We start from the raw sequence: 57,671 nt of genomic DNA on the forward strand, positions 1-57,671 counted from the left end.
CGCTCACCGACGACATCGACGAAGTCGTTGCCGCGATCGGACCGGGACACGGCACGACCTCCGCGGTGTTCTCACCTGCGAACGGCCGACCGTGAGGGGCGACGCCACCGGCCAGCCGGAGGCCGAACGGTTCGAACTGGCCCGCGCCCGGCCCGGCACCCCGGCGATCATGGCCGTGATCAACCGCACCACCGATTCCTTCTACGAATCTGCCGCCACCCTCGATGCGGCGATCGCCGCAGTGGAGTCCGCCACCTCCGCCGGTGCTCAGATCGTCGATATCGGAGGGGTGCGTGCCGGCCGCGGTCGGGGGATCTCCGCGGCCGAGGAGATCGACCGCGTGTGCCCGACCATCGACGCCGTGGCACGGTCCCATCCGCACGTGCTCATCAGTGTCGACACCTGGCGCCATGAGGTGGCCGAGGCCGCCTGCAGGGCCGGCGCGGGACTGCTCAATGACACCTGGGCAGGGGTCGACCCGAAGCTCGCCGAGGTGGCCGCCCGGAATGATGTCGGCATCGTCTGCTCCCACACAGGCGGATTGGATCCGCGCACCGACGCCCACCGCAACCGCTATGGTCTGCAGGCAGGTGACGTCGTCGACTCCACCGTCTCCGGCGTTATCGAGCTCGCCGAGGCGGCCCTGGCAGCAGGGGTCCGCGAGGACAGGATCATCATCGACCCCACCCCGGACTTCGGGAAGAACACCTACCATTCGCTGCGGCTGCTGCGCGAACTCGAACGGTTCACCGCCACCGGCTACCCGGTTCTGCTGGCGATCTCACGGAAGGATTTCGTGGGAGAGGCCATCGGCGAGGTCGGTCCACAGGATCGACTGTACGGGACGATCGCCGCCACCGCGCTGGCCATCGAGAAGGGAGCGGCACTGATCCGCACCCACGACGTGAGAGCCACTGCCGACGCGATCGAGGTGACCGCGGCGATCACCGGTCAAGGCGCACCGAAACACACCGTGCGCGGCCTGCGCTGAACATTCCGCGCAGGCGCCTATGCGAAAATGAGGGTATGCCTCTGTGGATTGTCATCGGTGTCGCGGCCGCGGTCTTCGTCCTCGTTTTCGTCGTCGCGGCGACCTTCAACGCTTTCTCTTCCGAAACCGTCGACGAGGCCGAAGAGCGCTGGACCGGACTGCCTGCGGAGTTCACCGTCGAGGACCTGGAGTCGGTGCGATTTCGGCCCGCACTGCGCGGCTACCGCATGGAAGACGTCGACGAGGCCATGGCGATGCTACGCGCACGCCTGAGCGAACTCGAATCCGCAGCTGCTTCTGACGGACCGGAAACGGCTGCCGGACCACGATGAGTCGCCCTGCAGACCTGCCCGGAATCACCCTCGCCCCCGAAGTCTTCGACTCCTCCCGCTTCAGCCGCTTCAGCGCTCTGTTCATGAGCCTGCCCGTGTGGCTGCAGGCGGTATCCGTGTACTTCGTCTCCCGCGTCGTGAGCATGTCGATCTTCGCCGCGGTCCTCAAACGTCAGGACCCGGCGAACTGGTCATCGTCGCCGGTGACGACGACGCTCAATGACTTCCTCAACTTCTGGGACGGCGGCTGGTACGGTCGCGTCGCCGACGAAGGGTATCCTCGCGTGCTGCCGCTCGACGAGTCCGGAGCTGTCGCGGAGAACCAATGGGCGTTCTATCCGCTGCATCCCTCGATCGTGGCCACTGTCTCCGACCTCACCGGGCTGAGCTACGAGGTCATCTCGCCGATCGTGTCCACGATCGCCGCGGGTCTGGCCTCGATCGTCATTCTCCACCTCTTCCGCAAATACGTCGATGCCGGTCAGGCGCTGATGGGACTGGCTCTTGTCATGTTCTTCCCGCCGGCCGCGATCTTCTCCACCGGATATGCCGAATCTCTGACTCTTCTGCTGCAGGTGATGGCGCTCTTCCTCGTCGTCGAGCGACGCTATCTCACCGCGATCCCGGTCGTGACCTTCATGGATCTGTCGCGGCCGATCGGCGTCGCGTTCTCGTTCTTCATGCTCTTCCACCTCATCGACCGCTTCCTTCGCCGCCGCAGCGATCCGTATCCGACCGGCGAGGTGGTCCGGTCCTGGACGCTGGGCGTGGCCTCGTGCGCGGCGGCACTCATCCACCCGATCCACGCGTGGTGGGCGACCGGATCGCTGACGGCCTATACCGACACCGAGGCGGCCTGGCACACCGGCGAGACCACGTTCGTCGTCCAGTGGGTGGCAAGGTCGATCAGCCTCATCGGTCCGCTCGGGCCGGTGCTGCTCGTCATCGTCATCGCCGGAATGCTCGCCCTGATCTTCTCACCGGCGGGAGCGCATATGGGGCGGACGCTGCAGCTGTTCTGCCTCGGCTACGGGCTGTATCTGCTCATCTTCTTCAATCCCCAGACCTCCACCCTGCGTCTGCTGCTGCCGCTGTTTCCGATGGCGCTGACGCTGGCGCTGGTGCGCTCACGAGGGTATCGGGCCGCGATGCTGGTGGCCTATATCCTGCTTCAGATCGTGTGGGTCGCTTATCTGTGGCACTTCACTCCGCCCGCCGACCTGCCTCCGTGATCTCCAGCTGACCTGCCTCCGTGACCGTCAGCCGATCCGCGCCGCGACTGCCCACAGGGTCGAAGAGTTGCGAAGAGTTACCGGGAACGCGCGGATCATGGAATAATCGTACGTACATCATTCGGTCCACCTGGTGTGAACCGTCTTTGCATGACAACGGAAGGAAGAGCCCATATGGCAGCCCAGAAACCCCGCACCGGCGACGGACCTCTGGAAGTGACCGAAGAAGGCCGAAGCATGGTGATGCGGCTTCCAGTCGAAGGCGGCGGTCGCCTGGTGATCGAACTCAGCAGAGACGAAGCCACCGGACTCCACGACACTCTCGCCCAGACACTGGGGCTCTGAGCCGACGGCCGCAGCACACGGCCGAGCGGACACTCACGAACAGCAGAGACTTACCTGTAAGTCTCTGCTGTGCTCGTTTCACCGGGCCTTCTGCAGAAGCAGCAGCCCTTCGCCGATGGGCAGCAGCACCCGTTCGAGGTTCTCCTGTTCTGCGATGCGGTTGAGCATGCTGCGCGCAGCCTGGGTGCGAGGACTGCGATCGACGGGATCTGCGACAGCGCCTTTGAGGAGGGTCTTGTGGATGACCAACAGGCCCTGAGCGTCGAGCAGACGCAGGGAGGGCTCGATCATCCTCTCCAAACTGCCCGGCTCCACGTCGATGAAGACCATGTCATAGGCCGACGGGGCGAGTCGTTTGAGCACCTCTTCGGCACGGCCGCTCATCAGACGCAGCCGACCAGGTCTGATTCCGGCCATGTCGACGAGATCCCGTGCGGCGCTCTGGGTCGTGGAATTCGTGTCGATCGACGTCAGTATCCCGGCGTTGGGCATGCCGCGCAGCAGCGACAGGGTCGAGGTTCCGACGCCGGTGCCGACTTCGACAGCCGCGACCGGCGTGAGGAGGCGGGCCAGGAGAGTCAGGGTCTTCGCCGTGGTCTGGGAGACCGGGCCGATCCCGAACTCATGTGAATGGGTGCGAGCGGCGTCGAGCAGCGGATCGGGACCGTTGAACTGTTCCGAGAAGGTGAGATCACCTGCATTTTCGCGTGCCAACCGGCCCCTCCCTTCTGGTGCTGAGTCTTCCCAAGTCTAACCGCATCCGGGTTCGATTCCGTGGGTGCGCCACAGCTGATCGAGTTCGTCGACGTCGAGGAACGCCGAGCGTTCGACGCGCTCATGCGTATGGGCGGTGCCTTCGTCGTCCCAGTGGGTGCGGGCTCGAGCGAAGATCTCGGGCGGCAGGAGACCGGTCGCATCGACGACTCGCCACCACGTGACGTTCGACCCGAATTCCCGCATCACCCGACCGACGTAGCGGGGTGAGCAGTCGGCGACTGCGCCGACCGTGCCGTAGGCGACGACACGAGCGGCGGGAACGAGCTCGACGATGCGCAGCACCCGTTCGACGGCTATCTCGTCCACTGCACCTCCCGGCGGGATCGGATTGTCGAACCTGTGCTGACCATGAGTCGATGCTACCGCCGTCCACGGTAGACTTGAGACCATGTTCGGTATCAACGGCACCGAAATGGTGATTCTGGTCGTTGTGGCCTTGGTCGTCATCGGACCCAAACGCCTGCCCGAATACGCTCAGAAGCTGCGGGACCTCGTGCGACAGATGCGTCGCATGGCCGAAGGCGCGAAGGACAGCGTCCGACGCGATTTCGGCGACGACTTCAAGGACGTGGACTGGCAGAAGCTCGACCCGCGTCAGTACGATCCGCGCCGGATCGTGCGTGAGGCCCTCGTCGAAGAGGACGCGGCCATCCGCGAGTCCAAGCGTCAGGAACGTTCCACTCAGGAAACGTCGCCCGCTGAGTCCGCAGGCGCTGTGACGTCGACTCAGACCGACACCGAGGCGACCCCTGCCCGGGAGAAGTCACCCATCGAACGGTTCCAGGCCCAGGTCACCCTGCGCGACCGTGCCGACGCGGCGCCGTTCGACCCCGAAGCCACCTGAACCCGGGGCCATCGAACAGCACCGCAGCGACACCGACTCACACCGGGCTCAGGCCCAGAGATCTGCCGGACAGGCCCCGAGTGCGTCGCTTGAGCGACTCAGCGAGAGAGTCGAAAGCCTGCGCCGCAGGCGAATCGGGGCTGCCGAGCACGACCGGGGTGCCCGCGTCCGATCCTTCCCGCAGACGAGTGTCCAAGGGAATCTGAGCGAGCAGCGGAACCTCGTGTTCGAGGGTGGCGGTGAGGTTCTCGGCCACGCTGGCACCTCCGCCGGAGCCGAACACCTCCATTCGAGTGCCGTCGGGCATCTCCATCCACGACATGTTCTCGATGACTCCCGCCAGCGTCTGCTTCGTCTGCGTGGCGATGGATCCGGCGCGTTCGGCGACCTGTGCGGCCGCTGACTGCGGTGTGGTGACGACGAGGAGTTCGGATGCGGGCAGCAGCTGTGCCACGGAGATGGCAATGTCACCTGTGCCGGGAGGCAGATCGAGCAGCAGCACGTCGAGGTCGCCCCAGAACACATCCGTGAGGAACTGCTGCAGGGCGCGATGGAGCATCGGACCGCGCCAGACGACAGCCTGGCTCGCAGGGACGAACATGCCGATGCTCATCACCTTCACGTCATGGGCGACCTGCGGCAGGATCATCTCATCGACTCGGGTCGGCTTACCGGAGAGACCGAGCATGCCGGGGATGGAGAAGCCGTAGATGTCGGCATCGACGACGCCGACGCGCAGACCCTTCTCCGCCAGGGACACGGCGAGGTTCGCCGTCACCGAGGATTTGCCGACTCCGCCCTTTCCGGACGCAACGGCATAGACCTTGGTCAGAGACTCAGGACGGTTGAACGGAATATCGCGGGTGCCGGAGCCCTGCAGCTTCTCCTTCATCGCCTTGCGCTGTTCGGGGCTCATCGTCCCCAGCACGACAGCCACCTCGGTGACTCCGTCGACCCGGGCCACCGCGGCCTCCGTGTCCTTGGTGATCGTGTCCTTCAGCGGGCACCCGGCGATCGTGAGGAGAACCGTGACGGTGACCTTGCCGCCGTCGATGCCGATCGATTCGACCATGTCGAGTTCGACGATGCTGCGGCGGATCTCCGGGTCGATGACCCCGGTCAGCGCCTGTCTCACAGCGTCCACAGAGGGACCAGTCATACCCACGTCCTTTCGTTCCCGGGTCCGTGCTCCCGGGCCTTCAACACTACCTATCGGCGGTCGTCTCGTCATCCGCCGCGAGGGCCGCCTCGCCGCTGTTCGGAGGGTCGGGAATCGACGTCGCCGTCCTGCTTCTCCTCTTCCAGCTCCTTGAGCAGATCTTTGAGCTCCGAGCGGATGAAGTCGCGGGTGGCGACCTCACGCATGGCGATGCGCAGCGCCGCGACCTCCCGTGCCAGGTACTCGGTGTCGGCGAGGTTGCGTTCGGCACGCTGCCGATCGTGTTCGAACTCGACGCGGTCCCGGTCGGTGCTGCGGTTCTCCGCGAGCAGGATCAGCGGGGCTGCGTAGGAAGCCTGCAGGGAGAGGATGAGGGTCAGCAGAGTGAAGTTCAGCGACCTCGGGTCGAACTGCCACGACTCGGGCAGCAGGGTGTTCCACAGCAGCCACACGGCACAGAAGACCGTCATCCCGACGAGGAACGCCGGAGTGCCCATGAACCGGGCAAAGGCTTCGGCCCCGCGGCCGAAGGTCTCGGGGGAGACGGTGAAGCTCGGCAGTCGGCGTTTGCTCGACCTCGGGATCTCGAAATCATCGACGGCCATCTCTACCCCCTGCTGCGATCGTCACGACCGGTGGTTCGCCAGTCCTCGGGCAGAAGCTCGTCGAGGACGTCATCGACGGTGACCACACCGACGAGGCGATCATTGTCATCGGTGATCGGCACCGACACCAGATTGTACGCGGCCAACAGCTTCGCCACCTCACCGAGGGGAGTCTCCGGCGACAGAGGTTCGACCTCGGTGTCGAGCATGATGCCGACCGCCTCGTGCGGCGGATGGCGCAGCATCTCCTGGATGTGGACGAGACCCAGATACTTGCCCGTCGGAGTCTCCACGGGCTGACGGCAGACGAAGACCGCTGCGGCCAGGGCCGCCGGCAGGTCTTCCCGACGCACATGGGCCAGCGCCTCGGCGACCGTGGCCTCCGGGGTCAGGATCACCGGTTCGGTCGTCATCAGACCGCCCGCAGTGTCGTCATCGTAGGCCAGAAGCGTCCGCACATCTTCGGCCTCATCGGGCTCCATCAGCGTCAGGAACCGTTCGGCCTGATCATCACTGAGCTCGCCGAGGAGGTCAGCCGCGTCATCGGGCGCCATCTCCTCGAGCACGGTCACGGCTCGTTCGGTCTCGAGTCCCGCGAGGATCTCGATCTGGGTCTCGGCCGGCAGCTCCTCGACGACATCGGCGAGGCGTTCGTCATCGAGGGCACGGGCGACCTGCAGGCGGCGGGACGAGTTCATCTCGAAGAGCACATCGGCGAGGTCGGCAGGCTTCGTGTCCTGATAGGCGGCGATGAGCTGGGTGGCTTCCTGGTCGACCTCGGAATCCACCGGATGGTCGGCGTCCGTCCAGTCGATCTGCTTGGTCTCACCACGGCGGCGGAACGCGGCGAAGGCGCTGCGTTCGGGCACGCGCCGCACGAACAGTCGGGTGACCTCCCAGTCCTTGTTCACCTGCTGTTCGATACCGACATCTTCGATGAGCACCGGTGAGTTGTCCTCCCGCAGGCGCAGACGCCGGTCGAGCAGATCGTTCATCACCAAGGTCTCGGACTCGCGCTGCTCGAAGCGCCGCATATTCACCAGACCGGTGGTGATGACCTGCCCGGAGTCGATTGCGGTGACCCGGCCCATCGGCACGAAGACACGGCGCCGTCCCGGCACCTCGACGACGAGGCCGATGACTCGAGGGGACTGCCGCATCGTCGCACGGTAGACGAGAACGGCGTCGCGGACACGGCCGACCTGATCTCCGAGAGGGTCGAACACGGGGGCGGAGACGAGTCGAGCGACGAAGACTCTTTTCGGTGGACCACTCATGGTCTCAGACTACGTGGTGCGTGGAGATTTCAGTGGTCGCTTCCAGGAATTGAATCCAGATCACATCCGCTGCAGGTGGACGCAGCGGGCGTCGGGTTCCATCCGGACTCTTCTCCTATTCATCAAGCCGTCCTAACTGCTTCATCTCGTTGTCGCCCCATCTCCCTAGGGTCATCTCTCGGCAGAACCCGCCACAGTCGAATACAGGAGAAATCCATGCAGACACGACGAATCCGCCCGCGCACCGCCGCCGCAGGTTTGGGGGCCTGCGCCGCGCTCTCGCTCTTCGCCCCGCTTCTCTCACCGACGGAGGCGGTGGCAGCGGACGCTCCGGCCGAACTCTACGAGGGCCACGTCCAGGTCGACCGCGGCAAGGCCGCCGACCCGCAGAAGTTCACCGGTCAGGTCTTCGACGACGTCAATGAGAACTCGAAGCTCGACGGTGATGAGGAGGGCGTCTCCGGCGTCGCGGTGAGCAACGGAGTCGACGTCGTCCTCACGGACGGAGACGGACGCTACGCGCTGCCCGTGCGAGAGAACATGACCGTCTCGATCACTCAGCCCGCCGGATGGCAGGTGCCCGTCGATGAGGACATGATCGCACAGTTCAGCTACAACCATCTGCCGGAAGGCTCCGGAGACCTCGAGTTCGGAGGCATCGAACCGACCGGTGAGACACCGAAGGCCGTGAACTTCCCGATGATCGAGTCGCAGGCTTCGGCGCAGGACGACCAGAACTGCCCGATCGCCGCCGATACCCAGGCGTATGACACGACCGAGATGGGCTATGCCCGCGACGGTGCCGTCGGCGACCTCGCCGATCGCAGCGACTACGGGGCGTGTGGCGTGCTTCTGCTCGGCGACAACGTCGGTGACGACCTCAGCCTCAATGACGAACTGCGAGACATCTACTCGCAGATGAATGGCCCCGTGCGAGTGGCACCGGGCAACCACGATCAGGACTACGACGCGGTCGATGACTCGCACGCCCTCGACACCTTCCGCGACCAGTTCGGGCCCTCGTACTTCTCCTACGAGGTCGGCAAGACCCACTTCGTCGTCCTCGACAGCATCGAGTACGAGGGCAAGGCGAACCGGAAGAAGTACAAGGAGAAGATCAGTCAGGAGCAGCTGACCTGGCTGGAGAACGATCTGCAGAACGTTCCGCGGAACGCTCAGGTCGTCATCGCCACCCATGCGCCCATCCTCACGCACAAAGACGTCGTCGTCGACAATGCGAAGGACTTCTACGACGTCATCGCCGACTACCCGAACGCCGTGACCGTGGGCGGACACACGCACACTCAGGAGAACCTCGTGGCAGGTCAGACGCGGAAGGAATGGGCCGCGGCCGGGATCGAGAAGCTGCCGAATACACAGATCGTGGCCGGCGCCGTCTCCGGAGACTGGTACTCCGGCGGGCTCAATGCCGACGGACTGCCGTACGCATTCACCCAGGACGCGTCGGAGCCGGGCGTGCTCACCCTCGAATACGACGGTAGCTCGCGCAGCGAACGCTACACCGTGCGGGGCGAGTCCGAAGATCACCAGCTGCTGCTCGGAGTGAATTCGCCCGAGTGGCGCGATTGGGCGCAGAAGGCGCAGGAGTGGCAGGACGCGGACAGGGAAGGCGATGCCCCGGAGGCGGTGTCCGAACGCGTCGTCACCCGCGATGACCTCAGGCAGGGCGAGACCTGGCTGACCTCGAGCTTCCTCGCCGGCACCGCAGACGCCCGCGTGGAGGTCAGCTTCGACGGCAAGGCGCCGAAGCGGTCCGAGCACACTCAGCCGGGCAAGGGCGAAGCCTTGGCCAAGGGCTGGGAATACACCGATCCGTACACGGCCTCGCAGAACCTGCGGACGTCGGGCAATGTGGGCCGGTCGAGCTCGCATCTGTGGCGGACCGCGATCCCGTCGGATCTCGATCTGGGCACGCACACCGCCGAGGTGACCGGAACCGATCGCTACGGTCGTGACTTCACGCAGACGGTCCGGTTCACCGTGGTCGAGGACGAGGCTGCGGCGAAGGCCGAATCGCAGAAGCTGCTGCCTCAGGACGGCTTCGACGCCCAGCAGAAGAAGGAAGTCCGGGACCCGTCGGGTCTCGACTCCGACGAGGCTCAGTCGGCTCGCAACGACTGAGCGCTGAAGAAGGAGCTGAAGCTCAGCGCGGCAGACGGATGACGATGTCTGCGAGCTGCGGAGAACTGAGAGGAGCGGGGCCCGCCGAACGGCGGGCCCCGTCTCCGTGATCAGAGTGCGGTGAACTCCGAGCTGAAATCCGGTGCGATCTCGCTCAGCGTCGGCGGCTGTCCCCAAGCGCCGTCGACGGGGGTCGCCGAAGCATGGGCGTCGAGGATCGCCAAGCTCAGCGCATCGGCCGCCGCAGCGGAGATCATCACGAGCTCTCGGGTAGCGGCGTCACGGTTGGTGGGCAGATCCTGGGCTCCGGTGGCGATGCCGAAGACCGTATCGCCGTCGAAGAGAGTGTGCGAAGGCTGCACGGCTCGCGAGATGCCGGCATGTGCTCCCGAGGCCATCCGTGTGGTCTGGGCCGGATCGAGTCGCGCGTCGGTGGCGATGATCGCGATCGTCGTGTTCTTCGCCGAGGATCCCGAACCCGGTGACGGTGCGGCGGGAAGTCCGTGGACCGTGGGCAGATCGAGACCGACTGAGCGCAGCAGCGGGTCCAACCACAGACCGCCCGACGGTGTGCCGATCGTCCCCAGCGAATTCGCTGCCACAAGAGCCGCGACAGTGGTCCCGCTGGGCAGACGGACGGCGAAGGAACCGAGTCCTCCCCGCAGGGTCTGAAACCCGGACCGAGCTCCTGTACCTGCTCCGATGCTGCCTCGGACTTCGCCCGTTCGGCCGGAGAGCGCCGCGCGTGTCGCCTGTGTGCCCTCGTCCGGCTGCGGCGGGGCGAGGGAACCGTCCCCGCGGCCGAGATCGTAGATCGCGGCCGCGGGAACGAGCGGAATGACCGTATCGGCCAGTCCGGGAGCGGGGAACCCGAGTCCCGCCTCGGCGAGGGTGTCGACGACACCGGATACGGCGCCCAAGCCGAACGCGGAGCCGCCGGTGAGGACGATGGCATCGGCACCGTAGGAGTGTGTTCCCGGCGCGATGACATCGGTCTCACGGGTGGCGGGACCGCCGCCGCGGACATCGACGCCGATGGTCGACCCGGGTGGGGGCAGCACAGTGGTGATCCCGGTCAGGCGGGCGTCGGTGAGCTCACCGGCATGACCGAGGCGCATGCCGGGGATCTCGAGGATTCCGCGCCCGCGGACCGGGCCGGAGCATGCGTCCCAACCCGGCCTGCTGACGGCACCCGGGGTCATCAGCGGTCCTGGTGCCGTCCCTGCACCCAGGCTTCGACCTCGGTTCGGGTGCGGGGGAAGTCGGCGGAGAGATTCTCCACTCCGTCGGCGGTGACGAGCACGTCGTCCTCGATGCGGACACCATTGCCGCGGAACTCCTCGGGCAGCAGCAGGTCATCGGACTTGAAGTACAGTCCGGGTTCGATGGTGAAGATCATTCCCGGCTCGATGGTGGCGTCCAGGTACATCTCCGCTCTCGCCTGCGCGCAGTCATGGACGTCGAGGCCGAGGTGGTGGCTGGTGCCGTGGACCATCCACCGGCGGTGCTGCTGTCCTTCCGGCGACAGCGAAACGGCGGCGGAGACCGGCAGCACGCCGAACTCTTCGAGACGCGTCGCGATGACCTCCATGGCCGCCTCGTGGACCTCTCGGAACTTCACGGGACGGTCGGTGTGTTCGGCGGCCACGGCGAAAGCGGCGTCGGAGGCTTCGAGTACGGCATCGTAGATCTTCGCCTGCACCTGACTGAATGTCCCTGAGACGGGCAGGGTGCGCGTGATGTCCGCTGTGTAGAGCGAATCCGCTTCGGCTCCGGCGTCGACGAGGATGAGGTCACCGTCCCGGACCTGGCCGTTGTTGCGGATCCAGTGCAGTGTGCAGGCATTGTTGCCCGAGGCGGCGATCGTGTCATAGCCGACCCCATTGCCGTCGGAGCGGGCAGCGGTTTCGAACGCGGTTTCGACGATTCGTTCTCCCCGGCGGTGTCCGAGTGCGGTCGGCAGCGATGCCACCACATTGTCGAATCCGGCTCGGGTGATGGCGACGGCTTCGCGCAGCTGGGCGATCTCGTGGTCGTCCTTGATCAGGCGCAGCTCGGAGAGCATCTGGGCCAGTTCCGCATCTCCGGCCTCGGACGTCTCGAGATCGGCCTGGACCTGGGTGCGAGCGAGGTCGATGACTCCGTCGATGCGAGTGTCGGCCTGACGGACGAGGCGGACGGAGATGGCACCGAGGTCTTTCGTGATGGCGTCATCGACGGTGGCGGAGTTCGCCGTGGCGATGCCGGTCATGAGGGACATGGCCTCGAGGTCGGCGCGGGGTCCGACCCAATATTCGCCGTAGCGGGAATCGGAGAAGAACTCTTCGGTGTCGGCGCCGGCTCGAGGACGGAAGTACAATGTCACGTCGTGGCCGTCGCCCTCGGGTTCGAAGACGAGAACGGCGTCGGGCTCGGAATCGGCCTCCAGGCCGGTGAGATGGATGAACGCGGAATGGGCACGGAAACGGTAGTCGGTGTCGTTCGAGCGGACCTTGAGTCCGCCGGCGGGAACGACGAGCCGCTCACCGGGGAAGGCTGCCGAGACGGCGTCGCGGCGTGCCGGGGTGAAACCGGCGGCGGCGAGAGCCTCGGCATCGAGAGGTGTGCGATGCCAACCGGAGGCGACGAAGTCGCGGAAGGCGGTGGAATTCGGTCGATGCGAGCGATTGTTCACGCGGTCTGCGAGGTCCTGTGTCGAGTCTGGGAGTTCTGAATTGTGCTCTGTCATACCGCCAGTCTAGACGGGTGGAGTGACATGGAGTGCACATGTGGAAGTCGGAACGACAGATGCAGATACACTGTGACCATGGTCATCGATCTCCATGTGCACACCGCATTCTCGGACGGGACCCAGACTCCTTCCGAACTCATCTCAGAAGCCTCGATGGAGGGCATCGACGTCGTCGGACTCACCGACCACGACACCACCGCCGGTTGGACCCTTGCCGAAGATGCTGCCCGCGTCTACGGGCTCGGACTGGTGCGGGGAATGGAGATCTCCTGCCGCTACGAGGGCATCAGCGTGCACCTTCTGTCGTACCTGCACGACCCGTACAATACGGGTCTGGCCGAAGTCGTGCAGGAGACGAGGCGGGCCCGCCTCGACCGCACACACCTCATCATCGAAAGATTGGCCGAAGACTATCCGATTGATATGGATGCGGTGCTCTCGGTCTCCGGCGAAGACGCCACGATCGGACGTCCGCATATCGCCGATGCGCTGGTGGCAGCCGGTGTCGTCGAGTCCCGCACCGAAGCGTTCACGTCGATTCTGTCGAGCCACGGAAAGTACCATGTGTCTCTGCCGACGATCGACCCGATCACTGCGATCGGACTCATTCGCGAAGCCGGGGGAGTCTCGGTCTTCGCTCACCCGCGCGCGGCCATGCGCGGCCGGGTGGTCCCTGATTCGGCGATCACCGATTTCATCGCCGCAGGCCTCGACGGACTCGAGGTCGACCACCGGGACAATCCTCCGCAGGAGCGCGAAGCGATGCGGCGGCTGGCGCACGAGCATGACCTCATCATCACCGGCTCGAGCGACTACCACGGCACGGGCAAACCCAATCGTCTCGGCGAGCACGTCACCTCCGACCATATGCTCGCAAAGCTGCTCGAACGCGCCGCGTCACGGCCTGGTGGGGTCGACTTCATCCAGGGCTGAGCCCATACGACAGACCGGCCACGGGCGCGAGAAGTCCGACAGACTGGAAGACGAGCAGGACCGGCGCCGCATCGACATCGACGAGGGGCCCGACCACTCGGTCGGGCCCCTCGTCGGGGTTGTGCGGGGACTCGGTCTCGCCCGCGGACGGATCAGTCCTCGTTGGAGTCGGCGGACGCCGGGCCGCCCTGACCCGACTGTCCGCCCTGCGCACGGTTGACCGGCTTGCCGCCGCGGGTGCGGCGACGATTGCGCTGGCGACGCGGTTTGCGGCCGTCCTCACCGGCTGCCGACGAGGCGTCACGACGTTCGGATGAGCCGCCTCGGCGAGAGCCGGAACGGCTGCGGCCGGATCCGCGACGTTCGGATCCACGGCCCTTTCGTTCTCCGGTGGACTTCTCGTCCTCTGCATCGGAGTGCTGGCGCGGCAGGCGGCCCTTGGTGCCCTTCGGGATGCCGAGGTCGGAGAAGAAGTGCGGGGACGTCGAGTAGGTTTCGACTGGTTCGTCGAAATCGAGTCCGAGGGCCTTGTTGATCAGTCGCCAGCGGGGCATGTCATCCCAGTCGACCAGGGTCATGGCGACACCGGAGTTGCCGGCTCGACCGGTACGTCCGATGCGATGGACGTAGGTCTTCTCATCCTCAGGGCACTGGTAGTTCACGACATGGGTGACATCGTCGATGTCGATACCGCGGGCGGCGACATCCGTGGCCACGAGCACGTCGACCTTTCCTTCGCGGAAGGACTTCAGGGCCTTCTCACGCTGTGACTGGCCGAGGTCCCCATGGAGGGCCTTGACCGCGAAGCCGCGATCCTCGAGCTCGGCGGCGAGCTTGTCGGCGGTGCGTTTGGTGCGGGTGAAGATGATCGTGCGACCGCGGCCCTCGGCCTGGAGCATGCGGGCGACGAGCTCGGACTTGTCCATCGAATGGGCACGATAGACGAACTGAGTCGTGTTCTTGCCCGTCAACGACAGATCCTCATGATCCTGAGCGCGGATATGGGTGGGCTGATTCATATAGCGGCGGGCCAGGGTGATGACCGCGCCAGGCATGGTGGCGGAGAACAGCATCGTCTGACGGTGCGCGGGCACCGCGTTGATGATCTTCTCGACATCGGGCAGGAAGCCGAGGTCGAGCATCTCGTCGGCCTCATCGAGGACGACGGTGCGGACGCGGTGGAGTTTGAGGATCTTGCGACCGTAGAGGTCCAGGAGGCGACCGGGGGTGCCGACGACGACGTCGACGCCGGACTTGAGACGGTTGATCTGCGGGTCGAAGTCCATGCCGCCGTAGATGGTCATGATATCGATGTCGCGCTGCACCGAAGCGGTGACGAGATCGGCCGCGACCTGCTTGGCCAGCTCACGGGTGGGGACGACGACGAGAGCCTGCGGCAGCCGAGTGCCCTTGGCATCGTTCAGGCTGTCCGGAGTCGATTCGGGGTCGGTGGTCACCGAGGCGTCTTCGGTCTTGCCGACGACGCGCTGGAGCAGGGGGATTCCGAATCCCAAGGTCTTTCCGGTGCCTGTCTTCGCCTGCCCGATGATGTCGGCTCCCGACAGCGCCACGGGCAGAGTCAGCGCCTGAATGGGGAAGGGGTGGGTGATTCCTGCCGAGGCCAGCGAGGCCACGATCGGTCCGGCGACTCCCAGCTCCGCGAAATCCGCTTCTGTCTCCGCCATATTCCAAACTCCTTTTAGCGCGTCTGCGCTTGTCATGGTGCGAACCGGTAGTCTTGCACTATGCCCGATTCTGTCCCATTGGCCGGTAATGATGCTGCAACGCTCGCACTTGTCGCGTTCGGCGAGCTGACCGGTTTCGAACGTATGGCCACAAACGCGACGACCGCAGCGGATCTGGACGACAAGGTCATCCTGGCGCGGCTGGCCTCTCAGTCATTCGCGAACTTCGAACAGCTCTCACAGCACATCGATCAGATGGGCCAGGATGTGATCGAGCTCTGTCAGCATTTCGAACCGACCTTCAGCACTCTGGCTGAAAGGACTCGTCCTCGCGACTGGTACGAAAGCCTCATGAAGGGATTCGTCTTCGACGGAATCATGAATGATTTCTACCGCACGGCGGTGAACGAACTCGCGGAGCCCGGATACAGCCTGGCTATTGCAATTCTCGATGATACACGTGCCAGCGAATATGCGCGCAATCGTCTGACCTCCGAAGTGGCCGTCGACACACAGTTGGCCTCACGGCTGGCCCTGTGGGGTCGCAAGCTCGTCGCTGAGACCCTGGGGCGGGCCCGCAGTCTGCTCACCGACCCGTTCCTCGGCCTCGACGAAGATCTCGTCGTCGAACTGATCCCGGCGGTGACATCGAACCATTCGAAGCGGATGTCGGCACTCGGCCTCGTCGCCTGACTCCGCATTCCGACGCCGGATTCCACGGCGGGCCCGCGATCATTCGGCTCGCGGACGACTCAGCGAGGGACCTGCGAATCGCGGCGGACGCAGCACAGCCCCGGTCACGATGACCGGGGCTGTGCCGCTGTTGAGATGCAGCTCAGGCGCTGAAGCCCACACGACGCGAGGTCTCGGCACCGATTTCGAGGTAGCCGAGCGAAGCGGAGGGAACGAAGACCTGACGGCCCTTCGTGTCGGTGAAGGTCAACAGCCCCTCGGACTGGATCTTCTCTTCGATGCGGGCGGCGAGAGCCTTCGCATCCTCGTCCGTTTCGACGATGATCTCACGCTGGGTCTGCTTGACGCCGATCTTGATTTCCATGGTGCTCCTTGTGCCGATGCTCGGTGACCGATGACGGATGGGACTGTGTTCAGCTTAACGTCCGCAGGCAGGGGTTTCTTCCCCGCGGATTCCGCTGAGGGCTGAGGGACGGGTGCGAGCTCAGCGTTCGGCGAACGAGCGCAGGCCGCCCCAGCTCATCTGGGTGAGCAGTTCGACGGCCGTGTCGACGTCGATGCCGCGCTGGGAGTCGATCTGTTTGACGACGACCTCAGCGGTGCCGATGAGAGCCCGACACAGAAGCTGCGCCTCATCGTCGCTGACGCGAGCGAAGTTCTTCAGTGCGGAGACGACGCGTGTCGCCGAACTCTCGCGCAGTGCGCGCAGCTTCTGCTCGGCCTTCGGCTCGTAGACATCCGAATTGAAGATGATGACGAACTCCTCGCGATGTGAGACCACGAAGTCGAAATAGGCACGGTACGTCGCGTGGATCTGCTCATGCGGATCGGTCGTCGACCCCAGAGCCTCGGCCAGGCGGGAGTCGAGGTGCGCCGCCGAGGAATCGATGAGGGCCAGATAGAGGTCCTGCTTGGAATCGAAGTGCTGATAGAGCACGGGCTTGGACACACCGGCAGCCTCGGCGATCATGTCCATCGAGGTCGTCCGATATCCACGGGTGGCGAAAACGGAGCGCGCGACACCCACCAATTGGTCGCGGCGCTGGTCACGGGGCAATCTCTGTTGTGGACTCGACATTCTTCAATGCTACGCGAAGTCCGGCCGTGCTCCGGGCATCCGCGCTGGCTTCGACGACGCGCCGGCTGCGGATTCGGAAGTCTCATGTCAGCGTGCCGTGATGGAATACGAGTATGGATGAGATGACGCAGCGATTGGGCAGCACTCTGCTCTCCGGCGACTGCCTGACGATCATCGGGCGACCGGGAACCGGGAAGACGGCTCTGCTGGAGTCGGTCTACGCACAGCTGGTGTCGACGATCGATCCGGCGTCCGTCCTCGTGCTCACTCCCGATCGTGACCACGCCGATGTGCTGCGCAATCGTCTCCAGCTGCCGGCTGATGCGGTGCTGTCCTCGGCTCCGGCCCGCAGTCTGGCCTCATTCGCTTATGGAATCGCCCGTGCCGCACACACGACGCGGACCGGCGAGGATCTCGAGTTCATCTCCGGAGCCGATCAGGACGTGTTCCTCGCCGACCTCCTCGCCGGCCACGAAATCGGTCGTGCCCGCGGTCCGGCGTGGCCGTCGGAGATCACGGCCGAGGTGCGGTCGACCTCCGCTTTTCGCACCGAGGTCCGCGACGCGCTCAACCGAGTGATGGAATTCGACTTCGGAATGCGCATGCCGGAGGCGTCGCCCGAGTCCTCCGAGCACGTCTTCGACTTCGGTCGCGGTGCCCTCGACCGTGTCCTGGCAGACAATCCCGATCCGCGGTGGCAGGCGGTGGCCGAGATCCTCGACGAATACCTGGGCATCATGTCGATGCCGGGCTACGGGGGCATCGACTCCGCGACCGTGCTGGCGCTGGCCGCCTTCGAGATCTTCCGTGAACCCGCCGAGGTGACCGCGGGCCGATCGTGGACCTTTGCTCCCGATCGGGTGCCCACGGTCGTCCTGGCCGACGGTGTTCAGGACTTTCCCGCCGCCAGTTGGGGGATCCTCGAGCAGCTGCGGGCGCGGGGGAGTGCGATCGCCCTGTTCGGTTCTCCCGAGACGGTGACCGGGCGATTCCACGGCGCCGACGCGTCGATCATCGATCGGGCCTCGGCCGACGCGGCTTTCGAGACGGTCGTGCTCGACCGCCAGTGGGATGTCGATCCTGCGTTGGCGAAGGTCATCGACGGCTTCGGGGCCAGGATCACCACTCGCTGGTCGGCCGGTCACATGCCCCGCCCGCGTCCGGAGACGGACGAGGCTTCAACCGCGGCTGCGGCCGAGGCACCCGTGGAGACGCACGTGTTCGAAGGCAGCGCCTCCGGACATCGGTATCTGGCCCGGCGGATCACGAACTTCGTCGAACAGGGCCACTCGTGGTCTGATGTCGCCCTCATCTGCCGCAACTCCTCGAGCGCCCGCGTGATCGCCAACGAGCTGCGAGCCGCAGGCGTCTCGATCGCGACCCTGATGCAGCCGCTCAACGTCGACCCGGCGACCGCACCGCTGCTGGACCTGCTGTCGTCGACTCCGGATTTCGACGACGACGAGTCGATCGCCGAACTCGCGCTGACACTGGCCGGCAGCATCTACGTCCGCCTCGATCCCGTGCAGATCCGCCGCTTCCGTCGAGCCGTCCGCAGGCGCTTCCCCGCTCCCAGCAGCACGGCATCGCTGGCGCAGGCACTGCGCAGCCCCATCGATGAATCGTCCCCCCAGGGACTCGCCACGATCTCACGCATGCTCCACGCCGCGGCGGAGGTCGGCACAAGCGACCCCCACCAGGCGCTGTGGAGCATCTGGGATGCGGCCGGGGTCGCGGACAGATGGCAGGCCGAAGCGCTGCGCGACCCGGAGTCGGCGGCCGACGGCTATCTCGACTCGGTGCTGCGACTGTTCGCCTTGGCCGAGAAGATCGCCGACCGCGGTGGATTCACTGCGCGCTCCTTCGCCGGCATCGTCGCCGAACAGGACATCGCCCAGGACTCCCTGGCCGATACCGCCGGGTTCGCCGATCACGTCCTGGTGGGAACCCCGTCGTCGCTGGCCCATGTGCGTGTGCCTCTGGTGATCATCGCCGAAGTCAATGAAGGCGTCTGGCCGAATCCGAAGCTGCGCGGTGGAATCCTCGGTCTCACCGATCTCATGGCGGTGCTCGACTCGGGTGAGACGGTCACCGGCGATCCCGGCTATCACGCGCATGCGAAACGGACGAACCTGCGCGAAGAGGGTGAGCTCTTCTTCACCGCGCTCAGCCGGGCGCAGGAACGAGCGATCGTGACCGCAGTCACCGATGCTGAGACCGAACCGTCCCCGTTCTTCGACGTGCTCGCCGCCGGCTCGGCCGAGGGCACCGAAGCGGGTGACGGCTATGCGATCACCCACGAGGATGAGCTTCCTCCGCTGACGCTGCCGGAGATGGCCGCCCATGCCCGCGCCCAGCTGCTGCAGGCGGCCGCAGCAGCCGCCGGCGAGGCCTCGGGTCCGGCGTCGGCGGATTCGCTCCTCGGAGCAGGTGAAGACCGGAAAGGCTCTGTGGCCCCGGACTCCGAGACACAGTCTTGGGCCGCCCTGATGCGGGCACTGTCGAATGCCGGGCAGTCGGTCGAGCCGCCGACGCAGTGGCGCGAAGCAGAGGACATCACGACGATCGAGCCGCTGTTCACCGACTCCGATACGGTCCGCGTCTCACCGTCCCAGGTCGAAGCATTCACCGACTGCTCGCTGCGGTGGTTCCTCACTCGCAACGGCGGAGACCGCCCGATGTCGACAGCGCAGAGCCTGGGAACCATCATCCACGCCGCAGCCGAGAACTATCCGGAAGGACCGACCTCCGCGATCCGAAGCTTCGTCGAAGAGGAGTTCTCGTCTCTGGAATTCGACGCGGAATGGGAACGCGAACGGGAATTCGATGTGGCGATGAGCATGGCCGACCGCCTCGGCGAGTACATCAAGACGACCCCGGGTCGCCTGGTCGGCGTCGAAGCACAGGTCTATGCAGCAGGCGTCGACGCAGACGGTCGCGAATGGAAGGTCACCGGTCGACTCGACCGGGTCGAGGAAGTCGAGGGCGGACTGCGCATCGTCGACTTCAAGACCGGACGGAACGTCGTCCCGGGCAAGGAGATGGACCGGCACGCTCAGCTGGGTGTGTATCAGGAAGCGATCAACTCCGGCACCATCCGCATCGGCGAGGATCGGGAAATCGATGCACACGCCTTCGGCGCCGAACTCGTGTTCCTGCGCAAGTCTGCCCGCACCGTTCGGGAGCAGCCTGCACTGGCCGTCGATGAGAATCCTGAATGGGCACGTGACCTCATCGCCGACGTGTCGGGCAGGATGCGTGCCGCGAGCTTCCCCGCCCGGGTGGAGCCGCAGAAATGCCAGTCCTGTCCCGTCCGCTCGTCGTGTCCTGCGATCGGTCCGAAGATGTTGGAGGAGAACTGATGCGCTTCACTGCCGAGGAGCTTGCCGAACTCACCGCAGCCGATCCTGCCCAGGCCTTCCCTCCCAGTCCGGAGCAGAAGGTGATCATCGAAGCCGACCCCGCACAGTCGATGAAGGTCACCGCCGGGGCGGGCTCGGGAAAGACCACGGTCATCTCGCAGCGCGTGGTGTGGCTGGTCGCCAACGAGTTCGTCTCTGCCGAACAGATCCTCGGCCTGACCTTCACCCGCAAAGCCGTCGGAGAACTCGGCGGGCGCATTCGCGTGCTCCTCTCCCGTCTGCGGCACAATCTCGGGCACGGACAGGACCTGTCCCTGCCCGGCCTCGACAACCCCACCGTGTCGACGTACAACTCCTATGCCGCAGCGATCGTCAGCGAACACGGAGTGAGCATCGGCATCGAACCCGAGACTGTCCTCCTCGATGACGCCGCGGCACACACCATCGCCGGGAACCTCATCGATGCGACTCCACCGGAGGAGATCCCCGGGAACTTCTCCCGCGAGACGATGATCGCCGACGTCATCGCGTTGGCCGGACAGATGAATGATCATGGGCGAGACGTCGATGAGGTCACCGACTATCTCGAGCAGTGCCTGGACGCTCTGGTGTCGAGCAAAGGCAAGCCCGTCGACCCCAACGGACGACGGGCGAAACTCGAAGCGAAGATCCGAACGGCTCGACTGGCCGACGCGTATATGCGTGCGAAGCGACGCAACCTGGCCATGGACTTCTCGGACCAGGTGCGTTTCGCTCAGCGCATCATCGACGAGGTGCCGGCGGCAGCGGAGGCGGAGAGAGCCCGGTGGAAGATCGTCCTCCTCGACGAATTCCAAGACACGTCGGTGGCCCAGCTGACTCTCTTGCGCGACCTCTTCGCCTCCAGCGCCGTCACCGCGGTCGGCGATCCCCGCCAAGCCATCTACGGTTGGCGCGGCGCCAGCGCCGACAACATGGTCCGTTTCTCCTCGGACTTCCGCGATGTCGAGTCCCTGTCCCTGAGCACAAGTTGGCGCAACGACCGGTCGATCCTGCAGGTGGCCAACCGCATCGCCGCCGGACTCGCCGACAGCGACGAGGCCCCGCTGTCGGCCCGCGATGGTGCCGGCGAGGGCGAAGTCAGCGTCGAGATCAGCTCGGGCGCCCACGATCCCGACTTTCTCACCACCGGGCTGCGCTCCCTGACGGAATGGTTCCGCACCGTCCCCGCCGGTTCGTCGAAAGCCGTGCTGTGTCGCAAACGCGCCCATTTCGCACCGGTGGCGGCGGCGCTGGAAGCCGCCGGATTCGCCGTTCATGTCCACGGATCCTCCGGGCTGCTCTCCGACCCCTTCGTCGCCGATCTGCGCGCGGTGCTCACGGCCGCAGTCGATCCGATGGCCGGAGACGAGATCATGAGGCTCATCAGCGGCCGGATGCTCGGCCTCGGTGCAGGCGACATTGCGGGGCTGCAGACCTTCACTCGTCGCCAGACCGAGAGACGAGCGTCGGAGCGAGCCGAGCCGGACACCGAGGAGGTCATCGCCGAAGCCATCGACCAGGCGACCATCGTCGAGGGCGTCGATGAACTCATCGACGTGCAGCGAGTCCTCGATCAGGGGGCCCGGACGGGTGCGGACCAGGGACTCGTCGCCGACTATCAGCGGTCCGGCCTGAGCTCGGAGGGGCTGCATCGTCTGGTCCGGTTGGCTCGCGCGCTGCGCGCCACCCGGTCCGGAACGGGCACGGTCAGCTCGATCATCCGCACTGCGATGTCCGAAACCGGAATCGACTCCGACATCTGGGGACTCAGCGACTCGCTGCGCAATCTGCACCGAGCCTCCGTCGACGCGTTCCTGTCCGCTGCCAGCCAGTACTCGGCCACCGATGACAAACCCTCGATCACAGGCTTCCTGTCCTGGCTCAGCCTCATGGAAGCCCATGATGCGCTGAGCGTGGCCGAACCGACTACGGCTGCCGACGCGATCAACATCATGACCGTCCACGCCTCGAAGGGGCTGGAGTTCGATGCCGTCGCCGTTCCCTCCCTGGTGGTCAAGGATTTTCCGACCGAACCGCGGGACAAAGAGGGGTGGATGGACCGCACGGCGCTGCCGTACCCGCTGCGCGGCGATCGCAACCACCTCGTCGATTTCGACCTTCGGGAAGCCGAATTCGAGACGAAGAAGGCGTTGGACGAGTGGATCGGAGACTTCATCCGCCCACGGATCGCCGACGCGCATGTGGGGGAGGAGCGGCGACTGGCCTATGTGGCGTTCACGCGCGCGAAGAGGCATCTGTGGCTCGGGGCGGAGCTGATGGGTTCGCGCGCCGTGCCCGATGACCCGTCGCCCTTCCTCACCGAAGCGATCGAAGCCTCGGGGCTGGAGGTGGAGATTCCGGAACCTGCCGACGAATCGGCAGAGGACCGCATCGAGACCACTCCCTGGCCGGTACCGCGCACGAGGCAGGTCGCCGCCGCACAGCGAGCCGCAGACTGGGTGGAAGCAAGCACCGAAGTCAGCTTGGAGGCCTTGGCCGAGGCGCCAGGGATGATCGGACGCTACGCGGCTCAGGCCCTGCGCATCGGTGACCGCCCCGAAGCCGTATCCGCGGCGGCGATGCCCGACCGCCTGTCGGCCACGGCTCTGGTCGCATGGCGACGGGACCCGCAGGGCTTCCGTACGCAGACCCTGCGCCCGATCCCGGCACCGCCGAGCCGGGCGGCCGAGATCGGGACGACCTTCCACTCCTGGGTGGAACAGCACTTCGGGCAGTCGAGCATCGACATCGGCGAGGACGAAGCGGTGCGACCGATCGACGCCGCGACGATCGAACGGCTGCAAGCGACGTTCTCAGCCTCCGAGTTCGCGACTCGTCGACCCGATCATGTGGAGATGTCCTTCGAACTCGTCCTCGGCAGATTCCGGGTGCCGGGGAAGATCGATGCTGTCTTCATCACCGGAGACCACGCCGAAGTCGTGGACTGGAAGACCTCGAAGAAACCCGATGCCGCGGTGCTCGAGGTGATGAAATGGCAGCTCGCGCTCTACCGGTTCGCGATTCTGCGCGTCCATCCGGAGATCACCGAGGTGACGGGAACCTTCTACTTCGTCGGCAGTGATGAGGTCGTGCGGTTCACCGATCTGCCTGATGAGGACGACGTCGTCGAATGGCTCGAAGCCAACGACGTCGACTGAGCTCAGCGGCTGCTGCCGGTGTCGTCGCCGACATCCGGGTCATCGGAGTCCCGGGTCGGTTCGGTCCTCACCTGCGAGCCCGGTTCGGAATCGAACTCCGAATCGTCTTCGGACGATGTCACCGTCGGTTGAGCTCGTGGAATGAACACATCGGAGGTCTCGGTCTCCGTGATCGCGGCTTCGACGTCAGGGGCATCGGCGCCCGCTGCAGCAGTCGCTGATGCCGACCCCCGAGTTGCTGCGTCGTCTGCTTCGTCGACGGGCCCGGAAGCGGAGTCCGTGGCAGGTCCGTGAGCAGGGGCGGGGCCATCGGATGCGCTGCCGAACAGGACTTCATCGAACGACGTGAGGAGCGCTGCGGCGTCGTCGACGGCCGTCTCATCCCCGGAGTCGACTGCTTCGAGCAGCCAGTCGAGCACCGCGAATTCGGCCAACAGCTCGGCACGGGAGATGACGTGCTCGTCGGCGCGGGGCCGGGAATTGCGGTATTCCTCGTAGAAGGTCGGCAGGGCGGCAGGATCGATCAATGCCGATGCCGCGGCCAGATCGATGGCCGGGTCGGCGACGCGCAGACGGCCGATCTCGGCAAGAGCGAGCACCCGTTCCTGATCGGTGTAGACACTTGTCTCATCGAGAGAGCCATGGATGGGGGTGGCGAGGAAATGCCACAGTGCGACCTTTTCGAACTCCTCCTCCCAATGCTGGAGCAGAGACGACGGCACACGACCGGTGCTCGCCGCCTGATCGAGTCGTTCGAGGATGAGGAACTGCGACCGAGAGGGATCCTCCACAGGGAATCCCGCATCGGAGACGGGCTCGGGCGCGGCCGAATGCAGAGTCGCCAGAGCCTGCGCGAACGAACTGGCCCGTGCCGTATCGGCGATGGGAACATCTCCGAGAGGTGCGCCCGGGAGCGGATCGGCCAGTGTCACCGTCGTCGGCGTTGCGGTGTCGAAGTAATCGGAGTCCACCTCGGTGATGGCCCGCAGGCGCGGCCAGGTGAAGTCTGCATGCGGATACAAGGTCTCATAGATGCGTCCGGCCTCTGCGGCCGAACCGATGTCCGCGGAGCGATCGAGCCGGGTCTGGGCCGATGCGACCAGCTGCTGATCGTCATCGCCGAGGAGGACTCTGACTCCGGCGTCGAGCGGCGGCAGGGGAGTCCATGTCGTCGGGACGAAGCCGTCGAGCATCGTCGCCGCGATCGCAGTCAACTTGAGCGCCTTGGTATCCACCTTCCCCAATCTACCGCCTGGGTTCGGCTGAGACACGGGACTCGCCGTCGAGCGTGTCTGTCGAGGCGACTTTCGTCGACCTGTCGGGCACCCACGCTCGCGGACGCTGAGTCAGGACGCTGGGATATCGTGGAGGGCATGAAACCATTGCCTCCGGTGCAGCCGATCAGCCTCGCCCGTCACGGAATCGATCGCGACCATCTGACTCGGGGCCAAGACGGCGATCTCAGCGAGGTCTGGGCCTCGGGAGCTCAGGCCGTCTTCGAACACCGCGGGACCCTGCTCGTCGCCGGCGGGGGACTCTTCCTGACGGATCGGGAACTGGTGCCGGAAGGACAGACGGAGGTCTACCTCGGCCGTGATCCACGCGGCACTCGGTATATCGGAGTGTCCTTGGACGATGACGGTCGCAGCCATATCGACGCCCGACTGGACGCCTCGCGCGCCCGGGACGCCACCGACCTGCTGACGGCACCGGGGGAGGGCCTCGACAGCTCCGAACCCATCTGGCTGCCGCTGCGTCACCTGGCCGAAACCCTCGACGATGTCCAGGTCTCTCTGGCCTGCGAGATCGTCGGTTTGGGAAACTGGCATCGCGCGCACCGGTTCTCCCCACGCACCGGTACTCCGACCAGCCCAGTCATGGGCGGATGGGTCCGCCGCGACCCGGAGACCGGAAGCGAACACTTTCCCCGCACCGATCCTGCTGTCATCGTCGTCATCGTCAACACCGATGAAGACGGTGTCGAACGTGTTCTGTTGGGCAACAACGCCGCCTGGGAATCCGACCGGTATTCGCTCCTGGCCGGATTCGTCGAACCGGGTGAGACCCTCGAACACGCCGTGATCCGGGAGATCTGGGAAGAAGCCCACCTCGAAGTCACCGACCCCCGATATCTGGGTTCCCAGCCGTGGCCCTTTCCGTGCTCACTGATGCTCGGCTTCTCGGCAGCTGCTCCCAGCCGCGACTTCGCCGCCGACGAGGCGGAGATCGCCTCTCTGCGCTGGTTCACTCGAGCGGAGCTGCAGAATGCCATTGCGAACGGTCAGGTGCGTGCCCCGTCGACGATCTCCATCGCCGGGCAGCTCCTGTACAGCTGGTTGGACAACGAATGAACGCTTCGGCCACGGCCCTGCTCGAGGCCCTGGACTCCGAACAGCGCGCCGTCGCCACCCACTTCGACTCACCGGTGGTCGTCCTCGCCGGCGCCGGAACGGGCAAGACCCGCGCCATGACGCACCGGATCGCCTATGGAATCGCGTCCGAGGTGTTTCCGGCCAACCACGTTCTGGCTCTGACCTTCACCGCGAAGGCGGCGGGGGAGATGCGCTCACGACTGCGCGGACTCGGCGTCCCCGCGGTTCAGGCCCGCACCTTCCACTCCGCGGCGCTGCGTCAGCTGCGCTTCTTCTGGGACCGGTTCGCCGAAGGAGACTTTCCGCGGATCATCGAGAACAAGGCAGGCATCATCGGCTCGGTCATGCAGAGCCTCGGCATGGAGACCAGTCGGGAACTGACCAGAGACGTCGCTGCGGAGATCGAGTTCGCGGCGTCGACCCTCTTGGGCGTCGACGACTATGCGACGAAGGCGGCGGCTCGCGAACTGCCCGGTCGGCTGAGCGTCGAGGACATGGTGCGGATATTCGAGGCCTACGGGGAGGCGAAGACCCGAGGACGGCTGCTCGACTTCGACGATGTGCTCCTCGTGCTCTCGGGTGTCCTGGCCGAGTACCCGGCGATCGCAGCCGAGATCCGTGACCAGTACAGACACTTCGTCGTCGACGAGTTCCAGGACGTCTCGCCGCTCCAATTCGACGTGCTCTCCCGATGGCTCGGGCCCCGCGACAATCTCTGTGTGGTCGGTGATCCCGCCCAGACCATCTATACGTTCGCGGGAGCCGACGCGAGCCTGCTCGGAACGCTGAGCACGTCGATGCCCGACGCCAGAACGATCCGACTGGTGCGCAACTACCGGTCATCCCAAGCCATCGTGTCCACGGCGAACAATCTGCTGCGGCACACCTCCCGGACCGCGCTGACTCTGCGGACCGACAACCCCATGGGGCGGCAGCCGCGCATGGTGGAGTATCCCACCGACGAAGCCGAGGCGACCGGCGTCGTCCAAGCCATCTCCGCCGAGATCGAGGCCGGACGTCGCCCTCGCAACATCGCCGTCCTCTTCCGTACGAACGGGCAGAGCCCCGCCTATGAGCAGGCACTGGCCGCAGCCGGAATCCCCTATGTGCTGCGCGGTGGAGAACGCTTCTTCGCGCGCAAGGAGGTCAAAGAGGCCGTACTCATGCTCAAAGCCGCTCGCGTGACCTCGAGTGGGCAGCGCCTGCCCGAAGCCGTGATGGAGGTCCTCGGTTCGCTCGGCTTCACTCGGGAGCCGCCTGCGGCCGGAGCCGGCAGACAGCGATGGGAGTCGCTCAAAGCCCTCGTCGACCTCGCCGAGGAACACCAACACGGGCAGGAGCTCCCCGTGCCGATGGAGGTCTTCCTCAACGATCTGTCGGACCGCGCCGAGCACCAGTTCGCCCCGGACATCGAAGGAGTCACTCTGGCGTCCTTCCACGCGGCGAAGGGCCTCGAGTGGGACAGCGTGCACCTGGTCGGCCTCAGCGAAGGCCTGCTGCCGATCAGCTACGCTCAGACACCCAGAGCCATCGCCGAGGAACGCCGCCTGTTCTATGTGGCACTGACTCGCGCCGGCACAGACCTGCGGATGAGTTGGTCACTGGCCAGATTCGATTCCACACAGAAACCGCGGAGGTCCTCCCGCTTCCTCGCCGAACTCGGTCAGGCCGGACCGACGATGGGAGACGGTCGTGCGGCGTCGAATTCGGCGGCTCTCAACCGCTGTCGCGGATGCAACAGGGCGTTGGTCTCGCAGATCGATCGCGCTGTCGGGCGATGCTCCGACTGTCCTGCTGACATCGACCTCGAGCTGTTGGACCGTCTGCGCCGGTGGAGGGTGCGAATCGGTTTGGAGCAGGGGCTGCCGCCGTACCTCGTGCTCACGGACACCTCACTGTCCGTCATCGCAGAGGTCCGTCCGTCCAGCCTCGACGAACTCGCTCGGGTTCCCGGGATCGGGGCGACGAAACTCGAACTCTATGGTGCCCAGCTACTGGGCCTGATCGGCGACTGACCCGAAATCGGGGACCGGTGTGCGGCACTGGCAGCGGTCATGGAAGAGCAGTCCGGTGTCGGTGACCTCTCCCGGACCCAAGGCGACCACGCGACGGATCGGTGCCGATTCGGGCCGCAGCAGAGCATGACGAAGCATCTGGACGACATGCGCCGAGCCGAGGATTCGGGCCGCGGGATCGCTCAGGCTCTCCCGTTCCGGCAGGGCTCGCAGGCGCGGATGCTGAGCGAGCCAACCGGCGTCTCTGTCCTTCCTGTGCAGGCAGGAGCAGACGGAACACGGCGTCGACCCGGGACGGATGAGACCCGTGATCTCCACAGTCTGCTCTCCGAGGACGACTTGGCAGTGATCGACTTCCCGATCACTGAGCCACATAGCGGAATGCAGATCGGGAACCAGATGGGAACTCGTGACCACCAGCGGGGCCGTCATGAGGTCGAGCTCCTCGACACGGTGGGCAGTGGCGACGGCGAAGCCGAGGGCGGCCAGCTGGCCTTCGACATGGGAACGCAGTGGTCCGGTGACCAGAACCGGCCGGGATCCGAGGATCTGTGACACGCGATCCGGCGACAGATCGAAGGTGCGGGCCGCGGCGAAGACCGGTGATCCCTTCGGAACCGAACCGGCGTCCGCGTCGTCGGGGACGAGCACCTTGGCCTCGCCGAGGAGGGTGATGAGAGAGCTTGCCCGGCTGAGGTCGACCCCGAGCTCTTGAGCGCGCGCATAGAACTGAGCCGAGCCGATGCCGAGGCGGAGATCTTCGATGAGGCTGGCGTCGCCGGGCAGCAGGCCATCGACGAGCACTGGATCCTCGGCACCGAACTGGATGCATGAGGACGACCGCCAGGTGATGGGAACACTCGGAAAGATCCTGAACATCTCGGCCCCTTCGCTTCGGCATCGTGGAGACTTCCACGGTAGTGAACGGGGGACAGAATAGCCATGGCAGGTCACGAGCTGTGGATAACCGTGTGGAAAAACGGCTGAGGACAGGCCGGGAAATGTGTCCCGGCATGCCCTCAGCCGCATAGTGCCCCAGGCGCTCGCGAGGACTCGTGCGGCTTCCCCTTCCGCACGCATCCTCGGGTTTTCCGGGGTCAAGCATAGAACTTATTCCGCAAACGCCGCCGCGTCAATGCATCGTCATGCACAGACACGTCAACAGCTTGTGGATAACCTGTGGGAATCGCCGCGCGGTCTGTGGAGGAAAGGCGCCTTGAATGTCGATGGGCTGTTGAAAACCGTGCTTCCGGATCTGATCAGGTCCCGCCCTGCGGGGACGGTGATCGCCGAGGCGGCTGTGGACGGGGGATTCGACCGCAAAGTTCCGACAGACTCAGGAAACTCACAAACTAGAGGCCCGGAAGCCCGTCCGTGTTGAGAGCCATTCCAATGGCGGTGTCACCGTGTCAGCGCCGTTTCCTATGATGGTCCGGTGAGCAGAGCACAGCGGTGGACCGAAGAAGAGGTGCTGCGGGCGATCGCCCGGGGCGAGATCGAAGTGCGCCGGTCGGCGCGGCGGAAGAAGACCGTTGCCGTCTCGAAGGAGATCGAGACCTACGTGCTGCGCACTCCCGTGCGCTACAGCGTCGAGCACAACATCCGGTCGCTGACGGACCTGTTCAATCGGCTCTCCGCTCGGGACCATTCGTCGGATGCCGACCTCGTCGACCTGGCTGATGAGATGAGTCGACGCTATTTCGGCGGCCGGTTGAGGCCGGCGTCGATCCGCTGGGTGAGAAATCAGAATGTGAGCCGATGGGCGTCCACGACGACTTCGACGGGGGACATCCGCGTTTCGCATCGACTGCAGGCCGTGCCCCGCTGGGTATTGGAGACCGTGGTGGTCCATGAGCTCGTCCACCTGCAGATCGGCCCGCATTCGAAGGAATTCCATGAGCTGGCAGATCGTCATCCCAGACAGTCGGATGCGAGACTCTACCTCGAGGGCTTCAGCGACGGGGAGCGATTCAGCCGCGAGAGATGAGCGCCGTCGCGGCGGAGCGGAAGAGGCCGGGCAGCCGGTTCGGCAGATCGGGCATGAGGTTCTCGGGCAGCCGGTCGAGCCGGAACCACGCGACATCGAAGGACTCATCCGACACATGTGGCGAATCATCAGTCGATGCCTGCGCGGCGAAGACGACGTCGAAATGACGGGTGCAGGTCCCGAACGCGGCCGACAGGTCGTGGACATGCAGATCGATCGGGGCCGCTGTGATGCGGGCAAGCGGCCGCAGACCGCTTTCCTCTTCAGCCTCTCGGCGCGCGGCGCCACGGAGTGAGACATCGTCGGACTCGAGATGGCCGCCGAACTGCCCCCACAGCCCGGTCTTCCGGTGGTGGTTGAGCAGGACCGCTTCGGCGGCCGGATCGATCACGAGACAGCTGGCGGTGACGTGGTGCTCACCGCCGGAACGGTGCAGGGACGCGGAGCCCTGCCGGTCGAAGAGCTCTGCGAAGGCCGCGGAGAACGAATTCCGAGGTCCGCTCTCGACCTCCTGCCGGGCGGTGCCGAGGTCGATCATTCAGCGGCCGTCGGGATCATCATCGTCGGGCGACTCGGAACCATCGGAATCCGAGTCCTCGGACCCCTCGGCCGCCTGGGCGTCGCTGCCGCCGGCTCCGTCGAGACCTTCGGCGAGGATCCGGGACAGGGCCTCATCGATGCTCGACTCGTTGGTCCATTCGGCATGCCGACGCTCGGAGTATCCGAGGGGGTCATCGAGATCCTGTGTGGTCGGCAGCAGGTCCGGATGGGAGAACACGCGGTCGCGGGCCTCGGCGCCGCCCTGCGTTTCGAGGTACGCGAAGAGCGCGGCAGCATCGCGGAGGCGACGGGGGTTGAACTCGAGACCCACAAGGGTTGAGAACGTCTTCTCCGCCGGCCCCGCGGTCGCCCGGCGACGGCGCAGAGCCTCGCGGATCTGATCGCGACCGGGCAGATGCCTGCAGGCCTCATAGACGACGACGTCGACCCAGCCGGCGATGACGGCGAGGAGATTCTCCAATGACGTCAGCGCCTTCTTCTGGTCATCGGTCGTCGGCGGGTTGAACAGTCCCTGACGGATATTGTCGCTGAGATCGGAGATGTTCGACGGGTCGATGTTCGACGCCATGTCTTCGATCTGCGATGTGTCGACCTTCAGACCCTGGGCATAGCGGGTCAGGGCAGTCTCTACCTGGGCGCTCAGCCACGGGGCACGCTCGAACAGCGCGAGGTGGGCGAGCTCCTGAGCCGCAAGGTAGATGCGGACCTCGGAGGCATCGACGTCGATCTCGGAAGCGAACGTCTCGACGTTCTTCTCGATGACCACAGCGGTGTCGTGAGGGAGCAGCGGCAGTCCCACCTCGGTGCCGGTCAGCACGCTTTCGGACAGCGCTCCGACAGCCTGACCGATCTGCATGGCGAACATCGAATCGCTCATCGATCCGAACATCGACGAAGCACCCGCAAGGATGCCCTTCATCTCGGCCGGAACCTGGGACTCGAGCGTATCGGTCAGGGCCGAGGACATGTTCTCCTTGATGGGCAGCACGAACTTCTGCCAGCCGGGCATCGTCTCCTTGACCCAATCGGCCCGGCGCAGGGGACGGGCCGAGCGATTGGCGACGGAGAAGTCGGTCGCCTCGGCGAGCCAGAGTTCAGCCAGACGGAACGCATCGGTCGTCGCCCGCTCGGCTTCTTCGGATATCGAGGGATCGGGGGTCGGCACGGCCTTCTCGGCGATCGAGACAGCCTGGGCCTGCGGATCGGCACCCTGCCCGAAGAGTCCCTGCATCTGACTCATGATCGTGGACATCATCGCCGGATCGATCGAGAAGCCCTGCGGCATGCCCGAGCTGTTCTTGTCGTCTCCCTGACCGGATCCGGGACCATTGGCGCCGAAGAGCATTCCGAAGATCTGCTCGAACGGATTCTGCTCGTTGTTGTTGTCATCGGTCATTGTTCTACAGCCCCTAAGAATCGGTTTGACATCAACGTTAACGGTTCCGAATGTGCGAAGCTTCCCAATTCCGGGAGGTTTCGCAGGATGTTCGCACCGGGCGAAAGGAGTCTGTGAAACTCATGCTGAGGTTTCAACTAGACTGGTGGGGCGGTGCAGCGAAAGGACTACATGACAGAGAACGCCCCTCGGGCCGTGCCGGCGTCACCGGAACCGACACGCGGCACCAGACGACGACGGACCCCACGTCTGGCCACGACTTCGGGCGTCCTGACCTACGTCTTCATCGCGCTGGCCGTGCTCCTTCCGGTTCCGTATATGCTTCAGCTGCCGGGGCCGGTTTTCAACACCCTCGGCGACTACCAGGGCGATCCGATGATCAGCGTCTCGGGAGCCGAGACCTATCCGACGGCAGGTCGCATCGACATGCTCACGGTCGCCGTCAGCGGCGGTCCCGGTCGTGACGTCTTTGCCTCTCAGGCGCTCGGCGCACTCATCAGCGGCGACCAGACCGTGGTGCCCACGGAGGCGTATTACCCGCTGGACACCACGCGTGAGGACGTGACCGAATCGAATGCGGTCGAGATGTCCTCGAGCCAAGACGTCGCTGTCGCAGCCGCTATGGAGCAGATGGGCAAGGCGTATACCGTGCATCTGTCGGTCGATGAGGTCGTCGCCGATGCTCCGGCGCAGGGCAAGCTGCGCAAGGGAGACCGACTCATATCGGTCAACGGAAAGAAGCTGGACTCCGACCCCGAAGCTGCGCAGATCATGAGCAGGACCGTGCAGGAGTCCGACTCCGTCGAGCTCGGCATCGAACGCGACGGGAAGACGAAGACGATCAGTCTGACTCCCGGAACGGTCGACGACCGCAAGGCGATCGGCATCACGATGAAGCAGGACTTCGAGTTCCCCGTCGACGTGAAATTCAATGTCGACGGAGTCGGAGGGCCCTCCGCCGGAACGATGTTCGCTCTGGCCATCATCGATGAGCTCACCCCCGGTGCGATGACCGGCGGCAAGCATGTGGCCGGCACCGGGGAGATCACCCCCGACGGCGCGGTCGGGCCGATCGGCGGTGCTCGGCAGAAGGTGTCCGCGGCCACCGCGAAGGGGGCGACGCTGTTCCTCTCACCGGCCGACAACTGTGCGGAGGTCATGGCCGCCGCAGACCAATCCAAGATCACGGTGGCGCGCATCGACACGCTCGATGACGCGCAGACCACCGTGGAGCAGTACGCCGCCGGCAACACTTCGGATCTGCCGAAGTGTCCCGCCGACGGTGCCGACAACAATGAGAAAGGGCAGTAGTGAGCACCTCGTCCTCACCCACCTCCGCACGCATGCCGGCGAATCGGCCAAGACGTTCGCCGCTGCTGCTCACCCTCGTGTCTGTGGCGATCCTGCTGATCGCCTTCATCGCCTTCACCCAGGTCTACACCGAGGTGCTGTGGTTCCGCCAGATCGACGCTGCGGAGGTCTTCCGCACCATGTGGCTCACCCGCGGGCTGACGTTCCTCGGCGGTTTCATCCTCATGGCAGTTCCGGTCTGGCTCAGCCTGCACTTGGCCTACCGGCATCGTCCCGTCTATGCGCCGACGACTCCGCGACAGGAGAACCTCGACCGTTATCGCGAGGCCATCGAACCGCTGCGTCGGGTTGCGACGCTCGCGATTCCCGCGGTCATCGGCGTTCTCGCTGGCATCACCGCCTCGGCGAACTGGAACACGGTCCTCGAATGGATCAACTCGACGTCATTCGGTTCGAAGGATGCTCAGTTCGGCCTCGACAAGTCGTTCTTCGTCTTCGTCCTGCCCGGGCTGCGACTCATCGGCAATCAGCTGGGCATGGCTCTGCTCATGGCCCTCATCGCGGCACTCGTCGCCCACTACCTCTTCGGCGGAATCCGTCCCGGGGAGCAGAAGGGCGTCATCCTGACGAAGGCTGCTCAGTGGCAGCTGGGCATCACCGTGGCCGTCCTCATCATCGTTCAGGCCGGTCGGCTGTGGCTGTCCCGCTACGACAGGATGACCGCTGCCGGCGGAATCGTCCCCGGCGTCACCTACGTCGACGACCATGCCGCCCTGCCGGCGATGGCGATCGTCGCCATCGCGGCCGTCCTGGTGGCACTGCTGTTCGTCTACACCGCGTGGAAGGGAAACTGGCGGATCTCGATCATCGCCACGCTCACTCTCATCGTGCTCGGCGGCGTCTCGATCATCGCCTACCCGGCGCTGCTCCAGCAGTTCCAGGTCAACCCCTCACAGCAGAGCAAAGAGTCGGAGTACATCCAGCACAACATCGATGCCACTCGTGAAGCGTTCGACTTCGATGACATCGATGTGACACCGTACTCGCCGAGCACCAGCGGCAAGAAGGGGGACCTGCGCAAGGACGCCGAGACCGCGGCTTCGATCCGTCTGCTGGACCCGAATCTCGTCTCCGACACCTTCCGCCAGCTGCAGCAGGTGCGCCCGTACTATTCGTTCCCGCAGAAGCTCGATGTCGACCGCTACGACATCGACGGAGAGAAGCGAGATACCGTCATCTCCGTGCGTGAGCTGGCTCCGAGCTCGGTGAACAACCAGAGCTGGTTCAACCGGGCCATCGTCTACACCCACGGTTTCGGAGTGGTCGCGGCCAACGGCAACCAGCGCAACCCGGACGGCGAACCGCTGTTCATGGAATCGGACATCCCGCCGAAGGGCGACTTCCCCGAATACGAGCCGCGTGTGTACTTCGGCGAGTCATCGCCGGACTACTCGATCGTCGGTGCGCCGGAGGGAGCGACCCCACGTGAGCTCGACTATCCCTCCGATGAGAAGAGCGGCTCCGGCCAGGTGAACAACACGTTCGCCGGAGACGGCGGACCGTCGGTGGGCAATGTGTTCAACCGTCTCGCCTACGCTCTGAAGTTCCAGGACGAGCAGATCCTTCTCTCGGACGCTCTCAACGAGGACTCTCAGATCCTCTACGATCGTCACCCGCGTGAGCGCGTGGAGAAGCTCGCTCCCTTCCTCAAGGTCGACGGCGATCCGTACCCGGCCGTCGTGGACGGGAAGATCAAGTGGATCCTCGATGGCTACACCACTGCCGAGGACTACCCCTATTCGACACCGCAGCCGCTCCAGCAGGCCACCGAGGATTCGACCACGGCCTCGGCCCCGAATTCGGTGGCGACTCTGCCGGATGACGAGGTCAACTACATCAGGAACTCGGTGAAGATCACCGTCGATGCCTACGACGGTTCCGTCGACATGTACCAGTGGGACAAGGTCGATCCGGTTCTCAAGACCTGGATGAAGGTGTTCCCCGGACTCATCAAGTCCTCCTCGGAGATGTCCGGTGATCTGATGAGCCACGTCCGCTATCCGGAGGACATGTTCAAGGTCCAGCGCGATCTGCTCGCGAAGTACCACGTCACTTCCGCCAGTGAGTTCTACTCCGGTCAGGACTTCTGGACGCTGCCGACGGATCCGACGACGAAGGCGAGCAGCGGACTGACGCAGCCGCCGTTCTACATGACCCTGCAGATGCCGGGCCAGGAGTCGCCGTCGTTCTCGCTGACGAGCTCGTACATTCCCGCTCGGTCGTCCGAGGGGCAGTCGCGGAACAACCTCACCGGCTTCCTCTCGGCCGATGCCGATGCCGGAAACAAGAAGGGTGAGACTGCCGAAGGCTATGGCAAGCTGCGACTGCTGCAGCTGCCGCGCAACACGACAGTGCCCGGACCGGGCCAGGCGCAGAACAACTTCAACACCGCGCCGGATGTGCAGCGCAGTCTCAACCTGCTGCGTCAGGGTGAGTCCGAAGTCGAGAACGGCAACCTGCTGACTCTGCCGATCGGCGGCGGTCTGCTCTATGTCCAGCCGGTCTACGTCCGGTCTGCCGGCGAGACCTCGTATCCGCTGCTGCAGCACGTGCTCGTGGCCTTCGGCGAGGACATCGGATTCGCTCCGACTCTCGACGAAGCGCTCGACCAGGTGTTCGGGGGAGACTCCGGTGCCACGGCAGGCGATGCCGGCACCGAGGACAGCGGAGACGGCGAATCCGGATCCACCTCCGGCGGCGAGGGTGCGGATTCGAGCTCCGGTTCTCCGGACAAGGCACTCAACGATGCACTGCAGGAGGCGAAGCAGGCCATGGAAGACTCCGATGCCGCTCTGAAGGACGGTGACTTCGAGGAGTACGGAAAGGCCCAGGAGCGTCTGAAGAGCGCGATCGAGGACGCTGTGGCCGCTGATCCCTCGCTGGCCGAGGACGCAGCGGACGGGGAATCCTCCGCTCCCGCCTCGGAGCCGGCTGACGAAGGCGGTGACTCGGGCAACTGACCCTGAGCAGAACCGGTTCGGCTTCCTGACGCTGAACCGGTTCGAGCCGCCCGCGACGAATGCCCTTGGGAACTCCCAAGGGCATTCGTCGTTCTCACACAAGCAGAATTGGCTGGGGCCGACTGCCGAATCGCCGAGCGCTCGAGCTGCCGTCGCTGTGCCGAGTTATGCGGCGCGCGGTCGACGCTGGGGCGAGCGGTCGGCGAGGAGTCGGGGCACGCGTGCGGTGAATGAGAAGAACCCCCAGCCAGAAAACTGACTGGGGGTTCTGCCGCTGTCGTGGCGGGGGAGGGATTTGAACCCCCGACCTCCGGGTTATGAGCCCGGCGAGCTACCGAACTGCTCCACCCCGCGGCGTGTTCTTAACTCTACACGAGGGGTCACCTGGCGGCCAAACCGAATACAGGTGACCTCCGCCACATGGTCACTTGCCGTTCACCTGCAGGGTCTCAGGCTGCATGCCGGCGCTTCATCTGCGGGGCCTGGGGCAGTATGGCAGTACTTCCCGACGGGAAGCGCGCGGGTCTTGCATGTGATTGAAAGGTGAACTATAGTCATTCTTGTACTTCAAATTTCAACCAAAAGGAGAAATCATGACTGCTCTGCCTCAGGGACTCACCGCCGGAACCTGGAACATCGACCCCATCCACTCGGAGTTCACCTTCACGGCTCGCCACGCAGGCGTGTCGAAGGTGCGCGGCCACTTCGAAGAGATCGCCGGCAGCGTGAACGTCGGGGAGACCCTCGAAGACAGCATCGTCTCCGCCGAAGCCTCCGCGGACTCGATCAACACCCGCAACGAACAGCGCGACGGTCACCTCAAGAGCGGCGACTTCTTCCTGGCCGAAGAACACCCGAAGCTGAGCTTCACGTCGACCGCCATCAAGGCCGACGCCGCTGATGAGTTCGAGACCGTCGGTGAGCTGACGATGCGCGGCGTGACCAAGGAAGTCGCCTTCGCCACCGAGTTCGCCGGCGTCGCGACCGACCCGAACGGCAACCAGGTCGCCGGTCTCTCGGCCACCGCCACCGTCAACCGCAAGGACTTCGGCATGTCCTTCGAGGCTGTCCTCGGCGGCGGCGAGCTCCTCGTCTCCGACAAGATCAAGATCGAACTCGAGCTCGAGCTCGTCAAGGCCTGATCTGCTCTGAGCCGAGCTGCTGATCGGCGCATGCGCCGACACGGAGCCAGACTCAGCGGGCAGCGTCGCTGCCCGATACGGAAGGGGCGAACCGCATCGGCGGTTCGCCCCTTCCGGCGTCTCTCGGCTCAATGATGTCTGCACGTTCCCGCTCGGGGAGTACTCACTCGGCTTGAGTCCGATGGATGCTCATCGTCTCTGCCGCAGAGCCTCCGGGTGCTCCCGCAGATGCCCGCCGAGGGCGATGAACAGCTGTGCGCCCTTGTCGACGTCTGCGACGGACTTGCAGAAGGAATACCGGATCGATGATCGATAGGCCTCATAGGCCGGGCTCCCCGGCCTGCACAGAGCCGGTACGGGAATCCCGACCAAGGAGAATTCCCTGGCCAGCAGATCGTTGAGCTCGAACGCATCGAGGTCCGTCAGCGCAGAGAAGTCCACCACTGTGAAATAGCCGGCGCGCGGAGTGGACACTTCAGCGCCCGGCACCGTGCGACAGGCGGAGACCAGAACCTCGGCGCGTGCCCGCAGCGAAGCTCGGTTCTCGGCGACGAACGGCGAATCGTCGGCCAGCATATCGGCCATTCCGATCTGCATCGGGCCGCCGGCCGTGAACGACAGGAACTGCTTGACCGTCTGTATGGCCTGACGCACCTCGGGCGAGGCGATGACCCAACCGATCTTCCACCCCGTGGTGTTCCAGGATTTGCCCGCCGAGGAGACCGTGACGACCCGTGCAGAATCCTCGATCGCCACGGCCGGGGGAACATGCCCCTGATCGGTGAGCACGAGCTGCTCGTAGACCTCATCGGAGACCACCCAGGCATCGACCGCCTCGGCTGCTCGACCGATCCGGACGAGATCTGCGGCAGAGAAGATGAACCCCGTGGGATTGTGCGGAGTGTTGACGAGGATGATCTCAGGGGCGACCTCAGCGATGACGGAATCGAAGACATCCCAATCCGGGGCGAATCCGCCATGGTCATCGGGCAGGATCGGTACCGTGTGCAGCGTTCCGCCGGCAGCGGCGATCGCCGCCGGATAGGAATCGTAGAACGGTTCGAAGGCGACGAGGGAGCCGCCCCGCGGCAGCAACGCGAGGATCGCAGCTGTCAGGCCCTCCGTGGCACCCGCCGTGTAGAGCACCTCGTCAGGATCGACCCGCTGACCGAAATCACGACCGCGCTGAGCGGCCACCGCCTCGAGCAGCTGCGGGAAGCCCTGACCAGGGGCGTACTGATTGAATCCTGCGCGCATCGCCTCGGCGGTGGCGGCGATGAGCGCCTCCGGAGGCTCCGTGCCCGGAGCGCCCTGGCCGAGGTTGACGGCTCCGACCTCGGCGGCGAACTTCGTCATCTGGCCGTAGATGGTCTCACCGATCGACCCGTCAGGATTCGTCAGACCCGCGGATTCGGCCATCGAATGCCACAGCGGGGCCCTCATGATGTCCGGCATCACGACACCTGAGCCGGGGCGACACGCCCGAGCCGGTCGAGGGCCGCTTCGTGGAGACGCGAATTGCTCGCCACGGCATTGCCTCCGAAAGGACCTGGCACGCCGGCCGTGTTCGTGAAGGTGCCTCCGGCCTCGAGCACGATTGGAACGAGCGCGCCCATATCGTAGAGCGCGAGTTCCGGCTCGCAGGCGAGGTCGACCGCGCCCTCGGCCAGCAGCATATAGGAGTAGAAGTCGCCGTATCCGCGAGTGCGCCACAGCGAATCGCAGAGGCCGAGGAACTCATCGAGGATTCCCAGCTCTTTCCACCCCGACAGCGACGAATACGACAGGGATGCATCGTCGAGTGCGTCGACCGATGACACGCTGATGCGTTCGGCCGCGGACCCGAGCTCGGTCGCATAGGCGCCCAGACCCGACTCCGCCCACCACCGGCGTCCGAGTGCGGGAGCCGAGACCACTCCCAGCAGCGGACGGTCGTCGTAGAGCGAGATGAGCGTGGCCCACACGGGCACTCCGCGCACGAAGTTCTTCGTTCCGTCGATGGGATCGATGATCCACCGTCGTGAAGAGCTCCCGTGCGCCCCGAATTCCTCACCGAGCACACTGTCATCGGGTCGAACTTCGGCGAGGCGATCCATGATCGCCTTCTCCACCGCACGGTCGCACTCTGTGACCGGAGTCAGGTCGGGTTTGGTTTCGACGGCGAAGTCCTGTGCCCGGAAGTGCGGGTGGCTGATGGCATCGGCGAGATCGGCGAGTTCGATCGCCAGGTCGAGGTCGTTCATGCCTCCAGCCTATCCAGTCGAGGGCAGCAGCCGGCGCAGGGACTCCAGTCGTGAGACTCCTCCAGGACCGGCCTTGCCGTCGGCCACCCAGTCATCGAGTCGGCAGCCGGGGGAGTCGGCGAGGTGAGTGCAGCCACGGGGGCATTCGGCGGTGGCGTCGACGAGTTCCGGGAACGCGGAGAGCAGTGTTTCCCGGTCGACATGGGCCAGTCCGAAGCTGCGCACTCCGGGGGTGTCGATGAGCCATCCGCCGCGTTCCAACGGCAGGCACACGGCCGACGACGAGGTGTGACGTCCGCGTCCGGTGACGTCATTGACATGTCCCGTCGCCCGGTCGGCGGCGGGCACGAGGATGTTGGTCAGGGTGGACTTGCCCACCCCGGAATGGCCGACGAGGACGCTGATGCGTCCGCGGAGGTGTTCGGCTACCTCGGCGTGGGGATCGGCTTCGTCGAGAGCCGAATCGTCCTCGGTCGACCGAGCCACGGCCGCATCGGCATCGGGGTCGATGGAGGATTCGACGATGTCGACCCCAGCGGCGGAGAATCGCTGCCTCAGTTCCGTGGCCGGGTGCAGGTCGGTCTTCGTGACGATGAGCAGGGGAGTGATGCCCGCGTCGAAGGCCGCGACAAGGGCCCGGTCGATGAGACCGAACGAAGGTTCGGGATCCACCGTGGCCGTGACGATGCCCATGACATCGACGTTGGCCACGAGGACGCGCTCGGTCGGGTCGGTGTCATCGGCGCTGCGGCGCAGCAGGGTCTGCCGCTCGGTGACCTCCACCAGCCTGGCCAGAGTCCCCTCGGTTCCCGACGTGTCACCGACGAGGCGGACGATGTCGCCGGGAACGATCGCGTGCTTGCGCAGGTGAGAGGCTCGCACTGCCGTCACCGAGGCGGCCCGCCGAGACCGCTTCCCCTTCTTCCGGGACGGGGAAGCCGAAGGGAAGTTCCCATCGTCGTCGGCGAGGATGACGCGGTACCTGCCCCGATCGACGCCAGTGACCAGACCGGAGACTGCATCCTTGTGATCAGGACGGTTCTTCGTCCGGGGGCGTGAGCCACGTCGGTTCGGTCGGGGACGATAGTCCTCGTCGCGGAAGATCTTCGCCATCTCAGGCTCCGGGTGTGAGCATGGCTTCCCACAGCTGGGTGAAGGCCGGCAGGGTCTTTGCCACGGTGCCGGCGTTCTCGATGACCATCCCGTCGTTGCGCAGGGCGAGGACGGCGCCGGCCATGACCATGCGGTGGTCGTGGTAGGTGTGCCACAGTGCTGGGCGCAGCTGTCTGGCGCCGGTGATCGTCAGCGAATCGGCATGCTCGACGACGTCGACGCCGATGGCACCGTACTCCCGAGTCAGCGCGGCCAGGCGATCGGTCTCGTGCCCGCGCAGGTGTCCGATCCCGCGCAGCCGCGAAGTGCCTTCCGCCAGCGCCGCGAGGGCCGAGACCACCGGGGTGAGCTCGCCGACCGCGGACAGGTCGAGATCGACGGCGGTGAGAGTCTCCGGACCCTGCACATGCAGTCCGTCTCGGTCGAGACGGACCGTCGCACTGAAGGCCTCGGCGATTTCGCGGAAGCCGTCTCCGGCCTGCGTCGTATGTGCGGGCCATTTCGCGATGGTCACGGAACCGCCGGTGGCGACGGCTGCGGCGGCGAAGGCGGCGGCGTTGGAGAGGTCGGGCTCGACCTGGACGTCGAGCCCGCGCGGCAATCCGGGTTCGACGATCCAGCGTTCGGGCTCGGGTTCGCTGATGTCGACGCCGGCATCGCGGAGGACTTCGATCGTCATGTCCACATGCGTGCGACTGGGCACTGAGTCAGCAGTGTTGGTCAGTTCGAGGCCCAGGGGCATGACTGGAGCGGCGAGCAGCAGGCCGGAGACGAATTGGCTCGAAGCGCTGGCATCGATGCCGATGTGGCCGCCGCGCAGCTGCGAATCGGCATGGATCGTCATCGGCAGGGTGCCGTTCGCCGAGGTGATCGAAGCGCCGAGTTCCCGCAGCGAGTCGATCGTCACTGACATCGGCCGCGCCCGGGCCTGTTCGTCACCGTCGAGGACGATGTCACGTCCGGTCAGCGCCGCGAGCGGCGGGATGAAGCGCATGACGGTTCCGGCGAGACCGCAGTCGATGGTGATCGGAGAATCCGGCCCGGCATCGTGCGCGGGCGCATCCGAACCGGCGAAGGGGAGCGGCTCGACGTGGAGCTCATCACCGTTGTCGTCGATCACGGCACCGAGGCGGCGCAGAGCCTCGATCATGAGCAGAGTGTCCCGGCTGCGCAGCCATCCTGTCAGGTCGGAGCTCGAACGGGCCAGGGCCGCGAGGATGAGATAGCGGTTGGTCAGGGACTTGGAACCGGGAACGGCGACAGCGGCGGAGACGGCGGAACCGGCGACCGGCGGCTGCCAATCGCCGGTCACCGGGGGAGTGTGTGTGGAGATGTCAGTCAACTCCGAGCGCGTTCAGGGCCTGTTTCGAGGTGTCTTCGACGCTCGACCACAGGTCTTCGGCCGCGTGCTGGGTGCGCCACCACAGGCCGGGGCGACCGGCGGTGTCGACAGCGGCGAGCAGCGCGCCGCCGAGCATCGAGGTGCGCAGCAGGGTGCGTTCGTTGCGGGCCTTCTTCTCCTCCTTCGACGCCGTCTTGTCGGCAGACAGACGCTCGCCGACGGTGTCGAGCAGATAGGTGCCGACGAGGATCGAAGCGCTGAGGCGGGGGAAGCGACCGATGGCCAGCAGCGAACCGGCTGCGACCTGAGCAACACCGGTGGCGCGGGCGAGAGTCACTGCGTCGACCGGGACATCGGCCCGCTTACGGGCCTGGTTGAGCAGCGGGCCGACCGATGCGGCAGCCGCTTCCGGTTTGCGCAGCCGGTCGACGCCGTTGAGGATGTAGCCGGCGGCCAGCATGGGCCGTGCGATCAGACGAATGGGAGACACAGTGGTCCTTCCTACGTGGCGGTCATCTCACTGGCAAGCATAACTGCTGAGGTGGGAATAGTGGGACGCCGACCCGATGTTGTAGGGGTGAAGCCATTCGACGGGCGGACCCGTCGCGAAGTCGACAGGCAGAAGGAGAAGTCTATGAGCGCCACTGCCGTCCTGGAGAGAACGGGCGTACCATTGACTGCGATGACCGAATCAGTCAAAGAAGCCCCCGAAACCGCCGCCGAGAGGTCGGAGCGTTTCGAGCGGGATGCTCTGGAATATGTCAACCAGCTCTACGCAGCTGCTCTGCGTATGACCCGCAACCCGGCAGATGCCGAGGACCTCGTTCAGGAAGCCTATGCGAAGGCGTACGCGGCCTTCCACCAATACAAGCCCGGAACCAATCTCAAGGCGTGGCTGTACCGGATCCTGACGAACACCTTCATCAACAACTACCGAAAGAAGCAGCGTCAGCCCCAGGAGCACGGCAGCGAGGACATCGAGGACTGGCAGATCGCGCAGGCGAACAGTCACTCGTCGTCCGGAGGGCGTTCGGCCGAACTCGAAGCCCTCGACCACCTTCCCGACTCCGATGTCAAGGAAGCGCTCTCGGCTCTGCCCGAGGACTTCCGCATGGTCGTGTACTACGCCGATGTCGAAGGCCTGCCGTACAAGGAGATCGCCGAGATCATGGAGACGCCGATCGGCACAGTGATGTCGCGACTCCACCGCGGGCGCCGACAGCTGCGGGAGATGCTGGCCGACTACGCCGCCGAACGCGGTTTCGTGAGTCCCGAGGGAGGTGCGAATTGAGCAACGAGGGATGCTGCGAAAGCGTCAGGGCCGAGTCTCTGATGCGCATCTACCACTATCTCGACGGAGAGCTGACGACGACGGAGATCCGTGAGATCTCGATCCACCTCGAACAGTGCCCGTCGTGTCATGACGAGTACGAGATCGAAGCGCTGCTGAAGGAGCTTGTGCGTCGTTCATGCAGCCACGACCGTGCCCCGATGGGACTGCGTGAGAAGATCCGCCAGCGGATCGCACTGGAGCAGAACTCCTGACTCGAGGCTCGAGCAGAGCCGGAGCGTTCCGGGAACAGCGAAGGCGGGAAGAGATTCGATTCTCTTCCCGCCTTCGTCATTCACCGAACGAATCAGCGAATCATGCGTTTGGACGCTTGCCGTGGTTGGCTTTCTTACGGCGGCGATCGCGACGCTTACGGCCACGCTTGCTCATTGTGCCCTCCTTTGATAGACGCTCAATTGTCTCATGATCGTCCGAGCAGAGCAAAGTCGGACCAGGTCACACAGTGCGCCGGCTCAGCTGTCGCCGAGGACGTCCTGGACCCCCAGCCAGTTGAACCAGCCGCGGTGCAGAACCAGCCACGCCAGGAGCCCATAGCCTTCCTGTGCCGGCAGATGGTCCCGTGACGATGCGACCTCGCGCTGCCATACGGGATGGCCGAGGAGGGGAGTGAAGGTGTCGACATAGGTGATGCCGCGCCTCTTGGCCACGTCCGAGAAGCTGGTGTTGAGCTCGGCGATGCGTCGATTGCGATCCCCATCGTGCTCCGGCGGTGGGCCGAGCACGAAGGTCGAGACCTTCCGGGCCAGGGCCTCGTCGAGGATATTGGCCACGTCGAGCCGTGCCCTGGCCACCGATCGACCCGAGTCGAGGTCGCCGGAGCTCAGAGCCAATACCAGACGGTTGTCCCCGTCGGGTGTGAATCGCAGAGACGCCTCGGCGATCGTGCGCGCATGGAGTCCGGCGGAGTCCTCGGTCGGCACCGCCAACGGATACACCTTGAGCTCTGGCACGCTCGGCAGAGTTCTCGCCGTCACTCGTCCGACCCACCCGAGGCCACGGCCATCGCCGTGGCCGGCGACCAACGGGCCTCCGACCACGGCGATGGTTGTGGTGATGTCGCTGCTCACCGGCTGAAGATCCGCTCGACGAGATCCTTCTGCTGAGCCTCGTGGAAGTGCTTGAGCCCGGTCGAGGTGGCTGCAGAAGCGGCACGGGAGATGACCTTGACCTCACGGCCGCCGAGGAGCTCGGGCAGGTGCAGTGCCATGAACGGCCAGGCACCCTGGTTCTCCGGCTCCTCCTGGGCCCAGACGATCTCGGCATCGGCCGGGAAGCGGTCGAGCACAGCGGTGATGGCCGCCTCGTCGAGCGGGTAGAGCTGCTCAAGGCGGACGAGAGCCATCTTCTGGTCGTTGTCCTTCTCGCGCTTGGCCTTGAGCTCCCAGTAGAGCTTGCCGGAGACGAGGACGACGCGTTCGACCTGCGAGGCGTCGACGTCCGTATCGTCGATGACGGCCTGGAACCTGCCCGAGGTGAATTCCTCCGGCGAGTTCGCAGCGGCCTTGAGGCGGAGCATCGACTTCGGGGTGAAGACGATGAGCGGACGCTTGTTCGTCGTCGAGGCGTGGCGACGCAGCAGGTGGAAGTACGAGGCCCCTGAGGACGGGCAGGCCACCGTCATATTGTTCTCGGCGCACAGCTGGAGGTAACGCTCGATGCGGCCCGAGGAGTGGTCAGGTCCCTGTCCCTCATAGCCGTGGGGCAGGAGCATGACGACACCGGAGTTCTGCTGCCACTTCTGCTCGGAGGAGGAGATGAACTCGTCGATGACGGTCTGTGCACCCTGTGCGAAGTCACCGAACTGCGCCTCCCACGCCACGAGAGCGTCCTTGCGTTCGACGGAGTAGCCGTATTCGAAGCCGACGGCCGCATATTCGCTCAGCAGGGAGTCGTAGACCCAGAAGCGAGCCTGATCCTCGGTGAGGTTCTGCAGCGGCGTCCACTCATTTCCGTTGACCGAGTCGATGAGCACGGAGTGACGCTGGACGAACGTGCCGCGACGGGAGTCCTGGCCGGCCAGGCGCACCGGGACGCCGTCCATGAGCAGCGAGCCGAAGGCCAGCAGCTCGGCGAAGCCCCAGTCGATCCCGCCCGAGAGCGACATCTCCTTGCGCTTCTCGAGCAGAGCGCGCAGCTTCTTGTGGACCGTGAAGCCCTCGGGGATCTCGGTGAAGGCCTCACCGATGCGCTGGAGCATCTCGGGGCTGATGGCTGTTTCGGAGTCGTTGAAGGTCTCGATATCGCTCGGCTCGTAGGGAGCGTTGAACGCTTCTCCGTCGTAGGATCCGGTCTCGGCTTCCTTGGTCTCGGCGAAGGCCGATTCCAGCTTCGACTGGTAGTCCTTGAGCGCCTCGGCGGCCTCTTCGTCGGTGATGCACTTCCTGCCCACGAGCGATTCGGTGTAGAGCTTGCGCACCGACCCCTTCTTCTCGATGAGCGAGTACATCGTCGGCTGGGTCATCGACGGGTCGTCGCCCTCGTTGTGGCCGCGACGGCGGTAGCACACGAGGTCGATGACGACGTCGCGGTTGAATTCCTGGCGGTATTCGAAGGCCAGGCGAGCCGCGCGCACGACGGCCTCGGGATCATCGCCGTTGACGTGGAAGATCGGGGCGTTGATCGACTTGGCCACGTCCGTGCAGTAGAAGGAGGAGCGCGCCGAGGCGGGGGGAGTGGTGAACCCGACCTGATTGTTGATGATGACGTGGACCGTTCCGCCTGTGCGGTAGCCGCGCAGCTCGGAGAGGTTGAGCGTTTCGGTGACCACGCCCTGGCCGGCGAATGCGGCATCGCCGTGGACGAGGACCGGCAGGACGGTGAAGCCCGCCTCGCCCTGGTCGACGAGGTCCTGCTTGGCGCGGACGATTCCTTCGAGGATCGGATCGACGGTCTCCAGGTGGCTGGGGTTGGCTGCGACGTAGACACCGGTGGTGTTGCCTGCCGGTGAGGTGAACGAACCCTGGGTGCCCAGGTGGTACTTCACATCGCCCGAGCCCTGGACGCTGTCCGGGGACATGGTTCCGTCGAACTCGCGGAAGATCTGCGCATAGGATTTGCCGGCGATGTTCGTAAGGACATTGAGGCGACCGCGGTGGGCCATGCCGATGGCGACCTCGTCGAGACCGGTGTCGGCGGACTGGTTGAGGATCTCGTCGAGCAGGACGATCGCGGACTCTCCGCCTTCGAGGCTGAAGCGCTTCTGTCCGATGTACTTCGTCTGCAGGAAGGTCTCGAAGGCCTCAGCGGCATTGAGGCGACCGAGGATGTGGCCCTGCTCCGACCGGGTGAGCTCCTGATGCGGGACCTCGATCTTCGACTGGAACCAGCGACGCTGGACCGGGTCGGCGATGTGCATGTACTCGAAGCCCGTGGTTCGGCAGTAGCTCTCGCGCAGCAGTCCGAGGATGCTGCGGAAGGGCATCATCGGCTTCGCGCCGAATCCGCCGGTGGGGAACTCGCGTTCGAGATCCCACAGGGTCAGGCCGTGCTGATTGATGTCGAGGTCGGGGTGGGACCGCTGCCGGTAGACCAGGGGATCGATGTTGGCCATGAGGTGGCCGCGAGTGCGGTAGGCATCGATGAGTTCGATGACTCGTGCGGTCTTGTTGACGTCGTCCTGGTCCTCGGCCGAGACGTCGGGAACCCAGCGGACCGGCTCGTAGGGCAGGCGCAGGGATTCGAAGACATCGTCGTAGAAGCCGTCTTCGCCCAGCAGGTAGCTGTGGACGAGCTTGAGGAACTCGCCCGATCCGGCGCCCTGGATCACACGGTGATCGTAGGTCGAGGTCATGGTCAGCACCTTGGACACGGCCAGGGAGTTGATGGTCTGCTGGCTGGCACCCTGGAATTCGGCGAGATAGTCGAGCGCGCCGACGCCGATGATGCAGCCCTGGCCCTTCGTCAGGCGCGGCACGGAGTGGACGGTGCCGATTCCGCCGGGGTTGGTCAGCGAGACCGTGGTGCCGGCGAAGTCGTCGGCGGTGAGCTTGCCCTGGCGTGCCTTGTCGACGAGGCCGTCGTAGGCGTCGACGAACTGACGGAAGGTCAGCGTCTCGGCCTTCTTGACGTTGGGCACGAGCAGGGTGCGAGACCCGTCCTTCTTCGGAACGTCGATGGCGAGGCCGAAGTTGATGTGAGCAGGGGAGATCATCACGGGCTTGCCGTCGCGGACATCGTAGGAGACGTTCTGCGAGGGGAAGTTCTGCAGCGCGCGGATCACGGCGAAGCCGATGAGGTGGGTGAACGAGACCTTTCCGCCACGGGTCCGCTTGAGGTGCGAATTGATGACGATCCGGTTGTCGATGAGCGCCTTGGCAGGCAGTGCCCGGACCGACGTGGCGGTCGGGACTTCGAGCGACTCATCCATGTTCTTCGCGATGAGCTTCGCTGGTCCGCGCAGGGGAGTGATCGTCTCTTCGGGTGCGGGCTTCGGTGCAGTCTCCTTCGGAGTGACCTGCGGCACGGACTTGGTCTCGGCCTTCAGCGTCTCGGACTCGGCCGAGGACGGGGTGACTCCGCGGGATGTCGCCGGCGCTGCGGTGGAAGCCGGGGACTTGGCCTCTGTCTTCTTCTCAGCCGGCTTCGCCTCCTGCTTGGCGGCGGGCTCGGCAGCGGACTGAGCGCCTCCGCCGTTCTTCTCGTACTTGTCGAAGAAGGGCCACCAGGACTGGTCGACCGAATTCTTGTCTGACTTGTACTGCTCATACAATTCCTCGACCAGCCACTCGTTCGACCCGAAGTCTTCGACGGTGCGGTTAGGAGTATTGACGGACACGGCGTTGATCGCCTACTTCCTGATTCAAGACTTGCTGCTTAACGACATCTCCAAGCCTAACGTGATGTGCCATCGAATGTGCAGTTAAGGGACAATAGTGTTATGCGTTTCATCTCAAATGACCCGAACACCGATCTCACCTACTCCGATGTGTTCCTCGTCCCGAATTCCTCGACCCTGACTTCGCGCTTCGCAGTCGACCTCACCACAACCGATCCGACCGGGTCGACCACACCGCTCGTCGCGGCGAATATGACCGCTGTATCCGGTCGACGGATGGCGGAGACGATGGCCCGGCGCGGGGGACTGGCGGTGCTGCCGCAGGACATCCCGCTGACCGCTGCGCAGGAGACCATCGCCTGGGTGAAGAGCCGTGACCGGATATTCGAATCCGCATTGCGCTTCGCCCCCGAGGACACAGTCCTCAATGCCCTGCACGTGCTGGCCAAGCGTCCGCACGGCTTCGGCGTCGTCGTCGATTCCGCAGGCAGGCTCGAAGGCATCATCAATGCCGCGGATCTGCGCGGAGTCGACCGTTTCACCTCGGTGGCGGATCTGCTGGACTCCTCACCCCATGTCATCCGCGCCTCCGAAGTCGACTGGGAGGACTCCGGGCGGCTGGAGAACCTCTTCGAGTCGATGACGGAGTCCCGGGCGGAGTTCGCCGCTGTCGTCGACGACGAGAACACCGTCCTCGGCAGCCTCACTCCGAAGTCGCTGCTGCGCTCGTCGATCTATACGCCCAACGTCGATGACCAGGGCCGACTGAAGATCGCCGTGGCCATCGGCGTCAACGGCGCTGCGGTCGAACGTGCCGCGGCCCTCGTCGAAGCCGGTGCCGATGTCCTCGTCGTCGACACCGCACACGGCCATCAGGTCAAAATGCTCGACACGCTGTCGGCGATCGCCGATGCCGAGCTCGGGGTCCCGATCGTGGCCGGCAACGTCGTCACCGCCGAAGGGGTCCGTGACCTCGTCGCGGCCGGCGCCGACATCGTCAAGGTCGGGGTCGGCCCGGGAGCCATGTGCACGACCCGGATGATGACCGCCGTCGGTCGTCCGCAGTTCAGCGCAGTGCTCGAATGCGCCGAGGCGGCTCGTGAGCTCGGTGCACATGTGTGGGCCGACGGCGGAGTCCGCTACCCCCGAGACGTCGCCCTGGCCCTGGCGGCCGGAGCTTCGCAGGTGATGGTCGGATCCTGGTTCGCCGGCACCCACGAATCCCCTGGCGACCTGCTCGTCGACGGCGACGGTCGGAAGTACAAGGAGAGCTTCGGAATGGCGTCGGCACGCGCCGTGGCCAACCGCACCCGCACGGAGTCGGCCTTCGCCAGGGCGCGGAAGGGACTGTTCGAAGAGGGCATCTCTTCGTCGACGATGTACATCGACCCGGAATCTCCGGGAGTCGAGGACCTGCTCGACGCGATCACGTCGGGCGTGCGCAGCTCCTGCACCTACGCCGGAGCCGGTGACCTCGGGGAGTTCGCGCGTCTGGCCGCGGTCGGAGTCCAGAGCGCCGCCGGATACGAAGAGGGCCGACCTGTGTCGGGAAGTTGGTAAGATCGCCTCATGCACAGTGACAGTCCCGGCCGGCGGGAAGCCGGCGCCCCAGATGACGATCCTCACCCCGCGAGGGTCTCTCACTTCACCCACTCTGCTCAGCAGATCGTCAACGGCGGGGACAGTCACTGATGGAATGGATACTCCTCGCCCTCGCACTGCTGCTCATCCTCGGCACCGGCGTCTTCGTCGCAGCCGAGTTCTCACTGCTGACCCTCGACCGCCATACGGCCGATCAGGCGGTCGAGGACGGCGTCGTCGGCGCGAAGACGCTGCGGCGCTCGATGACCCACCTGTCCACGCAGCTCTCGGCGGCGCAGGTGGGCATCACGATCACCACCCTGTTGACCGGTTACCTGATGGAACCGTCCCTGGGCAGGCTTCTGGCTCCGCTGTTCGAAGCCTGGGGCGTCGGCCCCGGATTCGCGGTACCGCTGGCGCTGACGATCGCCCTCATCGTCTCCACCGTGGGATCGATGATCTTCGGAGAGCTCGTCCCGAAGAACCTCGCCATCGCCGTGCCTCTGGCGACCGGCCGCATCGCCGCGCCGATGCAGTACGTGTTCTCGATCGTGTTCAAACCGGTCATCGCGGTCCTCAACGGCACGGCGAACAAGATCCTCATGTCGATGGGCATCGAGCCGCAGGAAGAGGGATCGGTGGGCCGTTCTCCGGAGGAGCTGACCTCCCTCGTGCGTCACTCCGCTGAAGAAGGCGCGCTCGACGAGCAGACGGCGGGCCTGCTGGAGAGGACGCTGAGCTTCTCCGAGCGGACCGCCGAAGACGTGATGACCCCGCGCACACGCATGTCCACGGTGGACAAGGACACCACGGCCAGACAGATCATCGAACAGGCCCGGGACACCGGATTCTCCCGCTTCCCCGTGGCCGACGAGGACAAAGACCACATCGTCGGCGTCGTCCACGTCAAACAGGCCTTCGCCGTGCCCCCGGGCAACCGTGACGACGCCTATGCAGGAGGGCTGATGACCGAAGTCCGGGAGATTCCGGAGACCCAGCGCCTCGATCCGCTGCTCCTGGAGCTGCGGGCGACGGGCCTGCAGATGGCCGTGGTCGTCGATGAGTTCGGCGGCACTGCCGGAGTCGTCACCCTCGAAGACGTCGTCGAAGAACTCGTGGGCGAGGTCGCCGACGAGCATGATCGGATGCGCGTCGCGGCCCGACCGGCTCGCGACGGCTCGTGGATCGTGCCCGGTCAGCTGCGACCCGATGAGATCTCGTCGACGATCGGTGTGACCATCCCGGAGGACTCGGACTACGAGACTCTGGCCGGGTTCGTCCTCAAGGAGCTCGGACGGATTCCCGAACCGGGTGACGAGGTCCGCACCGAGGATGCGCGAATCGTGGTCGAAAGGATGCACGGGCGACGCATCGAACGCCTCCGGGTGGTGCTGCGCGCCGCCGACACGGGAGCGTTCGAAACCGGAGGTGAGACCCGATGAGCGCCGATTGGTTCGGACTGGTCTGGCTGGTCGTTCTGCTGCTGGGCAACTCATTCTTCGTCGCCGCCGAATTTGCTGTGGTCGCGGCCAAACGCTCACAGATCGAACCGCGAGCGGCCGAAGGCTCTGCAGCGGCGAAGACAGCGCTCTACGCGATGGAGCACGTGTCACTGATGCTGGCGATCTGCCAGCTCGGAATCACCGTGTGCTCCCTGCTTCTGGGCAACGTGGCCGAACCGGCCATCCACCATCTGCTCGCCGGTCCGCTCGAGGGCCTGGGCATTCCCGCGGGGCTGTCATCGACGATCTCCTTCGTCCTGGCACTGGGAGTCGTGACCTACCTGCACGTGGTCATCGGCGAGATGGTGCCGAAGAACCTGGCTCTGGCCGCATCCGGCCAGGCGGTGATTCTGCTGGCGACCCCCCTGGTGTTCCTGACGCGGGTCTTCGGGTTCGTCATCCGTCCCCTCAACGGCCTGGCCAACGGGATCCTGCACCTGTTCAGGATCGAGGCCCGCGACGAGGTCAACGAGGCCTATACGATCGAACAGGTCGAATCGATCGTGGCCGAGTCGAAGCGCGAAGGACTGCTCAGCGATGACACCGGGCTGCTCAAGGGCGCCATCGAATTCAGCGACAAGACCGCCTCGGACATCATGGTCCCGATGTCCGAGCTCATCACGATCTCGGACAAGGTGACCCCGAACGAGCTCGTGACCCTGGTCGGAAAGACCGGCTACTCGCGGTACTTCGTCGTCGGTGACGACGGATATCCGCAGGACTACCTCCACATCAAGGACGTCCTCTACGCGGACACCGAAGAGGCCTTCGACTCTCCCGTGCAGAGCAAGCGCTTCCGCCCTCTGTTCACGGTCACGGCCGATGACGAGGTCGAGGAGGCTCTGGCACAGATGCAGAAGGCGGGAATCCACGTCGCCCGCGTCATCGACTCGCAGGCGCAGGTGCTCGGTCTGCTGTTCCTCGAGGACGTGCTCGAAGAGCTCGTCGGCGAGGTCCAGGATGCGATGCAGCGGGGACGATTCGACTTCCGCAGCTGAGCATGTCCGATCGGCCGATCAGTCGGGCTCAGCCATTCGCCGCGACGGCGGTCTCCTGATTGCGGGGAGGCCGCCGTCGCGGCGTTGCGTCCGCTGCGGGCGCTGTGCCGGTGCGCGGGGCTGCGCGTGCGGGCAGTGGCGAAGGGTCTGTGCTCGCGGGAACGTTTCTGTCGGCGCGGAGTCCCATTCGTGACCGACTGTGTAACGGTTCGTGACGAAACAGTGATTCAGGACACCTGGAGTAGACCGCCTGTAGTCGTTCGTGATGACTCATCGTCGGCGAATGACCTGGTCACACGCTGTGTATGAACTGAAGGTGACATTCTGTAACGATGTCGTTATAGTGTTGTGACATAAGCTTTCGGGTGCCCGGCAGAGGGCCTCCAACGCACAATCTTCACCAACAGTATGGAGCACTATGTCGAGTGAGCTCTCGACCGTCGAGGCGCCGCCGGTCCGCCGACGTGATCTGCGCAAGCAGAACGCCTCCTCGCAGGTTTCGCCGATCAACTCTTCGTATTCCGTGACATCGCAGGCGCGGAGCAGCGCATCCGCAGCCCTCTCGCCCCGTCGTGCGGCTATGGCCGCCGAGGCCCGCGCCGCAGCGGGTTCTCCGCGCCGTGCCGCGATGGCCAAGGAGGCTTCACTGCCGCTGACCCCGGCAGGCCATACGTCGTCGTTGGCCGCAGCTGAGCTCGGCAGGCGCGGTTCAGACGGTTCGCTGCTGCGCTCGGTCCGCCGTCGCCAGGTCACGACCTTCTCGGCTCTGGCCACGGTCTCGGTGACCGGCACCGCCATCGCCGCTGTGATGGTCGCCGGGAACATGAGCGGCAGCCAGGAAGTCAAGGTCGATGACACTGCCGCGCAATCACAGCCGCGTGCGATCAACGCCGAATCGGTCTCCGCCGACATCAAGGTCGACGAGGACGACAAGACTGCGATGACCATCGGCGCCCCGAGCGCCAAGCAGACGAAGGTGGAAGCGGCGTCCCGAGCGATCACGAAGACCGTTCTGCCCGGCTGTGACGAAGCCGCGCCGAAGGGCGACGCGAGCAACGGCGAACTGCCCGACGAATGGCTGTGCGAGATCGGTGTGGGCAGCCACAAGCTGCGCTCCGATGCCGCCGTATCGTTTGCGAAGATGAACGCTGCCTTCAAGAAGGACACCGGCAAAGACCTCGCGGTCACCGATTCCTACCGGTCGCTGTCGGCCCAGGTCTCCGTCGCCGCACGCAAGCCCGGCTTCGCAGCCCGTCCCGGAACGTCCAACCACGGATGGGGGCTGGCGCTCGACTTCGGTGGGGGAACGCAGAACGGCACCGGTCAGCAGTACGAGTGGCTCGTCGCGAACGCCGAGAAGTTCGGGTGGGAGAATCCTGACTGGGCCAAGCGCAATTCCTATGAACTCTGGCACTGGGAGTACGTTCCCGGCCGCAAGGCCATGAAGGGTGCCTGATCTGCACTGATACCGCTGATCACAGCCCCGCGACACCGCGTGCAGTCCTGCCAGGACTGCACGCGGTGTCGTTTTGGGGGGTGGTGCCAAACGGTGATAGAGTGGCTTCCGTTGCCCGCGTAGCTCAGTGGATAGAGCGTCTGCCTCCGGAGCAGAAGGTCGTAGGTTCGAATCCTGTCGCGGGCACCACGACACCGCCCATCTCAACCGCTGAGGTGGGCGGTGTGCGCATACGCGGTCCGAACGGTCGGCGGTGCAGACAGGATCCAATGCAGTCGGAGACGAGACCCGGACCGTGATGTGAGGCATGCGATGTCGGAACCTGCTGATGAGGCCGTCCAGACCGGCGCGGGGGATGATGGCATCGTCCTCCGCGCGCAGGGCCTGCGCAAAAGCTTCGGCCGCGGCGACACGGCAGTCGATGCTCTCGACGACATCAGCGTCGACTTCGAATCCGGTCGCTTCACCGCCATCATGGGACCCTCCGGGTCGGGCAAGTCGACATTCATGCATGTCCTCGCCGGTCTCGATCGCGTCGATTCGGGCTCGATCATCATGCGCGGCCACGACATCACTCGTCTCAACGATCGGCAGCTGACCCAGCTGCGCCGTGACCGCGTCGGCTTCATCTTCCAAGCATTCAACCTCGTCCCGACCCTGAGCGCAGAGCAGAACATCGAACTGCCGGTGTCGCTGGCCAGGAAGAAGATCGATCGCGAGTGGAAGGCCGAAGTCGTCGAACGACTCGAACTCGGCGATCGCCTCCAGCATCGTCCGCACGAGCTCTCCGGCGGTCAGCAGCAGCGAGTCGCCGTGGCCCGGGCCCTGCTGACCCGGCCGGACGTCATCTTCGCCGATGAGCCCACGGGAAATCTCGACTCCCACGCGGGAGCGGAGGTCCTGTCCCTGCTCGGCCGGGCCACGACCCTGTACGGGCAGACGATCATCATGGTCACCCACGATCCCGTGGCGGCATCCCATGCCGGTCGGGTCGTCCTCCTCAAGGACGGCCGGGCCACGGGTGAAGTCCGACAGCCGACGCGGGAGAGCGTGGTCACGGCGCTGAGCGAACTGAGCTCTCTGTGATCGCAGTCGCTCTCGCGCAGATCCGGATCCACTGGGCCCGGTTCCTCGCCATCGGCCTCGGCATCGCCCTGGCCGCAGGTTTCGTGGCGACGACCCTGATCATCAACTCCTCGCTGCAGGACAGCCTCGAACACGCCGTCGGCCGTTCGTTCGAGAAAGCCGACCTCGCCGTCATTCCGCACAGAGACGTCTTCGTCGGGGGAGACGAGGCGTCTCCGCTGCTGGGACCCCTGGCCGATGTCGACGGGGTCAGCACTGCGTCTCTGTCGGCCCGCACCGTGACCACCGGCAGAGGCGCCTCATTCTCCGAGAGCTCCTTTGCCCTGTCCCCGGTGCCTGCCGATGAACGTCACGACACGTTCGACATGGTCTCGGGCCAGCGACCGGATGCCAGAACGGACCTCGTGCTCGATACCCGCACGGCAGCCGACCTCGCCATCGGCATCGGTGATGAGATCCGCTTCACCGTCGATGCCGTTCCGGTGGGCAGCGGAGACGATGACATGCCCGTCTATCGGGGACCGAGCCAGAGCAGTGTCACCTTCTCCGTCGTCGGCATCGCCGAGCTGAGGCAGGATCCGGCGCGGCCCGGAGCCTCTCGGGCACTGACGACCGCCGCGGGCTACCAGGAGTACTTCGCCCAGCAGGGTGATGTCATCGCCATTCAGATCGCCCTTGAAGACGGTGCGGACCCGGAGACGGTGCGATCACAGCTGCAGAGGGCCATCGACGAATCGGAGCTGGACGGCAGTCTCGAGGCGCTCACCGTGGACGATGCCGTGAGCGCGAAGACGGATCGGCTCTCCGGCGGCAATGTCGTTGTGACCGGTTTCCTGCTCGTATTCGCCGGAATCTCCGTCATCGTCGCCATCCTCGTCGTCTCCAACACCTTCTCGGTCATCGTCGCCGGGCGTCGTCGCGAATTCGCACTGCTGCGCTGCCTCGGCGCCACCCGCGTGCAGATGTACGCCTCCGTCGTGGCCGAAGGGCTCTTCGTCGGTGTGCTCGGATCGATCTTCGGTGTACTCGCGGGGATCCTCGTCAGTCGCGGCCTCATGGCCGCCGCGGTGCGGTACTGGCCGGCGGAATTCCCCTACGACACGCTCACGATCCCCGTCTCCGCTCTGATCAGCGGCATAGTCGTGGGTGCCCTGCTGACGATCGTGGCCACCATCCGCCCGGCTCGCAGCGCCATCGCAGTGACACCGCTCGAAGCACTCCAGCCCTTCGATGTCTCCATCTCGCCGAGAACTCGCGCCCGACCCCGCCACCTCGTCGGCTTCGGCCTCATCGGCCTGGGCACACTTCTCGTCATCGTCTCCGTCTACGCCGTGTCGACCTCCGAGCGCTGGATCCTCGGAGGTGCGCTGGGCGGGGGCCTCGTGGTCACCGGACTGGTCGTCAGCTCCGCGAAGATCATCCCGCCGGTCGTCGCGTGGGCGGGGGAGGTGCTGTTCAGCCCGTGGGGCGTGCCCGGGCAGCTGGCGACCTTGAACACGCTGCGCAATCCGCAACGCACCGCGGCCACGGCCACGGCGCTGATCATCGGTGTGACCCTGGTGGCGACGATCCTCGTCGGCGGCATGTCGACGAAGGCGACGCTCAGCCACGGACTCGACCAGCGCTATCCTGTCGACGTCTCCGTGCCGCTGTCGGGCCTCGTCGACGATGATGAGCTCGACGAGGTGCGCGAGATCCCGGGCGTGTCCACCGCGGTCATCGCCCACCGCGCCGAGGCGGTCGAGGATTTCGAGGGCTCCCGTCCGGAGATCTTCGTCCTCGACCCGGACAGCGCCGACACCGTGCTCGGCGACGCGGCGGCCGACATCGTGTCCGGACGGGTCACCGTTCCCGAGGACTACAGCTCAGCGACCGTGCGGGTGAGAGGACTCACCGAGATGAGCGTGCCTGTGCACAGGGACGGTCTCTCCAGCCTTGCGTTCTTCACCACTCCCGAGGTCGGCAACGACCTCGGGATCTCGGCGACGACGACGGCTGTGCTCGTCCGCCTCGACGAGGACGTCGACGTCGACGAGATCGCACGCATCCGCCAGTCCGTGGCCGAGGCACTCGACGTCTCCAGCGAGGAGGTCGGCGGCTCCGCCGTCGCTCGGGGCACCTATTCCGAACTCATCGACGTCATGCTCGCCGGTGCCGTGGCCCTCCTCTTCGTCTCTGTGGTCATCGCGCTCATCGGCGTCTCGAACACGGTCAGCCTCTCCGTCATCGAGCGCCGCCGGGAGAACGCGCTGATGCGGGCGCTGGGGCTGAGCATCGCGCAGCTGCGGACTCTTCTGGCGCTCGAGGCGGTGCTCATCTCATCGGTGGCTGCACTGCTGGGACTCGTGCTCGGCGGTGCCCTGGGCATCGTCGGCACACGGTTGGTCACTCATGGCTACTCCACCGACCTCATCGTCGACGTCTCCGTCGTGTCCTTCCTCGGCATCCTCGGAGTGGCGGTCATCGCCGGGATCCTCTCTGCTCTGGCACCGGCCAGGCGGGCGTCTCGGCTCTCACCCGTCGAGGGACTCAAACTCGACTTCTGATGGGCCCCGGCCACCGAACCGGACGTCGGTGTCTGATAGGAAAGAGCTCATGAACTCCGCGCGCATCCGCTTTCTGATCGTCCTCGGAATCGTCTTCGCTGCCTTCAATCTGCGCCCGGGAGTCACCGGGCTCTCGCCTCTGCTCGACACGATGGGCGAAGAGATCGACCTGAGCGCGGTGTTCCTGGCCGTCATCGGCATGCTGCCGCCGCTGCTCTACGGCATCAGCGGCTTCATCACCCCGCGGCTCTATGCCCGCTTCTCCGGACTCGGCCTGACCTTGGCCGCCATGGTGATGGTCATGATCGGACTGGGTGTCCGCGCGGTCATCGATTCGCAGTCGCTGTTCCTGGCGCTGAGCGTGTTGGCCCTGCTGGGAATGGGCATCGGCAACGTCATCCTCCCGCCCCTGGTGAAATCGTATTTCCCCGACAGAGTGGCCCTCATGTCGACCGTGCACGTCGGGCTCCTCCAGTTCGGGACATTCATTCCGCCGCTCGTGGCGGTTCC

At 65.3% G+C, this 57,671-nt stretch carries 48 protein-coding genes and 2 tRNA genes (2 of these 50 only partly in view); 27 read left to right on the forward strand and 23 right to left on the reverse strand.

What is annotated here, in order from left to right; translation table 11 throughout:
* The 5 genes from BLIN9172_RS03660 to BLIN9172_RS03680 form a co-directional block, all read left to right on the forward strand.
* Positions 1-95: the 3' end of an LOG family protein gene (locus BLIN9172_RS03660; protein WP_101553896.1), read on the forward strand. It extends 757 nt beyond the left edge of the window; the window shows 95 of its 852 coding nt (coding positions 758-852); its start codon lies off the left edge, out of view; its stop codon occupies positions 93-95.
* Positions 92-991 carry a dihydropteroate synthase gene (gene folP / locus BLIN9172_RS03665; protein ID WP_240811971.1) on the forward strand — a complete coding sequence of 300 codons (900 nt, stop codon included), beginning with the start codon at positions 92-94 and terminating at the stop codon, positions 989-991. Before BLIN9172_RS03660 ends, folP begins: the two co-directional genes overlap by 4 nt.
* 35 nt (positions 992-1,026) lie before the next feature.
* Positions 1,027-1,323 carry a DivIVA domain-containing protein gene (locus BLIN9172_RS03670; RefSeq protein WP_025776973.1) on the forward strand — a complete coding sequence of 99 codons (297 nt, stop codon included), beginning with the start codon at positions 1,027-1,029 and terminating at the stop codon, positions 1,321-1,323.
* A complete protein-coding gene (locus BLIN9172_RS03675) occupies positions 1,320-2,555 on the forward strand; it encodes a hypothetical protein (protein ID WP_101553897.1) in 1,236 nt (411 codons plus the stop codon). The genes BLIN9172_RS03670 and BLIN9172_RS03675 overlap by 4 nt, the downstream gene beginning before the upstream one ends.
* 174 nt (positions 2,556-2,729) lie before the next feature.
* Entirely contained in the window at positions 2,730-2,900 is a 171-nt protein-coding gene (locus BLIN9172_RS03680) for a DUF3117 domain-containing protein (protein ID WP_064485784.1), read from the forward strand.
* 78 nt (positions 2,901-2,978) lie between these two features.
* On the opposite strand, the gene BLIN9172_RS03685 is transcribed toward BLIN9172_RS03680, so the two are convergent.
* On the reverse strand, positions 2,979-3,614 hold the full coding sequence (locus BLIN9172_RS03685; RefSeq protein ID WP_025776971.1) for an O-methyltransferase: 636 nt from the start codon (positions 3,612-3,614) through the stop codon (positions 2,979-2,981).
* 36 nt (positions 3,615-3,650) lie between these two features.
* The gene (locus tag BLIN9172_RS03690) at positions 3,651-3,983 is read right to left on the reverse strand and encodes an MGMT family protein (protein WP_025776970.1); all 333 of its coding nucleotides are present in this window, start codon (positions 3,981-3,983) and stop codon (positions 3,651-3,653) included.
* An 82-nt stretch (positions 3,984-4,065) separates the two neighbouring features.
* Here BLIN9172_RS03690 and BLIN9172_RS03695 point away from each other — a divergent pair, with 82 nt between their 5' ends.
* Positions 4,066-4,521 (forward strand): twin-arginine translocase TatA/TatE family subunit, encoded by a 456-nt coding sequence (locus BLIN9172_RS03695; RefSeq protein WP_025776969.1) that lies wholly within the window; start codon positions 4,066-4,068, stop codon positions 4,519-4,521.
* Positions 4,522-4,558: 37 nt separating this feature from the next.
* Here the strand turns inward: BLIN9172_RS03695 and BLIN9172_RS03700 are convergent, their stop codons facing one another.
* From BLIN9172_RS03700 to BLIN9172_RS03710, 3 genes are all read right to left on the reverse strand, one after another.
* A complete protein-coding gene (locus tag BLIN9172_RS03700) occupies positions 4,559-5,680 on the reverse strand; it encodes an Mrp/NBP35 family ATP-binding protein (RefSeq protein ID WP_101553898.1) in 1,122 nt (373 codons plus the stop codon).
* Between the two features lie 68 nt (positions 5,681-5,748).
* Entirely contained in the window at positions 5,749-6,285 is a 537-nt protein-coding gene (locus BLIN9172_RS03705) for a DUF1003 domain-containing protein (RefSeq protein WP_025776967.1), read from the reverse strand.
* A 2-nt stretch (positions 6,286-6,287) separates the two neighbouring features.
* Positions 6,288-7,562 (reverse strand): magnesium transporter MgtE N-terminal domain-containing protein, encoded by a 1,275-nt coding sequence (locus tag BLIN9172_RS03710; protein WP_025776966.1) that lies wholly within the window; start codon positions 7,560-7,562, stop codon positions 6,288-6,290.
* Between the two features lie 216 nt (positions 7,563-7,778).
* On the opposite strand from BLIN9172_RS03710, the gene BLIN9172_RS03715 reads away from it, so the two are divergent.
* Positions 7,779-9,704, forward strand: coding sequence for a calcineurin-like phosphoesterase C-terminal domain-containing protein (locus tag BLIN9172_RS03715; protein ID WP_101553899.1), 1,926 nt, complete (start codon positions 7,779-7,781; stop codon positions 9,702-9,704).
* Positions 9,705-9,814: 110 nt separating this feature from the next.
* On the opposite strand, the gene BLIN9172_RS03720 is transcribed toward BLIN9172_RS03715, so the two are convergent.
* Positions 9,815-10,906: a P1 family peptidase gene (locus BLIN9172_RS03720; RefSeq protein ID WP_101553900.1), complete on the reverse strand. Its 1,092-nt coding sequence runs from the start codon at positions 10,904-10,906 to the stop codon at positions 9,815-9,817.
* A complete protein-coding gene (locus BLIN9172_RS03725; protein WP_101553901.1) occupies positions 10,906-12,432 on the reverse strand; it encodes an aminopeptidase P family protein in 1,527 nt (508 codons plus the stop codon). The genes BLIN9172_RS03720 and BLIN9172_RS03725 overlap by 1 nt, the downstream gene beginning before the upstream one ends.
* Positions 12,433-12,510: 78 nt before the next feature.
* On the opposite strand from BLIN9172_RS03725, the gene BLIN9172_RS03730 reads away from it, so the two are divergent.
* Positions 12,511-13,368 carry a PHP domain-containing protein gene (locus BLIN9172_RS03730; protein ID WP_101553902.1) on the forward strand — a complete coding sequence of 286 codons (858 nt, stop codon included), beginning with the start codon at positions 12,511-12,513 and terminating at the stop codon, positions 13,366-13,368.
* 152 nt (positions 13,369-13,520) lie between these two features.
* On the opposite strand, the gene BLIN9172_RS03735 is transcribed toward BLIN9172_RS03730, so the two are convergent.
* Positions 13,521-15,053, reverse strand: coding sequence for a DEAD/DEAH box helicase (locus BLIN9172_RS03735; protein ID WP_101553903.1), 1,533 nt, complete (start codon positions 15,051-15,053; stop codon positions 13,521-13,523).
* A 60-nt stretch (positions 15,054-15,113) separates the two neighbouring features.
* On the opposite strand from BLIN9172_RS03735, the gene BLIN9172_RS03740 reads away from it, so the two are divergent.
* Positions 15,114-15,746, forward strand: a complete 633-nt coding sequence (locus BLIN9172_RS03740; protein WP_025776960.1) for a ferritin-like fold-containing protein — start codon at positions 15,114-15,116, stop codon at positions 15,744-15,746.
* A gap of 142 nt (positions 15,747-15,888) precedes the next feature.
* Here BLIN9172_RS03740 and BLIN9172_RS03745 read toward each other — a convergent pair whose 3' ends face one another.
* Positions 15,889-16,110 carry a DUF3107 domain-containing protein gene (locus tag BLIN9172_RS03745; RefSeq protein ID WP_025776959.1) on the reverse strand — a complete coding sequence of 74 codons (222 nt, stop codon included), beginning with the start codon at positions 16,108-16,110 and terminating at the stop codon, positions 15,889-15,891.
* Between the two features lie 120 nt (positions 16,111-16,230).
* Positions 16,231-16,824 carry a TetR/AcrR family transcriptional regulator gene (locus tag BLIN9172_RS03750; protein ID WP_240811972.1) on the reverse strand — a complete coding sequence of 198 codons (594 nt, stop codon included), beginning with the start codon at positions 16,822-16,824 and terminating at the stop codon, positions 16,231-16,233.
* A 113-nt stretch (positions 16,825-16,937) separates the two neighbouring features.
* Here BLIN9172_RS03750 and BLIN9172_RS03755 point away from each other — a divergent pair, with 113 nt between their 5' ends.
* Positions 16,938-20,186 (forward strand): PD-(D/E)XK nuclease family protein, encoded by a 3,249-nt coding sequence (locus BLIN9172_RS03755; protein WP_025776957.1) that lies wholly within the window; start codon positions 16,938-16,940, stop codon positions 20,184-20,186.
* Positions 20,186-23,365, forward strand: a complete 3,180-nt coding sequence (locus tag BLIN9172_RS03760) for an ATP-dependent helicase (RefSeq protein ID WP_101553905.1) — start codon at positions 20,186-20,188, stop codon at positions 23,363-23,365. The genes BLIN9172_RS03755 and BLIN9172_RS03760 overlap by 1 nt, the downstream gene beginning before the upstream one ends.
* A gap of 2 nt (positions 23,366-23,367) precedes the next feature.
* On the opposite strand, the gene BLIN9172_RS03765 is transcribed toward BLIN9172_RS03760, so the two are convergent.
* On the reverse strand, positions 23,368-24,600 hold the full coding sequence (locus BLIN9172_RS03765; protein WP_240811973.1) for a protein kinase family protein: 1,233 nt from the start codon (positions 24,598-24,600) through the stop codon (positions 23,368-23,370).
* Between the two features lie 138 nt (positions 24,601-24,738).
* Between BLIN9172_RS03765 and nudC the strand changes: the two genes are divergently transcribed.
* Positions 24,739-25,716: an NAD(+) diphosphatase gene (nudC, locus tag BLIN9172_RS03770; protein WP_101553906.1), complete on the forward strand. Its 978-nt coding sequence runs from the start codon at positions 24,739-24,741 to the stop codon at positions 25,714-25,716.
* The gene (locus BLIN9172_RS03775; protein WP_025776953.1) at positions 25,713-27,752 is read left to right on the forward strand and encodes an ATP-dependent DNA helicase UvrD2; all 2,040 of its coding nucleotides are present in this window, start codon (positions 25,713-25,715) and stop codon (positions 27,750-27,752) included. The genes nudC and BLIN9172_RS03775 overlap by 4 nt, the downstream gene beginning before the upstream one ends.
* Here BLIN9172_RS03775 and BLIN9172_RS03780 read toward each other — a convergent pair.
* Positions 27,729-28,631: a hypothetical protein gene (locus BLIN9172_RS03780; protein WP_101553907.1), complete on the reverse strand. Its 903-nt coding sequence runs from the start codon at positions 28,629-28,631 to the stop codon at positions 27,729-27,731. The genes BLIN9172_RS03775 and BLIN9172_RS03780 overlap by 24 nt on opposite strands.
* Positions 28,632-29,187: 556 nt before the next feature.
* On the opposite strand from BLIN9172_RS03780, the gene BLIN9172_RS03785 reads away from it, so the two are divergent.
* Entirely contained in the window at positions 29,188-29,739 is a 552-nt protein-coding gene (locus BLIN9172_RS03785) for a M48 metallopeptidase family protein (protein WP_101553908.1), read from the forward strand.
* Here BLIN9172_RS03785 and BLIN9172_RS03790 read toward each other — a convergent pair.
* Together BLIN9172_RS03790 and BLIN9172_RS03795 are read right to left on the reverse strand one after the other, a co-directional pair.
* Positions 29,723-30,277 carry an NUDIX hydrolase gene (locus tag BLIN9172_RS03790; RefSeq protein WP_101553909.1) on the reverse strand — a complete coding sequence of 185 codons (555 nt, stop codon included), beginning with the start codon at positions 30,275-30,277 and terminating at the stop codon, positions 29,723-29,725. The genes BLIN9172_RS03785 and BLIN9172_RS03790 overlap by 17 nt on opposite strands.
* Positions 30,278-31,696, reverse strand: coding sequence for a zinc-dependent metalloprotease (locus BLIN9172_RS03795; RefSeq protein ID WP_101553910.1), 1,419 nt, complete (start codon positions 31,694-31,696; stop codon positions 30,278-30,280). It abuts the gene before it with no gap.
* A 171-nt stretch (positions 31,697-31,867) separates the two neighbouring features.
* Here BLIN9172_RS03795 and BLIN9172_RS03800 point away from each other — a divergent pair, with 171 nt between their 5' ends.
* Both BLIN9172_RS03800 and BLIN9172_RS03805 read left to right on the forward strand, forming a co-directional pair.
* A complete protein-coding gene (locus BLIN9172_RS03800) occupies positions 31,868-33,007 on the forward strand; it encodes a YlbL family protein (protein ID WP_101553911.1) in 1,140 nt (379 codons plus the stop codon).
* On the forward strand, positions 33,007-36,027 hold the full coding sequence (locus tag BLIN9172_RS03805) for a UPF0182 family membrane protein (protein WP_101553912.1): 3,021 nt from the start codon (positions 33,007-33,009) through the stop codon (positions 36,025-36,027). The genes BLIN9172_RS03800 and BLIN9172_RS03805 overlap by 1 nt, the downstream gene beginning before the upstream one ends.
* A 280-nt stretch (positions 36,028-36,307) precedes the next feature.
* On the opposite strand, the gene BLIN9172_RS03810 is transcribed toward BLIN9172_RS03805, so the two are convergent.
* A tRNA-Met gene (locus tag BLIN9172_RS03810) sits at positions 36,308-36,381 on the reverse strand.
* Positions 36,382-36,620: 239 nt separating this feature from the next.
* Between BLIN9172_RS03810 and BLIN9172_RS03815 the strand changes: the two genes are divergently transcribed.
* The gene (locus BLIN9172_RS03815) at positions 36,621-37,169 is read left to right on the forward strand and encodes a YceI family protein (protein WP_101553913.1); all 549 of its coding nucleotides are present in this window, start codon (positions 36,621-36,623) and stop codon (positions 37,167-37,169) included.
* A 189-nt stretch (positions 37,170-37,358) separates the two neighbouring features.
* On the opposite strand, the gene BLIN9172_RS03820 is transcribed toward BLIN9172_RS03815, so the two are convergent.
* The 5 genes from BLIN9172_RS03820 to BLIN9172_RS03840 are packed head-to-tail and all read right to left on the reverse strand — an operon-like array spanning position 37,359 to position 42,357.
* Complete coding sequence (locus tag BLIN9172_RS03820; protein ID WP_101553914.1) at positions 37,359-38,624, reverse strand: aminotransferase class I/II-fold pyridoxal phosphate-dependent enzyme; 1,266 nt, start codon at positions 38,622-38,624, stop codon at positions 37,359-37,361.
* Positions 38,624-39,412 carry an inositol monophosphatase family protein gene (locus tag BLIN9172_RS03825; protein ID WP_101553915.1) on the reverse strand — a complete coding sequence of 263 codons (789 nt, stop codon included), beginning with the start codon at positions 39,410-39,412 and terminating at the stop codon, positions 38,624-38,626. The genes BLIN9172_RS03820 and BLIN9172_RS03825 overlap by 1 nt, the downstream gene beginning before the upstream one ends.
* Positions 39,413-39,421: 9 nt before the next feature.
* A complete protein-coding gene (rsgA, locus tag BLIN9172_RS03830; protein WP_101553916.1) occupies positions 39,422-40,525 on the reverse strand; it encodes a ribosome small subunit-dependent GTPase A in 1,104 nt (367 codons plus the stop codon).
* 1 nt (position 40,526) lies between these two features.
* Positions 40,527-41,837: a 3-phosphoshikimate 1-carboxyvinyltransferase gene (gene aroA, locus BLIN9172_RS03835; RefSeq protein WP_101553917.1), complete on the reverse strand. Its 1,311-nt coding sequence runs from the start codon at positions 41,835-41,837 to the stop codon at positions 40,527-40,529.
* Between the two features lie 22 nt (positions 41,838-41,859).
* A complete protein-coding gene (locus tag BLIN9172_RS03840) occupies positions 41,860-42,357 on the reverse strand; it encodes a DoxX family protein (RefSeq protein ID WP_025776941.1) in 498 nt (165 codons plus the stop codon).
* 192 nt (positions 42,358-42,549) lie between these two features.
* On the opposite strand from BLIN9172_RS03840, the gene BLIN9172_RS03845 reads away from it, so the two are divergent.
* Both BLIN9172_RS03845 and rsrA read left to right on the forward strand, forming a co-directional pair.
* The gene (locus tag BLIN9172_RS03845; protein ID WP_025776940.1) at positions 42,550-43,158 is read left to right on the forward strand and encodes a sigma-70 family RNA polymerase sigma factor; all 609 of its coding nucleotides are present in this window, start codon (positions 42,550-42,552) and stop codon (positions 43,156-43,158) included.
* Positions 43,155-43,412, forward strand: coding sequence for a mycothiol system anti-sigma-R factor (gene rsrA / locus BLIN9172_RS03850; RefSeq protein WP_025776939.1), 258 nt, complete (start codon positions 43,155-43,157; stop codon positions 43,410-43,412). Before BLIN9172_RS03845 ends, rsrA begins: the two co-directional genes overlap by 4 nt.
* A 100-nt stretch (positions 43,413-43,512) precedes the next feature.
* Here rsrA and BLIN9172_RS18800 read toward each other — a convergent pair whose 3' ends face one another.
* From BLIN9172_RS18800 to BLIN9172_RS03865, 3 genes are all read right to left on the reverse strand, one after another.
* On the reverse strand, positions 43,513-43,587 hold the full coding sequence (locus BLIN9172_RS18800; RefSeq protein WP_098731028.1) for a 50S ribosomal protein bL37: 75 nt from the start codon (positions 43,585-43,587) through the stop codon (positions 43,513-43,515).
* An 83-nt stretch (positions 43,588-43,670) separates the two neighbouring features.
* A complete protein-coding gene (locus tag BLIN9172_RS03860) occupies positions 43,671-44,285 on the reverse strand; it encodes a GDSL-type esterase/lipase family protein (RefSeq protein WP_025776938.1) in 615 nt (204 codons plus the stop codon).
* Complete coding sequence (locus tag BLIN9172_RS03865; RefSeq protein ID WP_101553918.1) at positions 44,282-47,992, reverse strand: multifunctional oxoglutarate decarboxylase/oxoglutarate dehydrogenase thiamine pyrophosphate-binding subunit/dihydrolipoyllysine-residue succinyltransferase subunit; 3,711 nt, start codon at positions 47,990-47,992, stop codon at positions 44,282-44,284. Before BLIN9172_RS03865 ends, BLIN9172_RS03860 begins: the two co-directional genes overlap by 4 nt.
* Positions 47,993-48,094: 102 nt before the next feature.
* Here BLIN9172_RS03865 and guaB1 point away from each other — a divergent pair, with 102 nt between their 5' ends.
* The 8 genes from guaB1 to BLIN9172_RS03905 all read left to right on the forward strand — a co-directional run.
* A complete protein-coding gene (guaB1, locus tag BLIN9172_RS03870; protein ID WP_101553919.1) occupies positions 48,095-49,552 on the forward strand; it encodes a GMP reductase in 1,458 nt (485 codons plus the stop codon).
* A gap of 131 nt (positions 49,553-49,683) precedes the next feature.
* A complete protein-coding gene (locus BLIN9172_RS03875) occupies positions 49,684-51,015 on the forward strand; it encodes a hemolysin family protein (protein WP_101553920.1) in 1,332 nt (443 codons plus the stop codon).
* Positions 51,012-52,073 carry a hemolysin family protein gene (locus tag BLIN9172_RS03880; RefSeq protein WP_101553921.1) on the forward strand — a complete coding sequence of 354 codons (1,062 nt, stop codon included), beginning with the start codon at positions 51,012-51,014 and terminating at the stop codon, positions 52,071-52,073. Before BLIN9172_RS03875 ends, BLIN9172_RS03880 begins: the two co-directional genes overlap by 4 nt.
* Before the next feature lie 418 nt (positions 52,074-52,491).
* Positions 52,492-53,529, forward strand: coding sequence for a M15 family metallopeptidase (locus BLIN9172_RS03885; RefSeq protein WP_101553922.1), 1,038 nt, complete (start codon positions 52,492-52,494; stop codon positions 53,527-53,529).
* 113 nt (positions 53,530-53,642) lie between these two features.
* Positions 53,643-53,718, forward strand: a tRNA-Arg gene (locus tag BLIN9172_RS03890).
* 123 nt (positions 53,719-53,841) lie between these two features.
* Positions 53,842-54,615 carry an ABC transporter ATP-binding protein gene (locus BLIN9172_RS03895; protein ID WP_101553923.1) on the forward strand — a complete coding sequence of 258 codons (774 nt, stop codon included), beginning with the start codon at positions 53,842-53,844 and terminating at the stop codon, positions 54,613-54,615.
* Positions 54,612-57,161 carry an ABC transporter permease gene (locus BLIN9172_RS03900; protein ID WP_101553924.1) on the forward strand — a complete coding sequence of 850 codons (2,550 nt, stop codon included), beginning with the start codon at positions 54,612-54,614 and terminating at the stop codon, positions 57,159-57,161. Before BLIN9172_RS03895 ends, BLIN9172_RS03900 begins: the two co-directional genes overlap by 4 nt.
* A 49-nt stretch (positions 57,162-57,210) precedes the next feature.
* A protein-coding gene (locus BLIN9172_RS03905) for an MFS transporter (protein ID WP_101553925.1) crosses the window boundary here: on the forward strand, positions 57,211-57,671 show its 5' end (the start). 715 nt of this gene lie beyond the right edge of the window; only the first 461 of its 1,176 coding nucleotides appear in the window; the start codon lies at positions 57,211-57,213; its stop codon lies beyond the right edge, outside the window.

The organism is Brevibacterium linens ATCC 9172, from assembly GCF_900169165.1.
In the GTDB taxonomy this organism is placed as follows: domain Bacteria; phylum Actinomycetota; class Actinomycetes; order Actinomycetales; family Brevibacteriaceae; genus Brevibacterium; species Brevibacterium linens.

What these genes read in the sequence shown, in the direction of transcription:
- BLIN9172_RS03845 (WP_025776940.1), top strand. Translation starts at nt 42,550, where the DNA reads ATGACCGAATCAGTCAAAGAAGCCCCCGAAACCGCCGCCGAGAGGTCG.
- BLIN9172_RS03780 (WP_101553907.1), bottom strand. Translation starts at nt 28,631, where the DNA reads ATGTTCAGGATCTTTCCGAGTGTTCCCATCACCTGGCGGTCGTCCTCA.
- BLIN9172_RS03760 (WP_101553905.1), top strand. Translation starts at nt 20,186, where the DNA reads ATGCGCTTCACTGCCGAGGAGCTTGCCGAACTCACCGCAGCCGATCCT.
- BLIN9172_RS03875 (WP_101553920.1), top strand. Translation starts at nt 49,684, where the DNA reads ATGGAATGGATACTCCTCGCCCTCGCACTGCTGCTCATCCTCGGCACC.
- BLIN9172_RS03795 (WP_101553910.1), bottom strand. Translation starts at nt 31,696, where the DNA reads ATGACCGATGACAACAACAACGAGCAGAATCCGTTCGAGCAGATCTTC.
- BLIN9172_RS03775 (WP_025776953.1), top strand. Translation starts at nt 25,713, where the DNA reads ATGAACGCTTCGGCCACGGCCCTGCTCGAGGCCCTGGACTCCGAACAG.
- BLIN9172_RS03695 (WP_025776969.1), top strand. Translation starts at nt 4,066, where the DNA reads ATGTTCGGTATCAACGGCACCGAAATGGTGATTCTGGTCGTTGTGGCC.
- guaB1 (WP_101553919.1), top strand. Translation starts at nt 48,095, where the DNA reads ATGCGTTTCATCTCAAATGACCCGAACACCGATCTCACCTACTCCGAT.
- BLIN9172_RS03880 (WP_101553921.1), top strand. Translation starts at nt 51,012, where the DNA reads ATGAGCGCCGATTGGTTCGGACTGGTCTGGCTGGTCGTTCTGCTGCTG.
- BLIN9172_RS03885 (WP_101553922.1), top strand. Translation starts at nt 52,492, where the DNA reads ATGTCGAGTGAGCTCTCGACCGTCGAGGCGCCGCCGGTCCGCCGACGT.
- BLIN9172_RS03715 (WP_101553899.1), top strand. Translation starts at nt 7,779, where the DNA reads ATGCAGACACGACGAATCCGCCCGCGCACCGCCGCCGCAGGTTTGGGG.
- nudC (WP_101553906.1), top strand. Translation starts at nt 24,739, where the DNA reads ATGAAACCATTGCCTCCGGTGCAGCCGATCAGCCTCGCCCGTCACGGA.
- BLIN9172_RS03800 (WP_101553911.1), top strand. Translation starts at nt 31,868, where the DNA reads ATGACAGAGAACGCCCCTCGGGCCGTGCCGGCGTCACCGGAACCGACA.
- BLIN9172_RS03720 (WP_101553900.1), bottom strand. Translation starts at nt 10,906, where the DNA reads ATGACCCCGGGTGCCGTCAGCAGGCCGGGTTGGGACGCATGCTCCGGC.
- BLIN9172_RS03790 (WP_101553909.1), bottom strand. Translation starts at nt 30,277, where the DNA reads ATGATCGACCTCGGCACCGCCCGGCAGGAGGTCGAGAGCGGACCTCGG.
- BLIN9172_RS03825 (WP_101553915.1), bottom strand. Translation starts at nt 39,412, where the DNA reads ATGAACGACCTCGACCTGGCGATCGAACTCGCCGATCTCGCCGATGCC.
- BLIN9172_RS03670 (WP_025776973.1), top strand. Translation starts at nt 1,027, where the DNA reads ATGCCTCTGTGGATTGTCATCGGTGTCGCGGCCGCGGTCTTCGTCCTC.
- BLIN9172_RS03750 (WP_240811972.1), bottom strand. Translation starts at nt 16,824, where the DNA reads ATGTCGAGTCCACAACAGAGATTGCCCCGTGACCAGCGCCGCGACCAA.
- BLIN9172_RS03710 (WP_025776966.1), bottom strand. Translation starts at nt 7,562, where the DNA reads ATGAGTGGTCCACCGAAAAGAGTCTTCGTCGCTCGACTCGTCTCCGCC.
- BLIN9172_RS03725 (WP_101553901.1), bottom strand. Translation starts at nt 12,432, where the DNA reads ATGACAGAGCACAATTCAGAACTCCCAGACTCGACACAGGACCTCGCA.
- BLIN9172_RS03675 (WP_101553897.1), top strand. Translation starts at nt 1,320, where the DNA reads ATGAGTCGCCCTGCAGACCTGCCCGGAATCACCCTCGCCCCCGAAGTC.
- BLIN9172_RS03700 (WP_101553898.1), bottom strand. Translation starts at nt 5,680, where the DNA reads ATGACTGGTCCCTCTGTGGACGCTGTGAGACAGGCGCTGACCGGGGTC.
- BLIN9172_RS03745 (WP_025776959.1), bottom strand. Translation starts at nt 16,110, where the DNA reads ATGGAAATCAAGATCGGCGTCAAGCAGACCCAGCGTGAGATCATCGTC.
- BLIN9172_RS03755 (WP_025776957.1), top strand. Translation starts at nt 16,938, where the DNA reads ATGGATGAGATGACGCAGCGATTGGGCAGCACTCTGCTCTCCGGCGAC.
- BLIN9172_RS03895 (WP_101553923.1), top strand. Translation starts at nt 53,842, where the DNA reads ATGTCGGAACCTGCTGATGAGGCCGTCCAGACCGGCGCGGGGGATGAT.
- BLIN9172_RS03820 (WP_101553914.1), bottom strand. Translation starts at nt 38,624, where the DNA reads ATGCCGGACATCATGAGGGCCCCGCTGTGGCATTCGATGGCCGAATCC.
- BLIN9172_RS03730 (WP_101553902.1), top strand. Translation starts at nt 12,511, where the DNA reads ATGGTCATCGATCTCCATGTGCACACCGCATTCTCGGACGGGACCCAG.
- BLIN9172_RS03680 (WP_064485784.1), top strand. Translation starts at nt 2,730, where the DNA reads ATGGCAGCCCAGAAACCCCGCACCGGCGACGGACCTCTGGAAGTGACC.
- BLIN9172_RS03740 (WP_025776960.1), top strand. Translation starts at nt 15,114, where the DNA reads ATGCCCGATTCTGTCCCATTGGCCGGTAATGATGCTGCAACGCTCGCA.
- BLIN9172_RS03815 (WP_101553913.1), top strand. Translation starts at nt 36,621, where the DNA reads ATGACTGCTCTGCCTCAGGGACTCACCGCCGGAACCTGGAACATCGAC.
- BLIN9172_RS03705 (WP_025776967.1), bottom strand. Translation starts at nt 6,285, where the DNA reads ATGGCCGTCGATGATTTCGAGATCCCGAGGTCGAGCAAACGCCGACTG.
- rsgA (WP_101553916.1), bottom strand. Translation starts at nt 40,525, where the DNA reads ATGGCGAAGATCTTCCGCGACGAGGACTATCGTCCCCGACCGAACCGA.
- BLIN9172_RS03735 (WP_101553903.1), bottom strand. Translation starts at nt 15,053, where the DNA reads ATGGCGGAGACAGAAGCGGATTTCGCGGAGCTGGGAGTCGCCGGACCG.